Source organism: Rugamonas rivuli, assembly GCF_009380165.1.
In the GTDB taxonomy this organism is placed as follows: domain Bacteria; phylum Pseudomonadota; class Gammaproteobacteria; order Burkholderiales; family Burkholderiaceae_D; genus Rugamonas; species Rugamonas rivuli.
This window is the reverse complement of sequence record NZ_WHUF01000003.1, coordinates 623,323-680,993: the sequence shown is the minus strand read 5'-3', so window position 1 is coordinate 680,993 and position 57,671 is coordinate 623,323. Positions and strand designations below refer to the sequence as shown.

51 protein-coding genes (2 of these 51 only partly in view) are annotated in these 57,671 nt (G+C 63.4%); 33 read left to right on the top strand and 18 right to left on the bottom strand.

From position 1 onward, the window contains the following. From GEV01_RS13405 to GEV01_RS13390, 4 genes are all read left to right on the top strand, one after another. Nucleotides 1-35, top strand: partial view of a TonB-dependent receptor gene (locus GEV01_RS13405; RefSeq protein WP_152805007.1) — the end only. 2,359 nt of this gene lie to the left of the window's left edge; 35 of the gene's 2,394 nt are visible here — the last part of the coding sequence; its start codon lies beyond the left edge, outside the window; it ends in the stop codon at nt 33-35. Between the two features lie 173 nt (nt 36-208). Further along, the gene (locus GEV01_RS13400) at nt 209-1,936 is read left to right on the top strand and encodes a bifunctional metallophosphatase/5'-nucleotidase (RefSeq protein ID WP_152805005.1); all 1,728 of its coding nucleotides are present in this window, start codon (nt 209-211) and stop codon (nt 1,934-1,936) included. Nucleotides 1,937-1,944: 8 nt separating this feature from the next. Beyond that, on the top strand, nt 1,945-3,171 hold the full coding sequence (locus GEV01_RS13395; protein ID WP_152805003.1) for a phospholipase D-like domain-containing protein: 1,227 nt from the start codon (nt 1,945-1,947) through the stop codon (nt 3,169-3,171). After that, nucleotides 3,168-4,235 (top strand): S1/P1 nuclease, encoded by a 1,068-nt coding sequence (locus tag GEV01_RS13390; protein ID WP_152805002.1) that lies wholly within the window; start codon nt 3,168-3,170, stop codon nt 4,233-4,235. Before GEV01_RS13395 ends, GEV01_RS13390 begins: the two co-directional genes overlap by 4 nt. A gap of 15 nt (nt 4,236-4,250) precedes the next feature. Here the strand turns inward: GEV01_RS13390 and GEV01_RS13385 are convergent, their stop codons facing one another. Then, on the bottom strand, nt 4,251-5,159 hold the full coding sequence (locus tag GEV01_RS13385; protein WP_152805000.1) for an ABC transporter substrate-binding protein: 909 nt from the start codon (nt 5,157-5,159) through the stop codon (nt 4,251-4,253). Nucleotides 5,160-5,393: 234 nt separating this feature from the next. Here GEV01_RS13385 and GEV01_RS13380 point away from each other — a divergent pair, with 234 nt between their 5' ends. The 3 genes from GEV01_RS13380 to GEV01_RS13370 are packed head-to-tail and all read left to right on the top strand — an operon-like array spanning nt 5,394 to nt 8,874. Beyond that, on the top strand, nt 5,394-6,179 hold the full coding sequence (locus GEV01_RS13380) for a TorF family putative porin (RefSeq protein WP_152804998.1): 786 nt from the start codon (nt 5,394-5,396) through the stop codon (nt 6,177-6,179). Nucleotides 6,180-6,199: 20 nt separating this feature from the next. Further along, nucleotides 6,200-8,341: a methyl-accepting chemotaxis protein gene (locus GEV01_RS13375; protein WP_152804997.1), complete on the top strand. Its 2,142-nt coding sequence runs from the start codon at nt 6,200-6,202 to the stop codon at nt 8,339-8,341. Nucleotides 8,342-8,349: 8 nt separating this feature from the next. Continuing rightward, nucleotides 8,350-8,874: a phospholipase D family nuclease gene (locus GEV01_RS13370; RefSeq protein WP_175023042.1), complete on the top strand. Its 525-nt coding sequence runs from the start codon at nt 8,350-8,352 to the stop codon at nt 8,872-8,874. Nucleotides 8,875-8,877: 3 nt separating this feature from the next. On the opposite strand, the gene GEV01_RS13365 is transcribed toward GEV01_RS13370, so the two are convergent. Then, entirely contained in the window at nt 8,878-9,648 is a 771-nt protein-coding gene (locus GEV01_RS13365) for a DeoR/GlpR family DNA-binding transcription regulator (protein WP_152804994.1), read from the bottom strand. Between the two features lie 76 nt (nt 9,649-9,724). Here GEV01_RS13365 and GEV01_RS13360 point away from each other — a divergent pair, with 76 nt between their 5' ends. Beyond that, nucleotides 9,725-10,300, top strand: coding sequence for an NUDIX domain-containing protein (locus tag GEV01_RS13360; RefSeq protein WP_152804993.1), 576 nt, complete (start codon nt 9,725-9,727; stop codon nt 10,298-10,300). 9 nt (nt 10,301-10,309) lie between these two features. Further along, a complete protein-coding gene (locus GEV01_RS13355) occupies nt 10,310-10,669 on the top strand; it encodes a c-type cytochrome (RefSeq protein ID WP_152804992.1) in 360 nt (119 codons plus the stop codon). Nucleotides 10,670-10,682: 13 nt separating this feature from the next. On the opposite strand, the gene GEV01_RS13350 is transcribed toward GEV01_RS13355, so the two are convergent. The 5 genes from GEV01_RS13350 to tal form a co-directional block, all read right to left on the bottom strand. Beyond that, complete coding sequence (locus GEV01_RS13350) at nt 10,683-11,654, bottom strand: ABC transporter permease (protein ID WP_008445507.1); 972 nt, start codon at nt 11,652-11,654, stop codon at nt 10,683-10,685. Between the two features lie 7 nt (nt 11,655-11,661). After that, the gene (locus tag GEV01_RS13345; protein WP_152804991.1) at nt 11,662-12,741 is read right to left on the bottom strand and encodes an ABC transporter permease; all 1,080 of its coding nucleotides are present in this window, start codon (nt 12,739-12,741) and stop codon (nt 11,662-11,664) included. Next, nucleotides 12,738-14,267, bottom strand: coding sequence for an ABC transporter ATP-binding protein (locus GEV01_RS13340; RefSeq protein WP_152804990.1), 1,530 nt, complete (start codon nt 14,265-14,267; stop codon nt 12,738-12,740). Before GEV01_RS13340 ends, GEV01_RS13345 begins: the two co-directional genes overlap by 4 nt. 88 nt (nt 14,268-14,355) lie before the next feature. Continuing rightward, nucleotides 14,356-15,351, bottom strand: coding sequence for a BMP family lipoprotein (locus GEV01_RS13335; RefSeq protein WP_152804988.1), 996 nt, complete (start codon nt 15,349-15,351; stop codon nt 14,356-14,358). 110 nt (nt 15,352-15,461) lie between these two features. Beyond that, on the bottom strand, nt 15,462-16,550 hold the full coding sequence (tal, locus tag GEV01_RS13330; protein ID WP_152804986.1) for a transaldolase: 1,089 nt from the start codon (nt 16,548-16,550) through the stop codon (nt 15,462-15,464). A gap of 544 nt (nt 16,551-17,094) precedes the next feature. Here tal and GEV01_RS13325 point away from each other — a divergent pair. From GEV01_RS13325 to pcp, 4 genes are all read left to right on the top strand, one after another. Continuing rightward, nucleotides 17,095-19,422 carry a TonB-dependent receptor gene (locus GEV01_RS13325; RefSeq protein WP_152804985.1) on the top strand — a complete coding sequence of 776 codons (2,328 nt, stop codon included), beginning with the start codon at nt 17,095-17,097 and terminating at the stop codon, nt 19,420-19,422. A gap of 68 nt (nt 19,423-19,490) precedes the next feature. Beyond that, on the top strand, nt 19,491-20,198 hold the full coding sequence (locus GEV01_RS13320; RefSeq protein ID WP_328595512.1) for a DUF969 domain-containing protein: 708 nt from the start codon (nt 19,491-19,493) through the stop codon (nt 20,196-20,198). Next, nucleotides 20,195-21,151, top strand: coding sequence for a DUF979 domain-containing protein (locus GEV01_RS13315; RefSeq protein WP_152804983.1), 957 nt, complete (start codon nt 20,195-20,197; stop codon nt 21,149-21,151). Before GEV01_RS13320 ends, GEV01_RS13315 begins: the two co-directional genes overlap by 4 nt. Before the next feature lie 59 nt (nt 21,152-21,210). Beyond that, on the top strand, nt 21,211-21,861 hold the full coding sequence (gene pcp / locus GEV01_RS13310) for a pyroglutamyl-peptidase I (RefSeq protein ID WP_152804981.1): 651 nt from the start codon (nt 21,211-21,213) through the stop codon (nt 21,859-21,861). Here the strand turns inward: pcp and GEV01_RS13305 are convergent. The 3 genes from GEV01_RS13305 to GEV01_RS13295 are packed head-to-tail and all read right to left on the bottom strand — an operon-like array spanning nt 21,858 to nt 24,860. Further along, a complete protein-coding gene (locus GEV01_RS13305) occupies nt 21,858-22,766 on the bottom strand; it encodes a LysR family transcriptional regulator (protein ID WP_008445529.1) in 909 nt (302 codons plus the stop codon). The genes pcp and GEV01_RS13305 overlap by 4 nt on opposite strands. 28 nt (nt 22,767-22,794) lie before the next feature. Further along, complete coding sequence (locus GEV01_RS13300) at nt 22,795-23,706, bottom strand: pseudouridine-5'-phosphate glycosidase (RefSeq protein WP_152804979.1); 912 nt, start codon at nt 23,704-23,706, stop codon at nt 22,795-22,797. An 11-nt stretch (nt 23,707-23,717) separates the two neighbouring features. After that, nucleotides 23,718-24,860: a carbohydrate kinase gene (locus GEV01_RS13295; RefSeq protein WP_328595511.1), complete on the bottom strand. Its 1,143-nt coding sequence runs from the start codon at nt 24,858-24,860 to the stop codon at nt 23,718-23,720. Nucleotides 24,861-25,071: 211 nt separating this feature from the next. Here GEV01_RS13295 and xapA point away from each other — a divergent pair, with 211 nt between their 5' ends. The 7 genes from xapA to GEV01_RS13260 all read left to right on the top strand — a co-directional run bounded on the left by xapA (nt 25,072) and on the right by GEV01_RS13260 (nt 33,572). Continuing rightward, nucleotides 25,072-25,911: a xanthosine phosphorylase gene (gene xapA, locus GEV01_RS13290; RefSeq protein ID WP_152804975.1), complete on the top strand. Its 840-nt coding sequence runs from the start codon at nt 25,072-25,074 to the stop codon at nt 25,909-25,911. A 56-nt stretch (nt 25,912-25,967) separates the two neighbouring features. Further along, a complete protein-coding gene (locus tag GEV01_RS13285; protein WP_152804974.1) occupies nt 25,968-27,161 on the top strand; it encodes a phosphopentomutase in 1,194 nt (397 codons plus the stop codon). Beyond that, nucleotides 27,158-28,120 carry a deoxyribose-phosphate aldolase gene (gene deoC / locus GEV01_RS13280; RefSeq protein WP_152804972.1) on the top strand — a complete coding sequence of 321 codons (963 nt, stop codon included), beginning with the start codon at nt 27,158-27,160 and terminating at the stop codon, nt 28,118-28,120. The genes GEV01_RS13285 and deoC overlap by 4 nt, the downstream gene beginning before the upstream one ends. 16 nt (nt 28,121-28,136) lie before the next feature. Further along, nucleotides 28,137-30,521: an aldehyde dehydrogenase family protein gene (locus GEV01_RS13275; protein WP_408014829.1), complete on the top strand. Its 2,385-nt coding sequence runs from the start codon at nt 28,137-28,139 to the stop codon at nt 30,519-30,521. 82 nt (nt 30,522-30,603) lie between these two features. Continuing rightward, a complete protein-coding gene (gene deoA, locus GEV01_RS13270; RefSeq protein ID WP_152804970.1) occupies nt 30,604-31,926 on the top strand; it encodes a thymidine phosphorylase in 1,323 nt (440 codons plus the stop codon). A gap of 15 nt (nt 31,927-31,941) precedes the next feature. Beyond that, nucleotides 31,942-32,349: a cytidine deaminase gene (locus tag GEV01_RS13265; protein ID WP_008445538.1), complete on the top strand. Its 408-nt coding sequence runs from the start codon at nt 31,942-31,944 to the stop codon at nt 32,347-32,349. Nucleotides 32,350-32,351: 2 nt separating this feature from the next. Then, nucleotides 32,352-33,572 carry a nucleoside deaminase gene (locus tag GEV01_RS13260; RefSeq protein WP_152804968.1) on the top strand — a complete coding sequence of 407 codons (1,221 nt, stop codon included), beginning with the start codon at nt 32,352-32,354 and terminating at the stop codon, nt 33,570-33,572. 4 nt (nt 33,573-33,576) lie between these two features. On the opposite strand, the gene GEV01_RS13255 is transcribed toward GEV01_RS13260, so the two are convergent. The 6 genes from GEV01_RS13255 to GEV01_RS13230 form a co-directional block, all read right to left on the bottom strand. Further along, nucleotides 33,577-33,963 carry a VOC family protein gene (locus GEV01_RS13255; RefSeq protein WP_152804966.1) on the bottom strand — a complete coding sequence of 129 codons (387 nt, stop codon included), beginning with the start codon at nt 33,961-33,963 and terminating at the stop codon, nt 33,577-33,579. Nucleotides 33,964-33,973: 10 nt separating this feature from the next. Further along, nucleotides 33,974-34,399: a VOC family protein gene (locus GEV01_RS13250; RefSeq protein ID WP_152804964.1), complete on the bottom strand. Its 426-nt coding sequence runs from the start codon at nt 34,397-34,399 to the stop codon at nt 33,974-33,976. Nucleotides 34,400-34,518: 119 nt separating this feature from the next. Then, complete coding sequence (locus GEV01_RS13245; protein WP_152804962.1) at nt 34,519-35,304, bottom strand: LytR/AlgR family response regulator transcription factor; 786 nt, start codon at nt 35,302-35,304, stop codon at nt 34,519-34,521. After that, nucleotides 35,301-36,230, bottom strand: a complete 930-nt coding sequence (locus GEV01_RS13240; RefSeq protein WP_152804960.1) for a sensor histidine kinase — start codon at nt 36,228-36,230, stop codon at nt 35,301-35,303. Before GEV01_RS13240 ends, GEV01_RS13245 begins: the two co-directional genes overlap by 4 nt. After that, complete coding sequence (locus GEV01_RS13235) at nt 36,227-36,493, bottom strand: hypothetical protein (protein WP_152804958.1); 267 nt, start codon at nt 36,491-36,493, stop codon at nt 36,227-36,229. The genes GEV01_RS13240 and GEV01_RS13235 overlap by 4 nt, the downstream gene beginning before the upstream one ends. Before the next feature lie 129 nt (nt 36,494-36,622). After that, nucleotides 36,623-37,195, bottom strand: coding sequence for a GNAT family N-acetyltransferase (locus tag GEV01_RS13230; RefSeq protein WP_152804956.1), 573 nt, complete (start codon nt 37,193-37,195; stop codon nt 36,623-36,625). A 238-nt stretch (nt 37,196-37,433) separates the two neighbouring features. On the opposite strand from GEV01_RS13230, the gene GEV01_RS13225 reads away from it, so the two are divergent. Further along, the gene (locus GEV01_RS13225) at nt 37,434-38,315 is read left to right on the top strand and encodes a choice-of-anchor A family protein (RefSeq protein WP_235914349.1); all 882 of its coding nucleotides are present in this window, start codon (nt 37,434-37,436) and stop codon (nt 38,313-38,315) included. Here GEV01_RS13225 and GEV01_RS13220 read toward each other — a convergent pair. Further along, nucleotides 38,278-38,958 carry a TetR/AcrR family transcriptional regulator gene (locus tag GEV01_RS13220; RefSeq protein WP_152804952.1) on the bottom strand — a complete coding sequence of 227 codons (681 nt, stop codon included), beginning with the start codon at nt 38,956-38,958 and terminating at the stop codon, nt 38,278-38,280. The genes GEV01_RS13225 and GEV01_RS13220 overlap by 38 nt on opposite strands. Next, on the bottom strand, nt 38,940-40,415 hold the full coding sequence (locus GEV01_RS13215; protein ID WP_152804950.1) for an aminotransferase-like domain-containing protein: 1,476 nt from the start codon (nt 40,413-40,415) through the stop codon (nt 38,940-38,942). Before GEV01_RS13215 ends, GEV01_RS13220 begins: the two co-directional genes overlap by 19 nt. Nucleotides 40,416-40,605: 190 nt before the next feature. Between GEV01_RS13215 and GEV01_RS13210 the strand changes: the two genes are divergently transcribed. The 12 genes from GEV01_RS13210 to GEV01_RS13155 form a co-directional block, all read left to right on the top strand. Next, the gene (locus GEV01_RS13210; protein WP_152804948.1) at nt 40,606-41,922 is read left to right on the top strand and encodes an aspartate aminotransferase family protein; all 1,317 of its coding nucleotides are present in this window, start codon (nt 40,606-40,608) and stop codon (nt 41,920-41,922) included. 13 nt (nt 41,923-41,935) lie between these two features. Beyond that, entirely contained in the window at nt 41,936-43,051 is a 1,116-nt protein-coding gene (gene ald / locus GEV01_RS13205) for an alanine dehydrogenase (RefSeq protein WP_152804946.1), read from the top strand. Between the two features lie 20 nt (nt 43,052-43,071). Further along, nucleotides 43,072-44,574 (top strand): CoA-acylating methylmalonate-semialdehyde dehydrogenase, encoded by a 1,503-nt coding sequence (locus tag GEV01_RS13200; protein WP_152804944.1) that lies wholly within the window; start codon nt 43,072-43,074, stop codon nt 44,572-44,574. A gap of 112 nt (nt 44,575-44,686) precedes the next feature. Next, on the top strand, nt 44,687-46,057 hold the full coding sequence (locus GEV01_RS13195; protein WP_152804942.1) for an NAD(P)-dependent oxidoreductase: 1,371 nt from the start codon (nt 44,687-44,689) through the stop codon (nt 46,055-46,057). After that, entirely contained in the window at nt 46,057-47,352 is a 1,296-nt protein-coding gene (preA, locus tag GEV01_RS13190) for an NAD-dependent dihydropyrimidine dehydrogenase subunit PreA (RefSeq protein ID WP_152804940.1), read from the top strand. The genes GEV01_RS13195 and preA overlap by 1 nt, the downstream gene beginning before the upstream one ends. A 61-nt stretch (nt 47,353-47,413) precedes the next feature. Beyond that, on the top strand, nt 47,414-48,895 hold the full coding sequence (locus GEV01_RS13185; RefSeq protein WP_328595510.1) for an NCS1 family nucleobase:cation symporter-1: 1,482 nt from the start codon (nt 47,414-47,416) through the stop codon (nt 48,893-48,895). Between the two features lie 21 nt (nt 48,896-48,916). Beyond that, nucleotides 48,917-50,311 (top strand): dihydropyrimidinase, encoded by a 1,395-nt coding sequence (hydA, locus tag GEV01_RS13180; RefSeq protein ID WP_152804938.1) that lies wholly within the window; start codon nt 48,917-48,919, stop codon nt 50,309-50,311. Between the two features lie 18 nt (nt 50,312-50,329). Continuing rightward, nucleotides 50,330-51,565: a Zn-dependent hydrolase gene (locus GEV01_RS13175; RefSeq protein ID WP_152804936.1), complete on the top strand. Its 1,236-nt coding sequence runs from the start codon at nt 50,330-50,332 to the stop codon at nt 51,563-51,565. An 80-nt stretch (nt 51,566-51,645) separates the two neighbouring features. Beyond that, nucleotides 51,646-53,319 carry a putative bifunctional diguanylate cyclase/phosphodiesterase gene (locus GEV01_RS13170; RefSeq protein ID WP_152804934.1) on the top strand — a complete coding sequence of 558 codons (1,674 nt, stop codon included), beginning with the start codon at nt 51,646-51,648 and terminating at the stop codon, nt 53,317-53,319. Further along, nucleotides 53,320-54,591 (top strand): tetratricopeptide repeat protein, encoded by a 1,272-nt coding sequence (locus GEV01_RS13165; RefSeq protein ID WP_152804932.1) that lies wholly within the window; start codon nt 53,320-53,322, stop codon nt 54,589-54,591. Nucleotides 54,592-54,669: 78 nt separating this feature from the next. After that, entirely contained in the window at nt 54,670-57,495 is a 2,826-nt protein-coding gene (locus tag GEV01_RS13160) for a xanthine dehydrogenase family protein molybdopterin-binding subunit (protein ID WP_152804930.1), read from the top strand. After that, nucleotides 57,492-57,671 carry the start of a (2Fe-2S)-binding protein gene (locus GEV01_RS13155; RefSeq protein ID WP_152804928.1) on the top strand. The gene runs 372 nt beyond the window's last position, so the window shows 180 of its 552 coding nt (coding positions 1-180); the start codon lies at nt 57,492-57,494; the stop codon falls past the right edge of the window. Before GEV01_RS13160 ends, GEV01_RS13155 begins: the two co-directional genes overlap by 4 nt.

Below are 57,671 nucleotides of genomic sequence, written 5' to 3'. Positions count from 1 at the left end.
GCTTCGTGTCGGCAACGCTGCGCGTCGACTTCTAAGTTAAGATACCGGTCTGGTGCATGCGCCAGACCTTATCTGACAGGCAGGCCTTCGGGCCTGTTGTCGTTTTCGGGCCGGGTTGTTTTCGATCCGGCCATATGCGAGCGCCGCGCGCGACGTTCGCATATGGTCGCCGCCATCAGGGCGGCTGCCGCATCCGGAGTAACGTTAGATGAACAAGCTTTCCCTGCCGGCGCGCGCGCTGCGGCCCTTGCTGGTCCTGCCTGCCTGCGCCGCGCTGGCCCTGTCTTCCTGCACCCTGTTCAAGCCGGCGCCGCAGCCGGGCGTCACCGATATCGAACTGGTGACGCTGAACGATTTCCACGGCAATATCGAAGCGAGCAAATATGTGCTCGACAGCGCCAATGGCGGCGCACCGCGCACCATCGTCGCCGGCGGCATCGACACGCTGGGCGCCGCGCTGCAAGCCTGGCGCAAGGCCGATCCCGAGCTGCTGCTGGTCGGCGCCGGTGATCTGATCGGCGCCAGCCCTGCGATCTCGTCGATGTGGGCCGACGAACCGACCATCGCCGCGATGGACTTGCTGGGACTGCGCGCCAGCTCGGTCGGCAACCATGAATTCGACGCCGGCCGGGTGGAGCTGCTGCGCCAGCAAAAGGGCGGCTGCAATTCGCCGCGCGCCGACAAGGCCTGCAAACTTGAGAATCCCTACGGCGGCGCCAAGTTCCAGTACCTGGCCGCCAACGTCATCGACATGGTGACGAAAAAGCCGCTGCTGCCGGCCTACAAGATCGAGCAGGCGCACGGCGTCAAGATCGGCTTCATCGGCGCGGTGCTGCGCGACGCCACCGAGAAGGCGCCGGCCTCCGGCATCGCCGGCCTGGACTTCGTCGACGAGGCGGACGCCATCAACCGCCAACTGCCGGAATTGCGCAAGCAGGGCGTGGGCGTGTTCGTGGTGCTGATCCACCAGGGCGGCCGCACCACCGATAAATTCGACCAGCAGGAGTGCAGTCACCTGACCGGCCCCATTGTGGACGTGGTCAAGCGCCTCGATCCGGCGATACGGCTGGTGGTCAGCGGCCATTCGCATCGCGGCTATCTGTGCCGCGTGGACGGACGGCTGGTGACGCAGTCCGACATGGGCGGCCACGTCCTGTCGCGCATCAAGCTCTCAGTCGATACCGCCAGCAATACGCTGCGCGACGTCAGCGCGCGCCAGGAGGTGATGATCCCCGGGACCTGGCCAGCCAATCCGGCGCTGGACGCCTATCTGAAAACGGTGCGCGACCGCAGCGCCAGTGCGCTGGCGCGTCCAGTGGCGGCGCTGGCCGTGCCGAGCGTACCGCGCGAGAAGCAGGACGACGGCGAGTCCGCATTGGGCGACCTGGTCACGGACGCCACGCTGGCCGCTGGCCGTCCCTACGGCGCGCAGATCGCCTTCGTCAACAACGGCTCCTTGCGGCATGACCTCGATACCGGCGCGGGCAACCGCGTCAACGTCGGCCAGTTGCTGGCGGCGCTGCCGTACACGAATTCGCTGGTGGTGATGAACCTGCGCGGCGCGCAGATCCGCGAACTGCTGGAGCAGCAATGGCACGGCGGCCGCGATATCACGCGCGGCCTGCTGCAGGTGTCGGATGGCTTCAGCTACACCTGGGATCCACGGCGCGGCGAGGGCAGCAAGGTGCTGGCCGATACGCTGATGCTGAACGGCGTGCCGATCGAGAACGGCACGGTCTACCGCGTGGTGGTCAACAACTTCCTGGCCGAGGGCGGCGACGCCTTCCCGGCCTTCACCCTGGGCGCCAACCGCGCCGAGACCAATATCCGCGATATCGATGCGCTGACCGATTATCTGACCCGGCGCGAACAGTACGGCAAGCCGGCCGGCCGCAGCGAAACACAGGGACGCATCAAGCGTCTGCAACAACCTTAGGAGTCACCATGCGTCGCGTTTTACTTTCCGTTTTGCTGCCAGCCCTGCTGGCGTCGGCCCTGCCTGCGCGCGCCGAGTTTTCCATTCCCGGTTTTGAACTGGTGCAGACCGCGCCGGTGGAAACGCCGCTGCGCAGCAGCGACCTGCGCGACCCGGCCACCGTCTGGAACGAATTGTTCGACGGCGCCAAGAGCGAGATCGTGCTGGGCCAGTTCTATGTGGTGGGCCACGAGGGCAGCGTGTTCAACACGGTGATCGAGCACCTGGCGGCGGCGGGCAAGCGCGGCGTCAAGATCCGCTTCCTGCTGGACCAGAAGGGCGTGGGCCTGTCGGACAAGGCCACCATCGAGCAGCTGAAGGCGATACCCAACCTGGAACTGCGCATCATCGATTTCAACAAGCTGACCGGCAACGGCATCCTGCACGCCAAGTACCTGGTGGTGGATGGCGCGACCGCCTACATCGGCAGCCAGAACTTCGACTGGCGCTCGTTCGAGCATATCCACGAAACCGGCTTGCGCATCACCGACGCCAAGATCGTCGGCCAGGTGCTGTCGGTGTTCAACCAGGACTGGCGCGCGCAGGCGATCACCGCACAGGGCCAGGTGGCGCCGGCGTTGAACGTCAAGGCCACCACGCCGGACATCCACCAGGGCGCCTTCCTGCTGTCCAGCCCTAACCAGTTCAACCCGGCCGGCGTCGGCGATTCCGAGGCGGGCCTGCCGGCGCTGCTGGCCGAAGCCAAGAGCGAAGTGCGGGTGCAGCTGCTGGACTACGCGCCGCTGAGCTACGGCCCGAAAGGCACGCGTCCTTACTACGCCGTGATCGACAACGCGGTGCGCGCCGCCGCCAACCGCGGCGTCAAGATCAAGCTGATGGTCTCCAACTGGAACCTGGAAGAACTGCCGCAGGTCTACCTGAAAAGCCTGGCCGTGCTGCCGAATGTGGAGATCCGCGTGGTCACGCTGCCGACCGCCGCCAGCGGCTTCATTCCGTTTGCGCGCGTCATCCACAGTAAGACCATGGTGATCGACAACCAGGTCGCGTGGGTCGGCACCAGCAACTGGAGCGGCGGCTACTTCGATTTGTCGCGCAACCTGGAAGTGGTGATGCGTAACGAGAAAATGGCGCAACGCCTGGCCGCGCTGCACGAGCAGACCTGGAGCTCGCAGTACGCGCAGCCGCTGGACATCAACAAGAAATATCCGAAACCCGCCAAAGGCAGCCCTGAATGAAGAAGCTTGTTTTAACCGTGGCGCTGAGCAGCGCCTTCGTCTCGTTCAATGCCCACGCATGGGGTAACGACGGCCACCGTGCCGTCGGCGCCATCGCCGACCAGCTGATCCAGGGCAGTAACGCAGGGCAGCGCGTAAAGGCCTTGCTGCTGCCCGGCGAGAGCCTGGAAAAAGTCTCCATCTGGGCCGACTGCGTCAAGGGCACGTATTGCGGCCCGCAGAGCGAAGAGATGGTGGCCTACGTCGCCGCCAATCCGCAGCACGCCGAATACCACTACACCGACGTGCCGTTCCAGAACGCGCACTACCACGATCATGACGCCGGCACCGCCGACGACGATATCGTGCAGACGCTCAAGCAGTGCATCGCCACGCTGCAGGGCAAGGGCGACAAGATCAGCAACCCGCACGGCTTCACGCAGCGCCAGGCCTTGCTGATCCTGACCCACCTGGCTGGCGACGTGGTGCAGCCGCTGCACGTGGGCGCGGCGTTTGTGGACAAGAACGGCGCCTTCGTGGTGCCGCAGAAGCAGGCGCAGATCGATGCGGTCAATATGTTCGATGCGCGGGGCGGCAACAACCTGCTGCTGGACGATATCAAGTTGAGCGCCAACAGCGCGCAGCTGATACCGGCCGCGCCGCCGGAGGACAAGCCTGCCGCGCCAGGCACGCCGCCGCGCGCTCCGCAGACCACGCGTCCCTTCCATTCGTATTGGGACACCACGGTGGTGAACTATGTGTTCCGCCGCGTGGGCGCTCGCTCGCCGCAGGAGTTTGCGCAGCTGGTTATTGCTGGCAAGCCGGCAGTTATCGCCAACAGCGGCGATCCAATCAGCTGGCCGTATGCCTGGGCCGACCAGTCGCTGGCCGTGGCCAAGCTGGCGCATGCCGGCGTGACGGCGGGCGCGATCGGCCAGCAGACCAGCAAGACCGGCGAAGTCTATAACGTCTGGGCGCTGACGGTGCCGGACGATTATCCGGTCCCCAGCTCGGCCGCCGCCAAGACGCAGCTGATCCAGGGCGGCTACAACCTGGCCGCCGTGCTGCAGGCTATCTGGCCTTAACCGGCTTATGCCGGCTTATTTGCCGGTGAGAGGATTGAACCACAGCTCGCCGCGCGCCAGCGGCGTCTGTGGCGTCAGCTTGGGATTGGCGAGGTTGATGACGCGGCGCTTGTGCATGGCCGTGTTCTTGATCAAGTCACCCTTGTAGCGCTGGAACAGCGTATTCAGCGTACCGTCCTTGATCATCATCTCCATGCCGGTCTCGATGCGCTTTGCCAGCAGCTTGCCCTCGGCATCGCGGCGCACAAAGAAGTAGCGCGGCAGCGGATAGTGCAGCAGCAGCGTTTGTTCCACCGCCATCTGCGGATGGGCATCGTGGCGTTCCTGGAATTCGCGCATCGCCTCGTCGGCCGAGCGTGAGTAGAAATCGAAGCGCTCCGCCTCCAGCATGGCGAACAGACCATCGTAGCTGCTGCCTTCCACCACCGGCACACCCGCGCGCTGGAAGATGGGGATGTCGGCCCAGCCCTGGCCCAGGCCCGCGCGCAGGCGGCGCAGGTCGGCGACGTTCCTGATGCCGGCGAAGCGCTGCTGGTCCGCGCCGCGTATCAGCAGCAGCCGGTAGCCAAGCAGGCCACGGTCCACCGGCAGGCGCACCGGCAGGAACTGGCGCTCCAGCTCCGGCGTAGTGGCCCGCACGAAGATATTGATGCGTCCCGATGGCGACGACATCTCCTGCACCACGCGTGGCGGCGACATCGCCACCGTGGACTGGTGCTGTTCGAATACGCCGTACTGCGGCGTGGTCTTTTCCAGCGCGGTGCGCAGCACGGCCCAATCGTAGTCGTAACGACTATCGATGCCATCGCTGGTGAGCGGGTAGGTGAGCTGGGTGGCCGCCCGTCCGGGCGCCGCAACCAGGCAGGATGCCAGTAGCAATGCCTGCCACGCCCCCCGCAATCCATAACCCCTGTTCCGCATCATGCTGCCTGTAGCCTCTGAAACGGCTAGTGTGCCATGCCCTATGGCGCGACACCAAATTTTTTCGGCGCGGTGGCATAACAACGGATCGTTCCGCCTCGTCCCTGTCCAATTGACTTTGGCGCATCAACATGACTATGCTAGAGGCGCAGTTACAAAAGCTGCAATGCCGGCCCAGCCCCCGCCGCCCCGTTAGGTTGTTTACCTGTTCAATAACGCAGTCGGAGGTGTCGAAATATGAAGCATGCATTTTGCATAAGCGTAGCAAGCGCGCTGGCCTTTGCAGCCGCCGCACCAGCAGGGGCGCAGACATCCGCCGAACCGGCGCCCGCAGCGTCGCCGTTCACCGCCAACGTCACGTTGGCATCGCAATATATCTCGCGCGGATTCCGCCAGACCTGGGGCAAGCCCGCATTACAGGGCGGCTTCGATTATGCAGGACCGAACGGCTTCTCCGCCGGTACCTGGCTGTCCAACGTCAGCAACCGGTTCGTCGAAAACGGCTCGCTGGAATGGGACTTGTATGGCGCCTACACCGGCGCTGCCGGCGATGTAGGCTACAGCGCAGGCTTCTACTACTACAAATATCCGGGCGCCGAAATCCACGCCACCCACACTACCTACGACTACGGCGAGCTGGCGTTAGGGCTGACCTATAAATTCGCCTACGCCAAATACAACTACACGTTTACCAAAGAGTTCTTCGGCATCGAGAACGCGCGCGGCACGGGTTATCTGGACCTGGGCGCCAACGTCGAACTGGGTGACGGTTACACGCTTAACCTGCACTTCGGCCATGGCCGCGTGGCCAACAACAGCGCGTGGAGCTGGCGCGATTACAAGGCCGGCGTCACCAAGGTACTGGCGCCTGGATGGGCGGTATCGGCGGCATACACCAAGGCGCACGGCAAGACCAACGCCTACGATAACTACACGCTGGGCATACCCAATTCCGCAGGCGTGATCGAGACATCGAATCCGGCCGACGGCACGCTGGTACTGGCGCTGACCCGAACCTTCTGACTTTTCCTCACAGGCCTCACATGAGCATAGCTTTCTCAACCAAGTCCCCGTCGCCGTCGCGATTCGGCATCTCACTTTCCCTGAACGGCAAGATCTGCGCGGCAGCCACTGCGCTGGTGGTGCTCAGCCTTGCGGTGACGGCCACCGTGATCGGCATCCGCAGCAGCGCGAGCGCGGAGGCGGCGGCGATGAACCTGGCCCGCACCTCGGCGCGCGAAGTGGCGGGCACGCTGCAGGCTCGTATCGCCAGCAACCTGTCGGCGGTGATCAACCTGGCCGGTGCGATGCGTGGCACGCGCGGCGCCAATCAGGCATTGGCCCGCGACCAGATCAACGAGATGGTCAAGGCCACGCTGCTCGGATCGGAAGACCTGATCGGCGCCGCCGTCACCTGGGAGCCGAATGCGCTGGACAACAAGGATGCGGACTTCGCCGGCAAGCTGCCGTTGTACGATGCGACGGGCCGGTTCATGCCGTACTGGACGCGCGGCAGCGGCGGCGGCACGCACGTCGAACCGATCGTGTTCGACAGCGCCCCCGGCGCCAACGACTGGTACGACATCCCCAAACGCAGCGGCAAGGTGTTCTTCACCGAACCATACATCTATCCGGTGGACGGCAAGCCGACGCTGATGGCGTCGCTGGTGGCGCCGATTATGATCGAAGGTAAATTCCAAGGTACGGCCAGCGCCGACTTCATGGTGACGCGCCTGACCAAGATCCTCAACGAATTGAAGGTGATCGACGGCGCCAAGCTTAGTCTGATCTCCAACGGCGGCCTGTATGCCAGCACGCCCGTCGCTGAAAAGCTGGGCAAGAAAGCCGACGACGTGCCGGCCGCCGGCCTCGATCGCGTGCGCCAGGGGCAGGCCTATGAATACGAAGATGCCCAGGGTCTGGTGCATCTGTTGCAGCCGCTGTTCATCCACGCCGAGACGGGGCCCTGGTCGGTGCAGCTGACCTTCCCGAAAAGCGTGGCGCTGGCGCCTGCGCGCGAGCTGCTGTTGTACACGCTGATCGTCTCGCTGGTGTGCGCGGTGGCGACTGCCTTTGTGCTGATCGCCGTGGTGTTCCGTTTGACCGCGCCTTTGCGCACGCTGGGCGAGCGCATGACGGCGCTGTCCAGCGGCGACGCGGACCTGAGCGTCAAGCTGGAAGTGAACGGCAACGACGAGCTGGCGGTGATCGGCAACGGCTTCAATCAATTCGTCGGCAATATCCACGATGTGCTGGTGCAGGTGAGCTCCAGCGCGGAGAACGTGGCGCGCGGCAGCGCCGAAATCTCGCACGGGAACACCGACCTGTCCGCGCGCACCGAGCAGCAGGCCAGCGCGCTGGAGGAAACCGCCGCGTCGGTCGAGGAGTTGACCAGCACCGTCAAGGAGAATGCGGAGAACGCGCGCCAGGCCAACCAGCTGGCGGGATCGGCGTCGGAGGTGGCGCAGCGCAGTGGTGCGGTGGTGTCGCAGGTGGTGGCGACGATGGCGTCGATTAACGACTCGTCGAGCAAAATCGTGGACATCATCAGCGTGATCGACGGTATCGCATTCCAGACCAATATCCTGGCGTTGAATGCTGCCGTGGAGGCGGCACGTGCAGGTGAGCAGGGGCGTGGCTTTGCAGTGGTGGCTTCCGAGGTGCGCAACCTGGCGCAGCGCAGCGCGGCGGCGGCCAAGGAGATCAAGGCGCTGATCGACGATTCGGTCAGCAAGGTGGCCGATGGCAGCAGGCTGGTGGACGAAGCGGGCAGCACGATGGATGAAGTGGTGTCCAGCGTGCGCCGCGTGACCGCGATCATGAGCGAGATCACCGTTGCGACGGCGGAGCAGAGCGAAGGCATCTCGCAGGTCAACCAGGCCATCGTGCAGATGGACGGCGTGACGCAGCAGAATGCGGCGCTGGTGGAGGAGGCTGCGGCTGCGGCGGAGAGCCTGCAGGAACAGGCGGCTCATCTGGCGCAGGCGGTCAGCGTGTTCAAGCTGGATCGCGGAGCGGCGGCACCGGCCGCATTGGCGGCGCCCGTACGCAAAGCGCCTGCTGTGGCGCCGCGCGTTGCAGCGCCGGTTGCAAAGGTGGCGGCTCCCGCACCTGCGCCCAAGCGCGCCGCCATCGCCAAGCCCAAGGCGTCCGCCAAGGCCGATAGCGAGTGGGAAGAGTTTTGAGCGACCGTATGAGAAAAAGCATCGCCGTTCTAGCGCTGGTCGTGGCGATGGCCCCTGCCATCGAAGCGTCCGCGCAGACGCCGGCGATCGAGAACGCCTTCGCTCCCGATGCGGGAGGGGAGGCCTTGGTTCTGAAGGTGATCGACGCGGCGACTTCGAAAATCAGGCTGGCCGCCTACTCCTTCAATTCACAGCACGTGGTGCAGGCGCTGCTCAACGCGAAGAAGCGCGGCGTGGACATCAAGGTGATGGTGGATGCGCGGCGCAATCAACGGCCGGCCAGCATTGCGGCGTTGCGCCCCTTGGTCAACGCAGGCATCCCGACGCGAACGGTTGCGGTGTACGCCATGCATCACGACAAATACATCGTCGTCGACGACCGCACCGTGCAGAATGGCAGCTTCAATTACAGCAAGGACGCCGCCACCTCGAACAGCGAAAACGTGCTGGTGGTGTGGGACAACCCGCAACTGGCGAAGTCCTTCCTGGATCACTGGGAAGACCGTTGGGCCAAAGGCGTCGATTACAAGTAGGCCTTACTGCGCCTGTATCACTTCGATGCCCAGTTTGCGATAGGGCGCCAGCAGCTGCTTAGGCACGTCCGCACTGACCACGATCGCGCCGATGCGCTCCAGCGGCGCGATCTGGAACGGCGATGCCGTGTCGAGTTTTTCCGGCGACGCCAGCACCACCGTTTTCACGGAAGCCGCCGCGATGGCGCGCTTGATCCCTGCCTCATCGTGGTCGCCGGTGCTGATGCCGTGCAGCGGGTGCAGGCTGCACACACCCATGAAAAAGATATCGGTGCGGATCTGCGCAATCGCCTCCAGCGCGGACGGCCCCATCGCCACGATGGAGTGCTTGAACAGCCGGCCGCCGATCAAAATCACTTCGATCAAAGGATGCTCGGCCAGCTCCACCGCCACGCTCGGGCTGTGCGTGACGACGGTGCAGCGCAACTCGGGCGGCAGCGCGCGCGCCAGCTGGACGGCGGTGGTGCCGCCGTCGATGAACACCACTTGTCCCGCTTCGATCATGGCCGCCGCGGCGCGCGCGATGGCGGGCTTGGCGTCGCTGGAGAGCTGCTGGCGCTGGGCGAAGTTACCCATCGCCGGCGAGGCGGGCAAGTCCAGCGGCAGCGCGCCACCGTGCACGCGTTGCAGCAGCCCTTCTGCGGCCAGCTCGCGCAGGTCGCGGCGGATGGTGTCCTCGGACAGGCCCAGCTCCTCGCTGAGGGATTTGGCGACGATCTGGCCATCCTGTTTCAGGCGGGCGATCAGCAGTTCTTTGCGTTGACGTGTCAGCATATGCGTGAATTTTCTTGATGTTGCACGATATTGCATGATATCGTAAAAAAACGCAACCTTGATCAAGGAGATCGACATGCCCGAAGACCGCATCCGCATCCACAAAGTGGAAACCCTGTCCGACGACTGGTTCCTGCTGCAAAAGACCACCTTCGACTACCGCCGCAACGACGGCAGCTGGCAGCGCCAGACGCGCGAGACCTACGACCGGGGACACGGCGCCACCATCCTGCTGTACAACCGCGAACGGCGCACGGTGGTGCTGGTGCGGCAGTTCCGTTTTCCGACCTATGGCGGCGGGCATGACGGCTTCCTGATCGAAGCCGCGGCCGGCTTGCTGGACCGCGCCAGCCCGGAGGACCGCATCAAGGCCGAGGTGGAAGAGGAAACCGGCTACCGCGTGGGCGAGGTGCGCAAGGTGTTCGAGGCTTTCATGAGTCCCGGCTCGGTGACGGAGCGCCTGTATTTTTTCGTGGCTGAATACGACCCGGCCTCGCGCATTGGCGACGGCGGCGGCATCGAGGAGGAGGGCGAGGACATCGAAGTGCTGGAGCTGGCGATGGACGAGGCCATGCAGATGATGGCCGACGGCCGCATCGCCGACGGCAAGACCATCATGCTGCTGCAATACGCCGCGCTGCACCTGCTGTAAAGTAGCGGCATGAAACGATACATTTTATTGGCGCTGCTGGCGGCTGGCCAAGCCGCGGCGGCGGGCGATGCCAAGGTGGGGGCGGTGCTGTTCAAGCGCTGCGCTTCCTGCCATCAGGTCGGGCCTTACGCGCAGGGCGGTTTCGGGCCGCAGCTGAATGGCATCATCGGCCGCCGTGCGGCGTCCACCAAGGACTACAAGTACTCGGAAGCGATGAAGAAGTCGGGACTGGTGTGGGATGAGAAAACACTGGCCGCATATCTGCGCGCGCCGCACGACGTGGTGCCGGGGACGAGCATGCGTTTCTGGGGGATCAAGGATGAACAGCAGGTCGCCGACCTGCTGTCCTTTATGCGGACGCTGAAGTGATCAGCGCAGCAGATTAACGAGACTTGACGAACGGCGTGCCGAGCGCTTTCGGCGCCACCGACTTGGCCATCAGGCCCGCCAGCACGATCACCGTCACCACGTAAGGCACCATCTGGATCAGCGAGCCTGGCAGGCGGCCGACCAGCGGCAGGTCCACGCCTTCGATCTGGATCTGCACCGCGCCGAAGAAGCCGAACATCAGGCAGCCGAGGAAGGTGTAGACCGGACGCCAGTTTCCGAACACCATCGCCGTCAGCGCCAGATAACCGGCACCGGCCGACATGTCGCGCAGGAAGAAGCCGCTCTGCACGATCGCCAGGTAGGCGCCCGAGAACGAGCACAGGATGCCTGCGATGAGCATCGCCATGTAGCGCTGGCGTTCGACGCTGACACCGGCCGCATCGGCCGCATGCGGGTTCTCGCCGCAGGCGCGCAGGCGCAGGCCGAAGCGCGTGTGGTACAGCACCCAGTGCACCAGCGGCACCAGCGCGAACGCCAGGTACACCAGCACCGAATGGCCGCCGATCAGGTGCGCGTACAGCCAGCCGATGAACGGTATGCCCTCAACGGCGGCGCTGCCCGGCAGCACCACGTCGAACAAGCGCGCCTGGCCCAGGTCCGGCGTGCGGCCGCCCTGCTGGAAGAAGAACTGCGCGACCACGAAGGTCAGGCCGCTCATGGCGATGTTGATGGCGATGCCGGCCACCAGCTGGTTGCCGCGCTGCGTGATCGCGACGTAGGCTTGCAGCGTCGCCAGCAGCACCGATACCAGCATGCCCGCAGCCACGCCGTACCAGGGGTTTTGCGTAGCGAAGGCCACGGCCGCCGACACGAAGGCCGAAGCGAGGATCTTGCCTTCGAGGCCGATGTCGATCACGCCCGAACGTTCGGCGAACAGGCCGGCCATGCCGGCGAAAATCAGCACCGGCGCATTGCGCACGGTGGACACCAGGATGCTGCCGATTTGGAGGTCTTCAAAAGTCATGACAGTCTCACTTTTTCCGTTTGATCAGGGCGGCAATGGCGGGGGCGTAGAAGTTTTCCATCGCGCCGCAGAACAGGATGATCAAGCCCTGGATGAAGATGAAGGTCTCAGGCGGGATGTTCTGCTTTTCCAGCGACAGGTCGAAACCGCCCTGTATCAGCGCACCGAACAGCACGGCCGACAGGAAGATACCCACCGGATGCTGGCGGCCCATCAGCGCAATCGCGATGCCGACGAAGCCCGCGCCGCCGACGAAGTTCAGCGACAGGTAGTGGGTCGAACCCATGATGGAGTTGACCGAACCCAGGCCGGCCAGTGCACCGGAGATCAGCATGACGGTGATGATCATCTTGCTGATGCGGACGCCCGCGTAGTGCGCCGCATGCTTGTTCAAGCCGGTGGCGCGCAGCTTGAAGCCCCACGAGGAACGCGACACCATCACGCCGTAAATCACCAGCGCGATAATCGCCAGGAAGAAGCTGATGTTCAGCGGCGTCTCGCCCAGCACCGGGAACCACTGGTTCAGGCGCGGCATCTCTGCGGCAGCGCTGAAGGCGCGGCTGGCGGGATTCTGCTCGCCGGCCGGCACCAGGTACTTGACGATCACGGTGTTCATCAAGGCACCGGCGATGTAGTTGAACATGATGGTGGTGACCACCACGTGGCTGCCGCGTTTCGCTTGCAGGTAGCCGGGCAGGAAGGCCCACAGCGCGCCAAACAAGGCCGCGCCCAGCATGCCGATCGGGATCAGCACCCACATCGGCAGCGAGCTGTCGAAGGTCAGCATGGCCAGCGTCAGGCCCAGGCCCGCGAAGTACATCTGGCCTTCGGCGCCGATGTTGAACAAGCCGGCCTGCATGGCGATCGAAACCGCCAGGCCGGTGAAGATGAAGGTCGAGGCGTAGAACAGCGTGTAGCTCAAGCCTTCCGGATTGACGACGGCACTGTTGATCAGGATGCCCATCGATTCGATCGGGCTTTCGCCCAGCAGGTAGATCACCAGCGCGGCCACCAGCAGGGCCGACAACAGGTTCAGGATGGGCATTACAAACGCGGTTGCCCAGCGTGGCAGGTCGTGGTTATTCATGATTTGTGCATCCCGCCCATCAGCAAGCCGATACGGGTAGTGTCGAATTCTTCAATTTTCAGTTCGCCGGTGATGCGGCCGCCGCACATGACCAGAATACGGTCAGCCAGCGCGCGCACTTCTTCCAGCTCCACGGACACCAGCAGGATCGCCACGCCGGAGTCGCGCAAGGCGAGCAGCTGCGTGTGGATGCTTTCGATGGTGCCGATGTCGACGCCGCGCGTCGGCTGGCCGACCAGCATCAGCTTGGGCTGCGCCAGTACTTCGCGGGCGATCACCACCTTTTGCTGGTTGCCGCCGGAGAGCAGGCCGATACGCAGGTCATGGTTGTTGGGGCGGACGTCGAAGTTCTTCATCAGCTCCGCGCAGCGCGCGGCGATGGCCTTGAAGTCGAACAGGCCCCAGCGGTTTTTCAGCTTGTCCTGGTAGCCGAGGATGGTGTTGTGCATGACCGAGAAGGCCTTCACCACGCCATCGCGCAGGCGGTCTTCCGGGATGTGGGCGATGCCCAGTTCGCGGAAGGTGCGCGGCAGGCCGTCGGCGTCGGCGCGGCCCTGATATGGCAGCGCCTTGCCCAGGAAGTCCAGCTTGCCGGAAGTCGGCAGGCGCATGCCCGACAGGATTTCCATCAACTCGCTCTGGCCGTTGCCGGATACGCCGGCAATCGCGACGATCTCGCCGGCGCGCAGCGTGAAGCCGATATCGGCCAGCAGCTTGACCTGCTGGTCGTCCACCAGTTGCAGGTTCTCGATCTGCATCACCGGTGCGCCCGGGTTGTAGGGCTTGCGCGGCAGGTTGTTCTCGATCGGACGGCCGACCATCATATTGGCCAGGTCTTCCTTGGTGGTGCCGGCGGTCGCCACGGCGCCGATCACGCGGCCACCGCGCATCACGGTGACGGTGTCGGTGATGTCGAGGATCTCTTGCAGCTTGTGCGTGATCAGGATGATGGTCTTGCCCTGTTCCTTGAACAGGCGCAGGATCTCGAACAGCGACTCGGTTTCCTGCGCGGTCAGCACGGCGGTCGGCTCGTCCAGGATCAGGATGTTGGCGCTGCGGTAGATCTGCTTGAGGATCTCCACGCGCTGCTGCGCGCCCACCGACAGGTCGTGGATGGTGGCCAGCGGATCGACGTCGAGCCGGTAGCGGGTGCAGATCTCGCGCAGCTGCGCCTCGACGGCGGCGCGCTTGGACTTCAGCTGGAAGCCGCCTTCGCTGCCCAGCATCACGTTGTCGAGCACCGTCATGTTCTCGACCAGCATGAAGTGCTGGTGCACCATGCCGATGCCCAGCGTGATCGCTTCCTGGCTGTTGCGGATGTTGCGCGCCTGGCCATCGAGCAGGATTTCCCCGCCGTCGGCGCGGTAGTATCCGTACAGGATGCTCATCAGGGTCGATTTGCCGGCGCCGTTCTCGCCCACCAGTCCATGGATGGAACCCTTGGCGATGGTGAAGTTGACGTCCGTGTTCGCTTTCACAGCTCCGAAATGCTTGGAGATGCCGCGAAATTCTACTGCTGGCTGCATAGGATCGTTTTCGGTACGGTTAAGTAAAATGTTAAACGCGCCGCACGGGGGAATAACCCCGGCGGCGCGCTCAATGTTCAAACAGGTATCAGGCCGGGCAGGCAGCGCCCGAACGGATGTCGATAACTTTCACTTTGCCGTCGATGATGTCCTTGCGGGCACCAATGACGCGCTTCTCGATTTCCGGGGTGATCAGCTTGCGGTTGTTCTCGTCCAGCGCCCAATCCACGCCGTCTTCCTTCAGGCCCTTGGCGGTGACGCCGGCCTTCCAGGTGCCGTTCTTCATCTGCATGAAGGAGTCGTAGACGGCGTTGTCGACGCGCTTGACCATGGAGGTCAGGATGCTGCCCGGGTACAGGCTGTTCTGGTTGGAGTCCACGCCGATCGCCAGCTTGCCTTTTTCCTTGGCGGTTTGCAGCGTGCCCAGGCCGGAACCGCCGGCGACGGCAAACACCACGTCGACGCCGCGATCGAACTGCGAACGCGCCAGTTCACCGCCCTTGGCAGGGTTGTTCCACGAATCGGAAGTGGTGCCGACCATGTTCGAGCTTACTTCAACCTTAGCGCTGACCGCCTTGGCGCCCTGGGCATAGCCGCAGGCGAAGGTGCGGATCAGCGGGATGTCGACGCCGCCGATGAAGCCCAGCTTCTTGGACTTGGAGGCCATGGCCGCAGCCACGCCCACCAGGTAGGAGCCTTCTTCTTCCTTGAAGGTGATGGAGTTGACGTTGGCGCCTTGCGCCACGCCGTCGATCAGCACGAAGCGGACTTTCGGGAATTCCTTGGCGACCTTCTGCACGGCTGCCTGCTGGGCGAAGCCGATGGAGGCGATCAGGTCCAGGTTTTTGCGGGCGAGGCCGCGCAGTACCTGTTCAGCCTGGGTATCGCTGGAGGCTTGCACCTCGATGAAATTGATGTTGGTTTCCTTCTTGAAGCGCGAGGCGCCTTCAAAAGCGGACTGGTTGAACGACTTGTCGAACTTGCCGCCTGCGTCATACACGATACCCAGTTTTGGGTCAGCCGCGGACGCGCTGGCAGCGATAAACAGTGCTGCAACCGTCAAACTAAGTTGTGAAAGTTTCATGAATAGGCTCCTGGAAGATCGATATTGTATATTTTTATTGGACGAAACATGTAATTTGGCGCCGCTTTATCGCGGCAAACCCCTGATTTTTAGAGGTTTGCCTCGGGGATTTACTCTACCAGCGCCAGGAGTTTGTCGAAAGCTTGTTCAAATTGCAGCAAGCCGGCGGCCAGCAATTGCTGTCCCACCGTTTCCAGATCGATGCCGTGGCGGGCCAGTTGCGCCATCGTGGTCCGTTCCGCCTCGATGTCGGCGTCCAGCGTGCGGGCCGCTTCGCCGTGGTCGCGGAAGGCGTCCAGCGTGGCGTCCGGCACGGTGTTGATGGTGTCCGGCCCGATCAAGCCTTCGACGTAGCGCACGTCGCGCTGGTCCGGATGCTTGGTGGCGGTGCTGGCCCACAGCAGCCATTGCGGCGTGGCGCCGAAGGCGGCGAACACGGCGAAACCGCCATCGTTCTTCCACTCGTGGTAGGCGATGCGGGCGGCGGCCATGGCGGCGCGGCCGCGCAGGGCGACGGCGCTGCCGTCGGCCGAGTTTTCCAGCAGGGCGTCGACGGCGACGTCGATGCGGCTGATGAAGACGCTGGCGACGCTGGCGATGCGCTGCACCGAGGAGGTGTCCTGCAGGCGGCGGGCCAGGCCGCGGCGGTGGGCGGCGCGCACGGCCTGGATCTGGCTGGCGGTGAAGATCAGCGTCATGTTGACGTTGATGCCGGCGTAGATCACTTCCTCCAGCGCGGCGATGCCGGCCGGCGTGGCCGGTATCTTGATCATGGCGTTGGGACGGCCGATGGCGGCCCACAGGCGCTTGGCGGCGGCGATGGTGCCGCCGATGTCCTGGCTCAGGCGCGGCGACACTTCAAAGCTGACGAAGCCGGCGCGGCCGTCGGATTCGCGGTACAGCGGCGCGAACAGGTCGCAGGCGCGCTGCACGTCCGGCAGCACCAGCGCCTCGAAGCGCGCTTCCGGCGTCGCCAGTCCGGTGCGCAGCTGGGGCAGGGCGGCCTGGTAGGCGGGGTCGTTCTGGATGGCTTGATAGAAAATCGCCGGGTTCGAGGTCAGGCCCTGGATGCCGTCGGCGGCGATCAGCGCCGCCAGCTGGCCGGAGGCGAGCAGGTTGCGGCTCAGATTGTCGAGCCAGATTTGTTGTCCCAGGTCGCCGACCGCGCGCAGGCGGCTGTGTTCGAGCATGTTATTCATCTACATCTACCGTTCCAAGAATGTGACGCGGCGGCCGGGGCCTGGCGTCATGTCGCACTGCCGCAACAGTTAAGGCCGAATTTAATATTTTTGTGCTGTTGCTTTTTTGTCCGTTTGGAAAAATTTCCTGCTTGTTGGATAAATCACTTTCCGCATGTTCAGGGCCTGCCAGGGCATCCGGCGGCTCCTATGGAATCAAGTGTTTTCCTGTCAGCACAGCGTCTTTCCCCCGCTGGACGGCTTGTTTTCGAGGCCGTCCACTACTATGCATCAGCGCCGATATGTACGACAAATTCGATTTTATTTACTTATTTATATAAAATTGATATGAATCGAATCACTCAAAAAGTGAGTTTGTGTCATTTTTTTCCATGCTAGCATGGTTGGTAATTTGCATAACCTTATGCGAAACAACGTAGTTTCGATACATTTTTACCAATAAAAAACAACGACATCGTCCGCCGCCGGACACCATGGCCGGCAGCGAGGGCGAGATTTTTGGATTGATATTTCAACCTTGCCTACACAATAGGGAGCAGGACTCATGAGCAAAAAAAGTAGTGGTTACGCAGTGCGATCGCTGATCGCGCTGGCAGTTGCAAGCGCATTCCCCCTGCACGCAGCGATGGCTGCCGAAGCGGCGGCCGCAGCAACGGGCCAGTCGGCAGCCGATGCCCCGGATACCGCCACCAAAGGCCAACTGGAAACCGTGATCGTGACCGCGCAACGCCGCGCGGAAAACATCAAGGACGTCCCGATGTCGATCGCCACGCTGAAAGGCGACAAGCTCGACGTACTGACCTCGGGCGCCGCCGACATCCGTTTCCTGGCCGGCCGCTCGCCGTCCGTCAACGTCGAATCGGACTATGGCCGTACCTTCCCGCGCTTCTACATTCGCGGCCTGGGCAATACCGACTTCGACCTCAATGCTTCGCAGCCGGTCGGCCTGGTGATGGATGACATCGTCCAGGAAAACGCCATGCTCAAGGGCTTCCCGGTGTTCGATGTGGACCAGGTTGAGGTACTGCGCGGCCCGCAGGGCACGCTGTTCGGCCGCAACTCGCCGGCCGGCGTGATCAAGTTCGACTCGGCCAAGCCGGTCTTCAAGCAGGAAGGCTATCTGAGCCTGGGCCTGGGCAACTACTCGGCCAAGACCGCCGAAGGCATGTTCAACATCCCGGTCAACGACATGGTCGCGCTGCGCTTCTCCGGCACCAGCCAGCACCGCGGCGACCGCGTGCACAACACCAATCCGACCCCGAACAAGGGCACGCAGGACTTCGAAGGCTACGGTGACAACGCCTTCCGCCTGCAAGCGCTGGTTAAGCCGAACAAGGATTTCAGCGCGCTGTTCAACTACCATGAGCGCGACTACCATGGCAGCGCCACGCTGTTCCGCGCCAACATCATCAAGAAGGGCACCAACGACCTGGTCGACGGCTTCGACTACGGTTCCTACGCATCGGACGGCGTCAACTACCAGAAGCTGACCACCAAGGGCGGCAACATCCGCCTGAAGTACAACCTGGACGACATCACGCTGCACTCGATCACCGGCTACGAAACGCTGAAGTTCAACAGCCGCGCCGACGTCGATGGCGGCTACGGTTGCAACGTGGGCGACTGCCAGGTGCTGCCGGCCGGTCCGGGCAGTATTCCATTCCCGGTCGAAACCGCCGACTTGCTGCCTAACCACAAGCAGTTCTCGCAAGAGTTCCGCGCCGAGTCGAACTACAAGGGTCCGCTGCAGTGGATCGGCGGCCTGTTCTTCTTCGACGAGAACATCCAGATCGATTCGATCAGCTTCAACTCCTTCGCGCCGAACAATCCGCAGAACAGCGCCTATGCGCAGCAGTTCCAGAGCGCCAAGTCGTGGGCGGCATTCGGCTCGCTGAACTACACCGTCAGCGACAAGCTGAAGGTACGCGGCGGCCTGCGCTACACCAACGACAAGAAGGAATTCTCGGCTGTCCGCTACGAACCGCCTCTGATGTCCGGCCCGTTCGTGATCGAGAACACTTCGCACAACATCAGCTGGGATCTGAGCGGCACCTATGAACTCGACAAGAGCACCAACCTGTTCGCCCGCGTGGCAACCGGCTACCGCGCGCCGTCGATGCAGGGCCGCCTGAACGGCCTGGGCGACAAGCCATCGTTCGCCAGCGCAGAAAAAGCGGTGTCGTATGAAGCCGGTATCAAGCAAGACCTGTTCGACAAGCGCGCCCGCCTGAGCGCGGCACTGTTCCAGTACCGCGTCAAGGACAAGCAGCTGACCGCAGGCAGCGGCTCGATCAATATGAACCAGCTGATCAACGCCGAGAAAGTAACCGGCCAGGGTGTTGAAGTGGACTTCCAGGCCAATCTGAGCGACGAGTTCAGCATGACCCTGGGCGGCAGCTACAACGACACCAAGATCAAGGATCCTAATCTGTTCGTGCAGTACTGCGGCAACTACGGCAACAATCCGACCCACCTGAGCGGTTGCACCCCGACCAATGCGGCAGGTCCGTTTGCCGGCACGTCCAAGATCGACGGCAACCCGCTGCCACGCGCACCGAAGACCCAGCTGAACTTTACGCTGAAGTACAGCAAGGAAATCGGCAACGGCGAGTTCTATGCCTTCACCGACTGGACCTACCGCACCAGCTACAACTTCTTCCTGTACGAGGCTCCTGAGTACAAGGCCAAGCCTCTGGCGGAAGGCGGCGTACGCGCAGGCTACAAGTGGGGCAACGGCAAGTATGAAGCAGCGCTGTTCGGCCGCAACATCACCGACAAGCGCGTCATCCTCGGCGCCATCGACTTCGACAACCTGACCGGTATGTTGAACGAGCCTCGCACCTGGGGCGGCACCTTCAAGGTCAACTTCTAATCTGACCTCACTCTGAAAATCCCCGCGCGCCGCAAGGTGTGCGGGGATTTTTCCATCAGGAGCATTTTGTGCAGCATACCGTCGTTAATCTATGGCCGCTGCTAGGCGTGGCCGTCATCATACTTGGCTTTGCCCTGCGCGCGCATCCGGTGCTGGTGGTGATCGCCGCCTGCGCCGTCACCGGCATCGCCGCCGCCATGCCGGTCGAGAAGCTGCTGGCCACCCTGGGCGCGGCCTTCCTCAAGACCCGCAGCCTGCCGCTGATCCTGCTGCTGCCGCTGGCGGCCATCGGCCTGCTGGAGCGCTTCGGCCTGAAGGAGCATGCGCAGGCGTCTATCGCCCGCATCAAGTCCGCCACCACCGGCCGCCTGTTGATCGTCTACCTGGCGATCCGCGAGATCAGCGCCGCCTTCGGCCTGACCAGCATCGGCGGCCATCCGAACATGGTGCGTCCGCTGATCGCGCCGATGGCGGAGGGCGCGGCCGAAGTGCGCTACCCGGCGCTGACCGACGAACTGCGCCACCGCATCCGCGCCATGTCCGCCGCCACCGACAACGTCGGCCTGTTCTTCGGCGAGGACGTGTTCGTGGCCTTCGGCGCCATCCTGCTGATGCAGACCATCCTGCGCGCCGAGGGGCTGGAAGTCGATCCGCTGCACATGGCGCTGTGGGGCATACCGACAGCGGTGACGGCCTTCCTGATCCACTCCTGGCGCCTGCACCGGCTGGACGCGCAGATCGCCCGCGCCATGCTGGCGGTGAAGGAACCGGCATGATACTCAAGCTCGAATACTTCTTTTATGTGCTGGGCGCGATGCTGCTGCTGGTCGCCTGCATGTCGCTGGCCGACCGGCACAATCCCAAGCGCTGGACCAGCGGCTTGTTCTGGGCCTTGTACGCGCTGATCTACCTGGCCGGCGATCAATTGTCCCCGGTGGCGGCGGGCGTGCTGATGGTGGTGATGGCGCTGATCGCCGGCTTCGGCGGCGTGGCGCTGGGCCGCCACGGCGACCGCACGCAGGAAGAGCGCAAGAGCAGCGCGCAGCGGCTCGGCCATCGCCTGCTGATACCGGCGCTGATCATCCCCATCACGACGGTGATTGGTTCGACCCTGTTCAAGGACGTGCACCTGGGCGGCCTGCTGCTGCTCGATCCGAAGAACGCCACGCTGGTCAGCCTGGGTTGCGGCTCGCTGTTCGCGGTGGCCACCGCCTGCTGGCTGACGCGCTCCACGCCGCTGCAGGCGATGCGCGAGTCGCGCCGCCTGATCGACCACCTGGGCTGGGCGGTGGTGCTGCCGCACATGCTGGCGGTGCTTGGCCTGCTGTTCACCGAGGCCGGCATGGGCAAGGCGGTGGCGCACGTGGTCACGTCCTACATCAACCTGGACGTGCGGCTGGTGGCGGTGGCGGTGTACTGCATCGGCATGGCGCTGTTCACCATCATCATGGGCAACGGCTTCGCGGCCTTCCCGGTGATCGCGGGCGGGGTCGGCATCCCGGTGCTGGTCGGCGTTTATCACGCCAATCCGGCGGTGATGGCGGCGATCGGCATGTTCAGCGCCTACTGCGGCACGCTGATGACGCCCATGGCCGCGAACTTCAACATCGTGCCCGCCGCGCTGCTGGAGCTGCCCGACAAGAATGCCGTCGTGAAGATCCAAGTGGGCACCGCATTACCGCTATTGCTTGCTAATATAGCACTTCTTTATTTTCTAATGAACATGTGACCTGCATGTGACTTGGAGTAGAGTAGCGCACAAACAGCGCAGCAATCGGAGTCCAGTAGATGAAAAAGATAATATTGTTGACGGGGTTCGAACCGTTTAACAAGGAGACCATCAACCCCTCGTGGGAAGCGGTGCGCACCCTTCAGGGCTGGCACGAAGGCGACTTCGTGGTCCATGCTCGCCAGCTGCCGTGCGTGTTCGGCCAGGCCAGCAAGGTGATGCACCAGGCGGTGGAGGAGCTCCAGCCCAGCATCGTGATCGCGGTCGGGCAGGCGGGCGGCCGTGTCGATCTGTCGGTGGAACGCATCGCCATCAACATCGACGACGCGCCCATCGCCGACAACCAGAAGCGCCAGATCGTCGACCAGCCTATCGTCACCAGCGGCCCGGCGGCTTACTTCGCCACGCTGCCGATCAAGGCCATCGTGCATGCGCTGCGCGAAGCGGGGCTGCCGTCTTCGGTGTCGCAGACGGCGGGGACTTATGTGTGCAATCACGTGTTCTATAGCCTGATGCATCAGGCGCACGAATGGGGCACGACCATGCGCGCCGGTTTCATACACATACCGTACCTGCCGCAGCAGGCGGCCGCGCATCCGGGTTCGGCCAGCATGAAGCTGGAGGACATGGTCGAAGGCCTGCGCATCGCCATCCGCACCACGCTGGCCCACGATGTGGACATGCGCGAAGCGGGCGGGGTCACGCACTAAACTCCGGGCTTTACCGGGTTGAGGATATTCAGGAAAGCCCGCACCACCGGCGCGTCGTCCAGCGTGGTGTAGGTGATGTACAGATTCGCCGACGGCGGATTGGTACGAATCGGCAGGAACACGACGCCCGGCCAGCCGATGCGGCTGGTGGTTTCCGGCAGCAGCGCCACACCCAGCCCCGCACCCACCATCGCCAGCAGCGTCTGCGGCTCGGACGCTTCCTGGAAGATCGTCGGCTGGAAGCCGGCCTTCACACAGCATTGAATCAGATAGCGTGGGAAGGACGACTTGTCCAAGGCCAGCGTCAGCATCGGCTCGTCGGCGATGTCGGTCAGCTCGATCGCTTCTTCCTTGGCCAGCGGGTGGTGCTCGTTGATGGCCACGCACACGTCCTCGCGGAAGCACAGTTCCTGGCGCAGGTTGTCGTTTTTCAGGTCATCCTCGTCCAGCTTGGGCTCGCGCCAGAAGCCCACGTCGATCTGCTTGGCGCGCAGCGCGTCGTACTGCAGCGTCGGACCCAGTTCGTGCAGGGTCCAGCTCACGCGCGGGAACTTGGTCTGGAACTCTTCCAGCAAGCTCGGTATCGGTCCCCACATCGCCGAGCCGACGATGCCCACCCGCAGCCGGCCCACTTCGCCGCGGTCGATCTGGCGGATGGTGTCGATGGTCATGCGCATCTTGCCCAGCAGGTCGGCCGCTTCGCTCATCAGCGCCTTGCCCGCCACCGTCAGCTCGAAGGTGCGGGTGGTGCGGGCGAACAGCTTGACGCCCAGTTCACTCTCCAGCTTCATGATCTGCTGGCTCAAAGGCGGCTGCGAAATGTGCAGGCGCTCGGCGGCGCGGCTGAAACTCTTTTCTTCTGCGACGGCGAGGAAGTACTTTAGTTGTTTCAGATCGATGGACATGGCGTTCTTTGAGCGATGTGGTTCGAAGTCAGTGTGCCAGCATGGCCACCGCAAGGGCGGCGCCGCAACGGGCGTTGTTCTTCACCAGTGCGATGTTGGTCGCCAGGCTGCGGCCGTCGGTCAGCTGCTTGATGCGGGACAGCAGGAAGGGCGTGACGTTCTTGCCGGTGACGCCTTGTGCATCGGCTTCCTGCAAGGCCTGCGCGGTGATGGCGTCGATCTCCGCCTTCGGCATCGCTTCATCGGCCGGCACCGGATTGCTGACCACCACGCCGCCCTTGAGGCCCAACTGCCACTTGGTGTGGACGAAGGCTGCTTGCTCAGCCGCCGTGTCGAGCTGGAAGTCGGCGTTGAAGCCGCTCTCGCGCGTGAAGAAAGCGGGGAAGCCGCGCTGGCCCACGCTGATCACCGGCACGCCATGCGTCTCCAGGTATTCCAGGGTCAGGCCGATGTCGAGGATGGACTTGACGCCGGCGCACACCACCGCCACCGACGTCTGCGCCAGTTCCTGCAAATCGGCCGAGATATCGAAGCTGGTTTCCGCGCCACGGTGCACGCCGCCGATGCCGCCGGTGACGAACACGGAGATGCCGGCCAGTTCGGCGCAGATCATGGTGGCCGCCACGGTGGTCGCGCCCAGCTTCGATTGCGCCAGCACGTAGGGCAGGTCGCGGCGGCTGACCTTCATGGCGTCGGGCGAGGTGCCCAGCAGTTCCAGCTGTTCTTCCGACAGGCCGATGCAGATCTTGCCGCCGATGATGGCGATGGTGGCCGGCACGGCGCCGCCGTCGCGGATGATCTGTTCGACTTCACGCGCCATCTGCACGTTCTGCGGATACGGCATGCCGTGCGAGATGATGGTCGATTCCAGCGCGACGATGGCTTTGCCGGCGGCGCGGGCGGCCGCTACTTCGGGCGAAAAGAGGAGGTATTGGTGCATGGTGTGATTCCTTATGCCTTGTTGGGGAAGAGCGGCGGGTTGTATTCCGCCGACAGGTCGAAGTCGTGGATCTCGTCGAGGACATCGGCGGCCAGCATCGGCGACACCGTCTCCTGGGATTCGAGCGTCATCGCGGCCACCTTCAGGCCACGGCGGCAGGCCAGCGTCAGATCCTGGCTGCCTTGATACAGCGACCAGCAGACGGCGGCCGAGAAGGCGTCGCCGGCGCCGGTGACGTCGACCACGTCCACCTGATGCGCGGCCAGCCATACCAACTCGCCGTCGCGGGTGTGGAACACGCCCTGGCTGCCGCAGGTGACGATGACATCCTGCGCGCCCTGGGCCTGCACTTCGCGGCAGGCGGCACGCACGTCGGCTTCGGTCGGAAGGGCGCGGCCGGCGCGGGTTTCCAGTTCGCCGCGGTTCAATATCAGCAGGCGCAGGCCTTTCAGGTCGGCCGGCAGGCGGGCCATCTTCGGCTGCGACACCGCCACGATCACCAGCGGCACATTGTCGGTGCGGGCGTTATCGAGCAGCAGGGCGATGCTGTCGGCCGGCAGGTTCAAGTCCACCACCGTCATCGCGGCGGCGGAGCGCTGCGGCTGGCGGCTGGTCAGGAACTCCGGCGTGAGGCGCTCGTACAGCGCCATATCGGCCAGCGCCACCACCAGTTCGCCGGCGTCGTCGAGGATGGCGGTGTAGGTGCCGGTGGGCGTTTCCGGCAGTTTCAGGCTGCCGCGCGTGTCGATGCCGGCGCGTTCCGCGTGGTCCTGCAGGCTGCGGCCGGCGACGTCGTCGCCCAATGCGGTCAGCAGCGCGGTCGGCAGGTTCAGGCGCGACAGGTTCTCGGCGATGTTGCGCGCCACGCCGCCGTAGACTTCCTCGGCGGTGGCGGGATTGGAGGTGCCCAGCTGCATGGGGGCGATGGTGCGCAGCTTGCGGTCCAGGTTGGCGGCGCCTATGCACATCACCGGACGCTTGTCCGGCAGCACGTAGGCGCGGCCCAGCAGCCGACGTTCGCGTATCAGGCCGGCGATGTGGCCGGCCACGGCGGAGCGCGACAGGCGCAGTTCCACCGCCAGATCCTGCTGGGAGATAAAGGGGTTGGCGCGGATCAGCTGGTAGAGCTGGTCCTTCTTGGAGGAGTCGGTCACGGGGTACTCGCTAAAACATTTGTCCATCATGGTAAACATTTGTTCAAATCAAGTCAATCACGCACGGCAGCTAAGTTTGCCTTGATTTATAATACCGCCGATTTATACGAGTTTTGTATAAATGCTGAAGAAAAATGGTATTTGCCATACATATAGAGGATGATGCATAGTGTCAGCTTCCCCAGCCACAACAGAAAAACAGAGGATAACCATGTCTAATAATTCCCCATTCCAGGCAGCTGACATCATTCGCGCCCGTATCCCTGCAGGCTTCAAGCCGCGTATCGCAATGATTCTGGGTTCCGGCCTGGGCGTGCTGGCGGAACAAATGACCGACGCGGTCACGATCAGCTTCAACGAACTGCCAGGCTTCCCGATCAGCACCGTGCACGGCCACGCCGGCGAACTGGTGATCGGCACCCTGTCGGGCGTATCGGTGGTGTGCATGAAGGGCCGCGGCCACGTCTACGAAGGCTACGGCCTGGGCGTGATGACCAGCGCCGTGCGCACCATGAAGCTGCTCGGTTGCGAGATGCTGTTCGTGACCAACGCCGCAGGTTCGCTGCGCACCGAAGTCGACGCCGGCTCGCTGGTGGCGCTGACCGACCATATCAACTACCTGCCGGGCACCCCGATGATGGGCCCGAACGACGAACGCTTCGGCCCGCGCTTCTTCAGCATGGCCAACGCCTACGACGCCGACCTGCGCGCGCTGCTGCACACTTCGGCCAAAGAGAAAAACGTCACCCTGCACGACGGCGTCTACATCGCCTACGCCGGTCCTAACTTCGAAACCCCTGCCGAAATCCGCGCCTTCAAGACGCTGGGCGCAGACATGGTCGGCATGTCGGTCGTGCCGGAAGTGGTGTCGGCGCGTCACTGCGGCCTGAAAGTGGTTGGCGTGTCGGCCATCACCAACCTGGCGGAAGGCCTGTCGCCGTTCCCGCTGTCGCACGAGCAGACCCTGAAATACGCGGCTGTTGCAGCGACGTCGCTGATCGAAGTGATCCTGGGCTTCCTGGCTAACGTAGCCAAAACGCCGCAAGCGTAAGATTCCCGAGGGGCGGCCAAATGTCCGCCCCTTCTGCTTTATAGGAGTTCGAAATTATGAAACGCGCATTTATCCTCTTGCTCGATTCGTTTGGTCTGGGCGCGACGCCCGATGCCGCGAAGTACAACGACGTCGGCGCCAACACCTTCGGCCACATCGCCGAGTGGGCCGCCAAGAACGGCACGCCGATGTCGCTGCCGACCATGGAAAAACTGGGACTGGCCGCTGCCGCCCATACCGCCAGCGGCCAGTGGGCTGCCGGCTTTGAACAGCGCGACGGCTTCACTGCCGCCTACGGCGCGGCGCGCGAGCGTTCGACCGGCAAGGACACGCAGTCCGGCCACTGGGAAATCGCCGGCGTGCCGGTGGAATTCGACTGGGGCTACTTCCCGAAAACGGTGCCGTCGTTCCCGGCCGAGCTGACCGCCAAGCTGCAGGCACTGGCCGGCGTGCCGGGCTTCCTGGGCGACTGCCACGCATCGGGCACGGAGATCATCAACAAGCACGGCGACGAGCATGTCGCCAGCGGCAAGCCTATCATCTACACCTCCGCCGACTCGGTGCTGCAAATCGCTGCGCACGAAGAATCGTTCGGCCTGGAGCGCCTGTATGAAATCTGCGAGATCGCCTTCAAGCTGGTCGAGCCATACAACATCGGCCGCGTGATCGCGCGTCCGTTCGTGGGCGCCAACGGCAACTACACCCGCACCACCAACCGTCACGATTACGCGGTCGCACCGCCGGCGCCTACGCTGCTGGACCACGTGAAGAACGACGGCGGCGAAGTCATCGCCCTCGGCAAGATCAGCGACATCTTCGCGACCCAGGGCGTATCGCGCCTGGTCAAGGGCAAGGACAACATGGCGCTGTTCGACGCGCTGATGAAGGTGGAAGAAGAAGCCGGCGACAAGTCGCTGACCTTCGTGAACTTCGTCGACTTCGACCAGGCCTTCGGCCACCGCCGCGACGTTACCGGCTACTCGAACGCGCTGCACGAGATGGATGCCCGCCTGCCGGAGTTTATCGCCAAGCTGAAAGAGGGCGACCTGGTCGTGATCACCGCCGACCATGGCTGCGATCCAACCTGGCCTGGCTCCGACCACACCCGTGAACACATCCCGATGATCTTCTTCGGTCCGGGCGTGAAGGCGCAGCAGCTGCCGATCTCCGAAACCTTCTCCGACATCGGCCAGACCCTGGCCCATCACCTCGGCGTCAAACCACTTTCCCACGGAAGCAACCTGTTATGACCATCATTACCGACTTCAAACGCAACGAAGCGGTCCCGCTGGACCTGGGCTGGATCAATCACATCCACATCAACAAGAGCGCAGCCGACCGCCGCGCCGCCAGTCTGGCGAACCGCCGCACGGTGAAGAAGGAATACCAGGCCGCCTGGCTGGTCAAGGCCATCGGCCTGATCGACCTGACCACGCTGTCCGGCGACGACACGCCGGGCCGCGTCGAGCGCCTGTGCATGAAGGCCATGCGTCCGCTGCGTTCGGACCTGGTCGAGGCACTGGGCCTGCAGGACTACAAGCTGACCACCGGTGCCGTCTGCGTGTACCACGAGATGATCAAGCCGGCGGTGCAGGTGCTGCAAGGCCGCCTGCCTATCGCCGCCGTGTCGACCGGCTTCCCGGCTGGCCTGACCAGCATGGAAACCAAGGTGCGCGAGATCGAATTGTCGGTGGCCGCAGGCGCGACCGAGATCGATATCGTCATCACCCGCCAGCACGTTTTGACGGGCAACTGGCAAGCGCTGTACGACGAGATGCTGGCTTACCGCAAGGCTTGCGGCGAAGCGCACGTCAAGGCGATTCTGGCGACCGGTGAACTGGTCACGCTGGAAAACGTGGCCAAGGCTTCGTGGGTCTGCATGATGGCCGGTGCGGACTTCATCAAGACCTCCACCGGCAAAGAGCCGGTCAACGCGACGATCCCGGTATCGCTGACGATGGTGCGCGCGATTCGCGATTACCACGAGCAGACCGGCTTCAAGATCGGCTACAAGCCTGCGGGTGGCGTAGGCACGGCCAAGGCCGCGCTGCAGTACCTGTCGCTGATGAAGGAAGAACTGGGCAATGAGTGGCTGGAGCCACACCTGTTCCGCATCGGCGCATCCAGCCTGCTGACCGACATCGAACGCCAGCTTGAGCACTATGTGACCGGCAACTACTCCGCCGCACATCGCCACGCGCAACCATAAAGAATACGGACACGTTATGCCAACCATCAAAGAGATCCTGAACACCATGGAATACGGCCCAGCACCGGAAAGCACGAAAGAAGCGCAAGCGTGGCTGGAGCAGCACGGCCGCACCTTCGGCCTGTTCATCGACAACCAGTGGAGCGAGCCGGGCGAGTTGTTCGCCTCGACCAATCCGGCCGATGCCGCCAAACTGGCCGACCTGACCCAGGCCACCGGCAGCGACGTCGATCGCGCCGTGGCAGCAGCGCGTGCAGCGCAGCCGGGCTGGCAGGCACTGGGCGGCCATGGCCGCGCAAAAGTCATGTACTCGCTGGCCCGCCTGATGCAGAAGCACGCGCGCCTGTTCGCCGTGCTGGAAACGCTGGACAACGGCAAGACCATCCGCGAAACCCGCGACGTCGACCTGCCGCTGGTGGCGCGTCACTTCTACTACCACGCCGGTTGGGCGCAACTGCAAGCCGAGGAATTCGCGGACTACCGCGCCGTCGGTGTCGTTGGCCAGATCGTGCCGTGGAATTTCCCGCTGCTGATGCTGTCGTGGAAAATCGCACCGGCCATGGCCGCTGGTAACACCATCGTCTTCAAACCGGCTGAATTCACGTCGCTGACCGCGATGCTGTTCGCCGAGATTTGCGTACAAGCCGGCATGCCTGCCGGTGTGGTCAACATCGTCACCGGCGATGGCCGCGTGGGCGAAGCCATCGTCAACCATCCAGGCATCGACAAGCTGGCCTTCACCGGTTCGACCGAAGTGGGTCGCTTGATCCGCGTTGCCACCGCAGGCAGCGGCAAGAAGCTGTCGCTGGAACTGGGCGGCAAGTCGCCATTCATCGTGTTCGACGATGCAGACCTGGATGCCGCCGTTGAAGGCCTGGTCGATTCGATCTGGTTCAATCAGGGCCAGGTATGCTGCGCAGGTTCGCGCCTGCTGGTGCAGGAATCGGTACAGGATAAATTCCTGGCCAAGCTGCGCGCCCGCATGGACAAGCTGACCCTCGGCTCGCCGTTGGACAAGTCGATGGACATCGGCGCCCTGGTCGATCCGGTGCAGCAGCAGCGCATCGCCGGTCTGGTGGACTCGGCTCGCGCCGAAGGTTGCGAGGTGTATCAGCCTAAGTGCGAGATCCCGGCCAACGGCTCGTGGTTCCCTCCAACGCTGATCACCGGTGCATCGACTTCCGCCGCCGTGGCGCAAGCCGAAATCTTTGGCCCGGTGCTGGTGGCGATGAGCTTCCGCACTCCGCCGGAAGCCGTGCAACTGGCGAACAACACCGTCTACGGCCTGGCCGCTTGCGTGTGGACCGAGAACATCTCGCTGGCGCTGGACGTCGCGCCGCAGATCAAGGCCGGCGTGGTGTGGATTAACACCGCCAACCAGTTCGACGCCGCTTGCGGCTTCGGCGGTTACCGCGAATCCGGCTTTGGCCGTGAAGGCGGCCGCGAAGGCATGTACGAATACCTGACCGCGAAATCGGAAGATGCGCGTCCTGCATCGCCAGTGGTGGAAGCCAAGGCCAAAGCCAAGGCGGCAGCACCGGCAGCCGGTGGCGCTTTCGCCATCGACCGCACCGCCAAGCTGTACATCGGCGGCAAGCAGGCACGCCCTGACGGCGCCTACAGCCGCGCCATCCACGGCGCCGACGGTTCCTTCATCGCCGAAGTCGGCGAAGGCAATCGCAAGGACATCCGCAACGCAGTGGAAGCAGCGCACAAGGCTGGCGGCTGGGCGAAAGCCACGTCGCACAACCGCGCACAGGTTCTGTACTACATCGCTGAAAACCTGGCCGCACGCGGCGAGGAATTCGCAGCCCGCATCGCCGCCATGACCGGTTCGAAGAACGCGGAAAAAGAAGTGCAGGCTTCGATCGAACGCCTGTTCTACTACGCGGCATGGGCCGACAAGTACGACGGCCTGGCGCACCAGCCGCCTATGCACGGCATCACCGTGGCGTTGAACGAGCCGGTCGGCGTGATCGGCATCGTCTGCCCGAATGAAGCGCCGCTGCTGGGCTTCATCTCGCTGGTGGCGCCGGCTATCGCGCTGGGCAACCGCGTGGTGGTGGTGCCGTCGGAAGCGCATCCGCTGTCGGCGACCGATCTGTATCAGGTGTTCGATACGTCGGACCTGCCGGACGGCGTGGTCAACATCATCACCGGTTCGGCCGATGAACTGGCGCGCACGCTGGCGACGCACTCGGACATCGATGCGGTATGGCGTCATGACGGTTCGGCTGAAGGCTGTGCGGAAGTGGAGCGCCTGTCGGCGACTTCGCTCAAGCGTACCTGGGTCGGCGGCGCGAAAGGCCGCGACTGGTACAGCACCGCGCAATCGGGCGGCCGCGCAGTACTGGCACACGCATCGCAAGTTAAAAACGTCTGGATTCCATACGGCGTTTAAGTAAGAGCTTCGGTACGGCAGGGCGGGTCTGCGGACCCGCCTTTGTGCTTTCAATACCCTACACATTCAAGTGGAGAATTCCATGTTTTTACCTCAAGAGATCATTCGCAAGAAGCGCGATGGCGGCGTCCTGACCGCTGAAGAGATCCAGTTCTTCGTCGGCGGCATCACCTCGAACCGCGTCACCGAAGGCCAGATCGCCGCGCTGGCGATGGCGGTCTACTTCAACGACATGACCATGGACGAACGCGTGGCCTTCACGCTGGCGATGCGCGACTCCGGCGAAGTGCTGGACTGGCGCTCGCTGGACCTGCCAGGCCCGGTGGTCGACAAGCACTCCACCGGCGGCGTCGGCGACGTGGTATCGCTGCTGCTCGGCCCTATGGTTGCAGCCTGCGGCGGCTTCGTGCCGATGATCTCCGGCCGTGGCCTGGGCCACACCGGCGGCACGCTGGACAAGTTCGATTCCATCCCCGGCTACACCACCGTGCCGACCAATGAACTGTTCCGCAAAGTGGTGAAGGAAGTCGGCGTCGCCATCATCGGCCAGACCTCTTCGCTGGCGCCGTCGGACAAGATCTTCTACGGCGTGCGCGACGTGACCGCGACCGTGGAATCGGTCGCCATGATTACCGGCTCCATCCTGTCGAAGAAGCTGTCGGCCGGCCTGGACGCGCTGGTGATGGACGTTAAAACGGGCAGCGGCGCCTTCATGCCGACCTACGAAAAATCGGTGGAGCTGGCGGACAGTATCGTCAAAGTCGGCAACGGTGCCGGCATGATGACCTCGGCCATCCTGACCGACATGAACGAATCGCTGGCGCCGTACGCCGGTAACGCGCTGGAAGTACGCGGTGCGATGGACTACCTGAGCGGCAAATCGCGTCCTGCGCGTCTGCACGAAGTGACGATGGCGCTGTGCGCCGAGATGCTGGTGCTGGGCAAACTGGCCGCGACCGAAGAAGAAGCACGCGCCAAGCTGCAAGCGTCGTTGGACAGCGGCGAAGCCGCCGAGCGTTTCTCGCGCATGGTGGTCGCACTGGGCGGCCCGGCCGACCTGATGGAAAATCCGGACAAGTACCTGGAACGTTCGCCTATCATCGTGCCGGCGCCTGCGCTGGTTTCCGGCTACGCTGCCGCTGCCAACTGCCGCGAGATTGGCCTGGCCGTGGTGTCGCTGGGCGGCGGCCGTCGCCGCGCTGCGGATCCGATCGACTTCGCTGTGGGCTTGACCGATCTGGTTGGCCTGGGCGACAAGATCGAAGCCGGCCAGCCGCTGGCGATGGTCCACGCGCGCACGCAGGAAGCAGCGGATCAGGCGATCCGCGAAATCCAGGCGGCGTACCAGATCGCCGCCGCCGCACCGGCCGCGAACCCGGTCATCTACCGCACGATCCGTCCTTAATTTCGAGAGCAGGCAATGAACAAACAAGAACTGATCGCCGAAGCCGCAGCCGCGCGCCTGAAGGCTTACACGCCGTACTCCAACTTCAAGGTCGGCGCTGCGCTGCTGACCAACGACGGCAAGGTCTTCCACGGCTGTAACGTGGAAAACGCTTCCTACGGTTTGTGCAACTGCGCCGAGCGTACCGCCTTCTTCAGCGCTTTCGCCCATGGCTACAAGCAGGGCGATTTCGACCAGCTGGTCGTCATCGGCGAAACCGACGGCCCCATCGCACCATGCGGCGCATGCCGCCAGGTGATCCTGGAGTTGGGCGGCAACGAGCTGCCGGTGCTGCTGACTAACCTCAAAGGCGACATCTACGAAACCACCGCGGCCGAACAACTGCCGAACGCCTTCGGCGGCGCTGACTTGAAGAAGAAGTAAGCTTGGCTTTCAAGAAGACCATCGATGTGCAGGCCGCCGTCGCGATTGCGGCGTCGGAGGCGATTGCCGCCAAGACGCAGGGCACCTTCGGTGTCGGCGGCTTGATGCTCGACCAGCACGGCAACGTGCTGCAGTCGCTGCATAACAACGTCATCAAGCAGGGGCTGATCTTCGACCCGACCGCGCACGGCGAGCGCCAGTTGATCGACTGGTACTACGCCGAACGCGCCAAGGGCCGCGAGCTGCCTGCGCCGGAGGACGTCACCATCGTCACCTCGCTCGATCCCTGCTGCATGTGCAGCGGTGCGATCCTGGCCGGTGGTTTTAACGTGGTGGTGGCGGCGCCGGACAAAAGCGCTGGCATCAACTACGACGCCAGCGCCACCTTCAGCGCGCTGCCGCCGGCACTGCGGCCGCAAGCCGAAGCGGCATTCAGCTATCCGGCCATCCTTGGTTCTTCGCTGTACACGCGCGCCAGTTCGGGAGCGGCGCCGAAGTCCTTCTTCATCGGAAAAACCATCTCCGAACCGACGCAGGCCTTGTGTTCATTGGTGTTCGAGGCCACCTCCGGCGAGGTGATGGAGCTGTTCAACACCGATCTGCCGCAGCATCAATTGAAATGCCCGATGACGCTGGCGCCTGATCACGCCATCGTCCACGCGCTCAAACAGCTGTATCCGGACGCGCTGGCCTACCGCTGCACGCCGCAGCAGCCGGATACCGGTCTTGCGCCGTTCCTGCAGCAGGCGATGGCGCGTGACCGCGAACATGGCGGGGCAGGGGATGCGGTGGCTTTGCTGGATTCGTTCGGCAATCTGCTGCTGTGCATGCCGGGCCGGATGTCGCAGTCGGGCATCCGCAGCGCCTTCATGGAAACCACGCGCGCCTACGCGCAGCTGCGCTACAAGCTGATGGCCGGCGCCACGCCGGCGCAGCAGGAAGAGGTGCGCCAGTATCTCGGCCATCCGAAAGACGGCACCTTCGTCTTTGCGAAAGGACCGGACAGCGGCGCGATCAGCTTCATGAACCTGGGCGCTTACGGCTCGACGATGGAAGGCCCGCTGCCGCTGAAGAATCCTACGCAATTCCAGTACGTGCTACCGGGAATGCCGGAAGACGAACTGGCAGCGATGTGCGCCGCCATGCCTCCGCTGTACCGCAACATCATCCGCATCCGCCCCACGCAGGTAGCAGACCACGACCTGATCGCCGCGCTGGCCTGAGCTGCTAGGCTGCCTTGTCGTCAGCTTGCATCATACCGAACAGGTTGCCGTCCAGGTCTTTGGCGTAGGCTAGCCAGCCGATGCCGGGGATGGGCATTTTCGGTACCACTACGTCCGCCTTCAAGGATGCCACCTGCTTCAGCGTATCGTCGAGATTTTCGACGTCTACCGTGCAGACAAAGGCGTTCACGCTCTGCATCGCTGCGGGCACCGGACCCTGGCGCGGCAGCAGGCCGCCGTTGATGCCGCGCTGCTCCGCATTACCCGTGTCGATCAGCCAGTATTCGCCGCCTTCCCACTTGTTGAAACTCCAGCCGAACAGCGCGCTGTAAAAATCGATCAGCACCTGCGGCTGGCTGGCCTGGATTTCAAAATGTACCGGACGTCCCATGGTCGCCCCCTCAATCCGCAGGATCGTAAGTGCCGATGCTCCAGATGTGCCCCTCGGGGTCGCGGCAGGTGAAGCCCCGTCCACCGTAATCCTCGTCTTTGATGTCGAGCAGGATCTCGCCGCGAGCCTCTTTCACGCGGGCGTACACCTTGTCGGCGTCGTTGACCACCAGGTAGGAACTCTGCGTGTTGAACTGGCCGATCTCGGAGGGCTGCTTCATCAGGCGTCCGAACTCGGTGTCGAACACCGATCCGAGCATGATCATGCTGTTGCCGAAGCTGAGCTGCGCGTGGGCGATGCTGCCGTCTTCGTTGGGCACCACCAGCGTCGCTTCAAAGCCGAACGTGGTGCACAGCCAGTCGATGGCGGCCGGTGCGTCGCGATAGCGCATGCATGGTATGACGTTGCAACGGGTTTGTTTGGGTATGCTGGACATCGTTTTCTCCCCTGTCGTGTAATGGAACAGATTCGATCGATTTCTGACCCCATCCGTTCGCCGAACTGGTGCGGGCGGATGGGAAAAGGGAGTATATATTGATAACGATCAGACGGGGATTACATTTGCTGGAACAAGTGGGTATTGCCTCGGCTGACTTCCAGTTGCTCGTCGAAGTTGCGGATCTTGACCATCTGCCGTCCGCGCAAGTCGCGCGTGACTTCTTCGATGGCATCGACCCGCACCAGCGTCGAGCGGTGGATGCGCCAGAATTCGTCCGGGTCCAGTTCGTCGGCCAGCTCCTTCAGCGTTTTGCGTATCAACACTTCCGCCTGCGCGGTCTGTACGCGTGTGTACTTTTCATCGGCGCGGAAGAACAGCACTTCGCGCGTGCTGATCATGCGCAGGTTGTTGCCGACCACGGCCTGTATCCAGCGCAGATAGTCAGGCTTGGCGGACGGTTTGCTCTGGCTTGACAGCAGTTGGCTCAGCTGTCGTTCGATGTTGGACGGCTGCTGGCCGATCAGCGTTTGCAGCCGCGCGCAGGTGGTCTTCAGGCGCTCACCGCCGGCAGGCTTGAGCAGGTAATCCAGCGCGCCTTGTTCGAAGGCTTCGATTGCATACTGGTCGTAGGCCGTCACGAACACCAGGTGGCAGCGGTTGAACAGCATGCGCGCCGCTTCGATGCCGGACAGGCCGGGCATGCGGATGTCGAGGAACACGATGTCCGGCTGGTACTGGCCGGCCAGCGCTACGGCCTCGATGCCGTTGGCCGCCTCGGCGACGATCTCCAGTCCCGGCCAGGCTTCCAGCAGCCGTGCGCGCAGTTGGCGGCGCATCGGTTCCTCGTCGTCCGCGATCAGGGCGGTGGCGCGGCGTTGTCCGTTTGGTGTGACGATATTCATTTCGAACTCCCCGCAAAAATATCCGGTGCATACGGGATGCGGATGCTGGCGCGGGTGCCGCCGGTCAGCGGCGCTTCGATCACCAGCTGCGCGCGGTTGCCGTACAGGATGCGCAGGCGTTCCCGCACATTGGCCAGGCCGATGCCGTCGCCTGCGTGAAGATTGAAACCGATGCCGTCGTCCAGCACGTCCACTTGCAGCATGGCGCCGTCGACGCTGGCGCGGATGTCGATGCGGCCGCCTTCTATCTTCGGCTCCAGGCCGTGCTTGATGGCGTTCTCGATCAGGATCTGCAGCATCATCACGGGGAAGGTGGCGCTCAGCATTTCCGGCTGCACGTCGACCGACACCGCCAGCCGCGAGCCCATGCGCGCCTGCATGATGGCCAGGTAGGCGCGCGACATGTCGATCTGCCGGCCCAGCGTGCCGCTGCCCTTGGCCCGCATCTGCGGCAGCGTGGCGCGCAGGTAGTCGATCAGATTCTGGTGGATGCGCGCGGCTTGCGGCGGATCGGTCTCGATCAACTGGCCGATCAGCGCCAGTGTGTTGAACAGGAAGTGCGGTTCGACCTGCGCCTGCAAGGCCGCCATGCGCGCCTCGATCACGCGCCGCTCCATGCCTTCCTCGTCGGCGTGGCTGGTGGCGTGGTGCGCTTCCAGCTCGGCCTTGCGCTTGCCGCCGGCCAGCACCTTCAAACTCAAGGACAGCAAGATGAAGGCGACGGTCTGCTTGGGCAGGCCGAACGGCGTCAGGCCGAACAGCAGCAACAGCAGCCACACCATCATCAGCTTGCGCCATTCGACCTGGGCCAGCCAGTCGAAGAACCGCCACCACATGCTGGTGGCGGTTTCGCCTATCTCGCGGATGATGTCGAGCAGGCTTTTGGCGTTGTCGTAGCCGGCCTTGGCCAGCCCGCGCTTTTTCATTGCTGGTGCTCCTGGCGGCGACGCTGGCGGCGGCCGCCGACCACGCAGGCGCCGACGGCGATCTTCAGCACCAGGAAGAAGGCGAACAGCACCATCGCCAGCGGCAGGATGGTGAGGATGAAGGCCAGGATCAGCGCGGCGCCCAGCAGGGCGGGCGGCGACATGCGCTGCACCAGCCGCACGCCGTAGCGCACCGTCTGGGCGAAGGCGCGGAAGATTTCTTCCATCAGATCCATCACGGCCTGGCTGTTCAGTTTGCTCATTTGCGTCTCCATCAAAATCGTTGCGATGGAATCACTGTATCAAAGCCTTCCCATACGCCGTACTGGATTCCGATCAACTGCGGTTTGGACGGGATGGCCGGTTGTTCCGACGGATAAGCGGCGCTCAAATCAGTGCTCCGGTGTAATGCCTGTTGCCGCGATCCAGTCGCTGCGCAGCAGGCCGTAGATCAGGCTGTCCGAGATCTCGCCGCCGACAAACCAGCGCTCGCGCAGCAAGCCTTCGCGCTGGAAATGCAGACCTTCCAGGATGCGGCCGGAAGCAATGTTGTCGGGATGGATATCGGCTTCGATGCGGTGCAGTTCCAGCGGGCCGAAGCCGTGGGCGATCAGCGCCGCCAGCGCTTCCTGCATGTAGCGTTTGCCCCAGTGCGGCTGCGCCAGCATGTAGCCGATCTCGCAGCGGTGGTTGCGGCGGTCGAAGGCGTACAGCGTGACGGTGCCTATCAGCTCGCCGTCCGGCAGCACCATCGCCAGCCGCAGCGCGCTGCCGTCCTGGTAGCCCTTGAGGGTTTGCTCGATATTGTCGGCGGCCTGGGCGGCGTGCAGCCACGGGGCGCTGCTCCAGTAGCGCAGCGCGACGGGATCGGAAAACAGGCGGAACAGCGCGTCGGCATCGCCGCTGTCGACGAAGCGCAGGGTCATGCGGGCGGTTTGCAACTGGAATGGTTCGAAGCTGGGCATGCTGGTTCTGGCGTGGATGGACGATTTGCCAGCTTAGCGGACTTTCATTGCGGCGTGGTTTTTTTAGTATGTTTGACGCTTCAGAATGATGCTGCACCGCCGCAAAAAAAACTTAAAATGGTTTCACCGGGCAACAAAACATGATATCCTTGAAGTAATTTAAATTGCTATCAAGGAATTATTCATGGTCGCTGTAGTCAAAACCGCTGTTTCCGCTGTCGTTTTTGCAATTGCTTCCTTGGGTAGCGCGCAGGCTGCCGTGCTGGATCTGGGTCTGCACGGCGCCAATGTGTTTTCCTTCACCGACTTCAAGGCGCCTAGCGCCGACGTCGAAGGCGCCATCATGGCCGGCCGCGACGTGCAACTGAGCAGCTATTCCGTCAACGCCAACAACGTCGACGCCTTCGGCCACTATTCGCTGATCGTCGGCCGCGACCTGAAATTCACCAGCGGCTCGATCAAGAACGGCGACACCTTCGTCGGCCGCACGTCCAACGTGACCAAGCAGGTCGACGTGTACTCGAAGATCCAGACCGGCACCGCGCCTGTCAACATGAGCTCCCTGGCCGGCAAGCTGACCGCCACCTCGTCCTCGCTGTCCAAGCTGAGCACCACCGGCACCGCGACCGAACAGTGGGGCGGCCTGAACATCGCCGGCACCAAGAGCACGACCGGCGTGGAAGTGTTCGACCTCGACGCCAAGACGCTGTCGAAAGTCACCTACTTCAACTTCAGCAACCTGACCGCCGGCTCGACCCTGATCATGAACATCAGCGGCGACAAGGGCAGCTTCAACGGCGGCTACCAGGGCTTTGAGAATTACAACGTGCTGTTCAACTTCTACCAGGCGACCGATCTGGGCATTCACACCGGCGTCACCGGCAACATCCTGGCGCCTCTGGCCAGCGTCAACGGCGGCAGCGGCGTCATCGACGGCAACGTGATCGTCAATTCGTGGAGCTCGTCGGTGCAGATCAATGCCGACCACTTCTTCAAGGCGGTCGATGTGAAGGGCTTCTCGACTCCGGTGCCGGAACCGGAAACCTACGCCATGATGCTGGCCGGCCTGGGCCTGGTGGGCTTTATGGCGCGTCGCCGCAAGCAGGCTGCCGCACGCTGATCGCCGACAGCACCATATCGACGATGACCTGCTCGGCATCGTCGAAGTCTTTTTTAGTCAGCTGTTTGCGGTTCAACACCAGCGCCATCTGGGCTGAGAAGTCCGCATAGGACTGCGTCATCGCCCAGATCGCAAACAGCAGATGCGTCGCATTGATCGGCGCCACCTTGCCGGCGCTGATCCACTTCTCGAACACCTCGATATCCTTGCGCAGCAGCGGCACCACGCGGCTCTGTATCTGCGCGCCGTACAGCTGCGCGCCGCTGATCACTTCCATCGCATACACGCGTGACGCCCACGGCTGCTCGCGAGAGAACCGCAGCTTGGCCTGGATGTAGGTGCGCAGCACGTCGCGCGGATCCTGGTCCTCTGCAGCCAGGTTCTCCATCCGTTCCAGCCATTCGTCCAGCACCTCGTCCAGCACGCGCTGATACAGCGCCTGCTTGGTGGGGAAGTAGTACATCAGGTTCTGCTTCGACAGCCCGGCGTTCTCCGCCACGGTGGCGATGGACGTGCCTTCATAGCCGCATTCGGCGAACACCCGCACCGCTTCGGCGGCGATGTCCGCTTCCAGTTTGTCGCGGTTGAGAACACGCCGTTTGATCTTCGGCGCTGGCTCTGCATTCAGTTTTGCTGTCGGCATGTGAGTCTCAGGAAGGTCAGGAGTTGAGGATGGTCGGTGTAGGCCACGTTGAAGCGGAACCAGATCGATTCCGGCGCGCGCAGCATGAAGAAATCGCACGGCGACAGCAGGATGCCGGACTTGAGCGCCAGGTCGGCGATGATCTTGCCGTTCCATTCGGCGCTGGGCGCGGTGCTCCAGCCGGCGCTGACGAACATGCCGCCGCGTGGCTTGGCCAGCGGCTCCATGCCGGCGCTGCGCAGGCTGTCGATGGCGCGTTCGCGGCCGGCCTCCAGCTGCGCGATCAGCTTCTCCACCATGCGCTTGTAGGGCCGCGCCGTGATGGCGTGGTAGACGGCGCGCTCGTTGATCTCGGAGGTGGTCAGCCCGGCCAGCATCTTCACGCGCAGCAGCTCGGGGATCAGCGAGGCCGAGGCGCAGATCGAACCCACCCTCAGCACCGGCGACAAGGTCTTGGAAAAACTGCCGACGCGGATCACGCGCCGCAGCCCGTCCATCGCCGCCAGCGATGCCTCGCCGCGCGGCGCCAGTTCGCGGTAGATGTCGTCCTCCACCAGCCAGAAGTCGAACTGCTCGGCCACGCCCAGCAGGCGGTGCGCCTGCGCCACGCTGAGCGAAGTGCCCAGCGGGTTTTGCAGCACCGTGTTGACGAACATGAGCTTAGGCTGGGTGAGCGCGGCCTGCCGCGCCAGCGCGTCGAAATCGAGGCCGCTCTCGCCACGCGGTATGCCGACCGCCACGCAGCCGTGATGGCGTATCAGCGACAGCAGATTGCTGTAGCCGGGATCTTCGACGAAGACGGTGTCGCCCGGCTTGGTCAGCGTGCGCAGGATCAGGTCGAAGGCGTGGGTGGCGCCGTGGGTCAGCAGCACCTGTTCCGGTTCGACCGGGAACAGCTCATCGCTCAGCGTGGCCGACAACTGCTGGCGCAGCGAGGGGAAGCCGAGCGGGTGGCCGTAGCCGCGCAGGCGGTTGGCCGGGATGCGCATCGCGTGGCGCACGGCGTCGAGGATGGTGTCCTCGCCGTACCACTCGGGCGGCAGCCAGCCGGCGCCCACGGCCAGCGCGTCCGAGGTGCCGGAATACAGGTCGGGGGTGAGGGCGTCGATGGCGGTCGGCGTCACCTGCAGCATCGACGGCAGCAGTGTTGCGGGAACGTCCTGGCGGGCCACGAAATAGCCGGAACCGCGGCGCGAGGACAACAGTCCCAATGTCACCAGGCGGTCATAGGATTCGACAACTGTAAAGGTGCTGATGCCATTACACTTCGCGAATTGCCGCACCGACGGCATTTTCGTTCCCACGCGCAACTCCCTGCGGCCGACCATACCACTGATGGCCGAGACGATCTGGTCGACCAGGCTGCCTTTTCTGCTGCGCTCTATGGCGAGCACCGGCCAGCCGCCGGCATCGGGCGCGCAGTCCGCTTGATCGATCACAGAATTCGCTGCTTCCATCCTTGACTCCAATGACTGCTGAAATCAAAACTGTAGTGTTTTTGTTGCCAGTACGGTTGGACAGTTTTGATATTTGTGTATCTGTGCCATAGTTGTTGCGCTGTCTATTATTGCATCATCATTTTGCCAACTGGTAAATTTTTTTACGGTTCGTCAAAAATATCCGCAAGTTAGTTCCCAGGAGATGAGCATGAACGAATCCAGACCTGAATCGATGGCGTCCTTCTGGATGCCTTTCACGAACAACCGCGATTTCAAAGCCCATCCGCGCCTGCTGGTGTCGGCGCAAGGCATGTACTACAAGGACGTCGACGGCAACAGCATCCTGGACGGCACGGCCGGCCTGTGGTGCGTACCATGCGGCCACGCGCAGCCGAAGATCGTCGCCGCCGTGCGCGAGATGGTGGGCCAGCTCGATTTCGCGCCGACCTTCCAGATGGGCCACCCGGCCGCCTTCGACCTGGCCGAAAAGCTGATGGAGTACACCAACCACAAGTTCGGCCACGTGTTCTACACCAACTCCGGTTCCGAGGCGGTGGACACGGCGCTGAAGATCGCGCTGGCGTATCACAAGGCGCGCGGTGAAGCGAGCCGCACGCGATTGATCGGCCGCGAGCGCGGCTACCACGGCGTCGGTTTCGGCGGCATCTCGGTCGGCGGCATCGCCGGCAACCGCAAGCCTTACGGCGTGATGCTGCCCGGCGTCGACCACCTGCCGCACACGCACAACCTGGAGAAGAACGCCTACACGCGCGGCGAGCCGGAATACGGCACCGAGCTGGCCGACGAACTGGAACGCATCGTCGCGCTGCACGACGCATCGACCATCGCTGCGGTGATCGTCGAGCCGGTGGCCGGTTCCACCGGCGTGCTGATACCGCCGAAGGGCTATCTGAAACGCCTGCGCGAACTGTGCACCAAGCACGGCATCCTGCTGATCTTCGATGAAGTGATCACGGGCTTCGGCCGTTTGACGACGCCGTTCGCGGCCGACTACTTCGACGTCGAGCCGGACATGATGACCACCGCCAAAGGCCTGACCAACGGCGTGATTCCGATGGGCGCGGTGTTCAGCAAAAAACACATCCACGATGCTTTCATGGAAGCGCCGGCCGGCATTGAGCTGTTCCACGGCTACACCTACTCGGGCCACCCGGTCGCCTGCGCCGCCTCGCTGGCGACGCTGGAAGTATTCAAGGAACAGAAGATCCTCGAACACGCGGCAGGCATGGCCGAGTACTGGGCGGACGCCGTGCACTCGCTCAAAGGCCTGCCGCACGTGATCGACATCCGCACCATCGGCCTGATCGCCGGCATCGAGCTGGCGCCTATCGCCGGCAAGCCTGGCGCGCGTGCCTTCGCCGCATTCAAGCAGGCCTTTGCGGACGGCGTGTTGATACGCACCACCGGCGACATCATCGCCCTGTCGCCGCCGCTGGTGCTGGAGAAAAAACACATCGACGAACTTTTTGGAAAGCTGACGACGGTACTTAAAAACTTAAACTAACGAGGAGAACACCATGCTGGTAGGCGTCCCAAAAGAGATCAAAAACCAGGAGTCCCGCGTTGGCCTTACCCCGGCCAGCGTCAAGGAACTCGTATTGCGTGGCCATCAAGTACTTGTACAAAAAAATGCCGGTGTCGCCATCGGCTTGAGCGACGCGATGTATGAGGGCGCAGGCGCCACCATCGTCGAAGCGGCGTCCGAAATCTTCGCCCGCGCCGAGATGATCGTCAAAGTGAAAGAGCCGCAGCCGGAAGAATGCGCGATGCTGCGCAAGGGCCAGATCCTCTACACCTACCTGCATCTGGCGCCGGACCCGGAACAGACCAAGGCGCTGGTGGAATCGGGCGCGGTCTGCATCGCCTACGAAACCATCACCGGCGCCAACGGCGGCTTGCCGCTGCTGGCGCCGATGAGCGAGGTGGCGGGGCGCATGTCGATACAGGCCGGCGCTGCGCATCTGGAAAAATCCAAGGGCGGCATGGGCCTGCTGCTGGGCGGCGTGCCTGGCGTGGCACCCGGCCATATCGCCATCATCGGCGCCGGCGTGGTCGGCACCAATGCCTTGCAGATGGCGGTCGGCATCGGCGCCCGCGTGACGATTTTGGACAAGAACATCGACCGCCTGCGCCAGCTGGACCTCATCTACGGCAACCGCATCTCCACCATGTATTCGAACGCGCACTCGATCGAGGAAGCGGTGCTCGATGCGGATCTGGTGATCGGCGGCGTGCTGGTGCCTGGCGCGGCGGCGCCCAAGCTGGTGACGAAGGAAATGATCTCGCGCATGAAGCCGGGCGCGGTGGTGGTGGACGTCGCCATCGACCAGGGCGGATGCTTCGAAACCTCGCACGCCACCACGCACGAAAAGCCGACCTACGTGGTCGACGGCGTGATCCACTACTGCGTGGCCAATATGCCGGGCGCTGTCGCCCGCACGTCGACCTTCGCATTGAATAACGCAACCATCGGCCACGCGGTAGCGCTGGCCGACAAGGGCTGGCAGAAAGCGCTGAAAGCCAACCCGCACCTGAAGAACGGATTGAACGTTTGTCTCGGCCACGTCACCTACGAAGCGGTGGCGCACGGCCTTGGCTATACCTATGTGGACGCGGACAGCCTGCTGGGCTGAACGCTTTTTGAAAGAAGATCATGAGTAACCTGGACACCATCACCCATTACATCAACGGCGTTAAAGTCGATACGCAAAGCGGCCGCTATGCGGACGTGTTCAATCCCGCGCTGGGCGAACCGGTGGCCAGGGTGGCCCTGGGTACGACGGAAGAAGTTGATGCCGCCGTGCGCGCTGCGGAAAAAGCCTTTCCGTCGTGGTCCGCCACGCCGCCGCTGACGCGGGCCCGCGTTCTGTTCAAGTACCTGCAACTGTGCCAGCAGCACACTGACGAATTCGCGGCCATGCTCACGCGTGAACACGGCAAGACCTTCGCCGATGCGCAAGGCGAAGTGGCGCGCGGTATCGAGATGGTGGAATTCGCGGTCGGCATTCCGCAACTGCTGAAGGGCGAATTCACCGATCAGATTTCGCGTGGTATCGACGCCTGGTCGATGCGCCAGGCGCTCGGTGTGGTGGCCGGCATCACGCCGTTCAACTTCCCGGTGATGGTGCCGATGTGGATGTTCCCGGTGGCGCTGGCATGCGGTAACACCTTTATTCTCAAGCCTTCCGAGCGCGATCCGTCGCCGTCGCTGCTGCATGCGCGGCTGCTGAAAGAAGCCGGTTTGCCGGACGGCGTGTTCAACGTCATCCAGGGCGACAAGGTGACGGTCGATGCGCTGCTCGATCATCCGGTGGTGCAGGCGGTGAGCTTCGTCGGCTCGACGCCGATTGCCGAATACATCTACTCGCGTGGCTGCGCTGCGGGAAAACGCGTGCAGGCACTGGGCGGCGCGAAGAACCACATGGTCGTCATGCCGGATGCGGACATGGAGATGACCGTCGATGCGCTGATGGGCGCTGCGTATGGTTCGGCCGGTGAGCGCTGCATGGCGATCTCCGTGGTGGTGGCGGTCGGCGACGCGGGCGACAAGATCGTCGATGCACTGGCAAAGCGCACCGCCGCACTGAAAGTGCGCGACGGTATGGCGTCGGATGCCGAAATGGGGCCTGTGGTTTCCAGCGCGGCCAAGCAGCGCATAGAGCGCCTGATCGGCGAGGGCGTGGAGCAGGGCGCGAAGCTGGTGGTCGATGGACGCAATCATGTGGTGGCTGGACGCGAGAACGGCTTCTTCATCGGCGGCACTTTGTTCGACCACGTCACGCCGGATATGACGATTTACAAGGAAGAGATTTTCGGCCCCGTGCTGTGCATGCTGCGTTCGCCGGACGTGGGCAGCGCGGTGGAGCTGATCAACCGTAATGAGTACGGCAACGGCGTGGCGATCTACACGCGCGACGGCGGCGTGGCGCGCGAGTTCGTGCGGCAGATCCAGGTCGGCATGGTCGGCGTGAATGTGCCGCTGCCGGTGCCGATGGCCTTCAATAGTTTCGGTGGATGGAAGCGCAGCCTGTTCGGCGACCATCACGCCTATGGTCCCGAAGGCGTGCGTTTCTACACGCGCCACAAGGCGGTGATGCAGCGCTGGCCGAACACCGCAAGCGCTGGCGCAGAATTTGCATTCCCTCAGATGAAGTAAGCGCCGTCATTCCCGCGCAGGCGGGAATCCATAGAACGCATGATCACATGCGAATTATGGATCCCCGCTTTCGCGGGGACGACGGTTTCCAAAGCACTAGCCAGGAAATCGTATGATGATCGAATCTCTCAAATACATGCCCCAGCCGAAGGAAGCCAATGCCACACTGGCTGAACACTTCACCGACCTGGCGCCAGCGCTGAATGCGCGCCAGGCAGCGATTGAAAGTTCGCGCTGCCTGTATTGCTACGATGCGCCGTGCACGCGCATCTGCCCGTCCGATATCGACGTCGCCAGCTTTATCCGCAATATCCACGACGAGAACATCAACGGCGCGGCCGTCGGCATCCTGAAGCAGAACATCCTGGGCGGCAGCTGCTCGCGCGTCTGCCCCACCGAGATCCTGTGCGAGGACGCCTGCGTGCGCAATCACGATGCGGAAGGCCAGCCGGTGAAGATCGGTCTGCTGCAGCGCTACGCCATCGATAACATGACCATCACCGAACATCCGTTCAAGCGCGCCGCATCGACCGGCAAGAAGATCGCCGTGGTGGGCGCAGGCCCCGCAGGCCTGTCGTGCGCGCACCGCCTGGCGATGCTGGGCAACGACGTGGTCATCTTCGAAGCGAAGGAAAAATCCGGCGGCCTGAATGAATACGGCATCGCCAAGTACAAGCTGACCGATAACTTCGCGCAGAAGGAAGTGGACTTCCTGCTGCAAATCGGCGGCATCGAGATCAAGCACGGCCAGACGCTGGGCGGCAACGTGCAGCTGAAAGACCTGCACGCGCAGTACGACGCCGTGTTCCTCGGCCTGGGCCTGGGCGCCAGCAAGCAGCTGGGCCTGACCGGCGAGGACGCTCCCGGCCTGCTGGCCGCCGTCGACTACATCGCCGCGCTGCGCCAGGCCGATGACCTGAGCAAGCTGCCGCTGCCCGCACGCGTCATCGTCATCGGCGCCGGCAATACCGCCATCGACATGGCGGTGCAGATCCAGCGCCTTGGTGCGGAAGAAGTCACGCTGGTGTACCGTCGCGGCTTCGATGCGATGAGCGCCACCGAGCACGAACAACACATCGCGAAGGAAAACCAGGTCCGCATGCGCACCTGGGCCCAGCCGCAGCAAGTGCTGCTGGATGACGCAGGCCGCGTGCGCGGCATGCGATTCGAGAAAACCGCAGTCGTCAACGGCCGCCTTGCCGGCACCGGCGAGACCTTCGAGATCGCGGCCGACGCGATCTTCAAGGCCATCGGCCAGGGCATGGACGAAAAGAGCATCAGTGATCCACTGGCGAAGACGCTGAAACGCGACGGTGACAAAATCCACGTCGACGATCAGTTCCGCACAGTCCTGCCGCGCATCTACGCCGGCGGCGACTGTGTGGCGCCCGGACAGGACCTGACCGTGCAGGCGGTGCAGCACGGGAAACTGGCGGCACACGCCATCCATCAAGACATCAACGGTATGAAGGAGGCTGCATAATGGCTGACCTGAGCATAGAATTCTGCGGCATCAAGTCCATCAACCCGTTCTGGCTGGCCTCCGCGCCGCCGACGGACAAGGCCTACAACGTGGTGCGCGCATTTGAAGCAGGGTGGGGCGGCGTGGTGTGGAAGACGCTGGGCGAAGACCCGGCCGCCGTCAACGTGTCGTCGCGCTATTCCGCGCACTACGGCAAGAACCGCGAAGTCCTCGGCTTCAACAATATCGAGCTGATTACCGACCGCTCGCTGGAAATCAACCTGACCGAAATCACGCAGGTGAAGAAGGATTGGCCGGATCGCGTCATCATCGTCTCGCTGATGCTGCCGTGCGAAGAGAAGCTGTGGGCCGATATCCTGCCGCTGGTGGAAGCCACCGGCGCCGACGGCATCGAGCTTAACTTCGGCTGCCCGCACGGCATGCCGGAGCGCGGCATGGGCGCGGCCGTCGGCCAGGTTCCCGAGTACGTGGAGATGGTCACGCGCTGGTGCAAGACACACTCCAAACTGCCGGTCATCGTCAAGCTCACACCCAACATCACCGACGTGCGGGCACCGGCGCGCGCCGCCAAGGCTGGCGGTGCGGATGCGGTCTCGCTGATTAACACGATCAACTCGATCACCCATCTGGACCTGGATCAGATGGTGGCCTTCCCCATCGTGGGCGGCGCCAGCACGCACGGCGGCTACTGCGGTTCGGCCGTCAAGCCGATCGCGCTGAACATGGTCGCCGAGATCGCGCGCGATCCGCAGACCAAGGGCTTGCCGATCTCCGGCATCGGCGGCATCGGCAACTGGCGCGACGCTGCGGAGTTCATGGCGCTGGGCTCGGGCTGCGTGCAGGTCTGCACCGCCGCCATGCTGCACGGCTTCCGCATCGTCGAAGAGATGAAGGATGGCCTGTCGCGCTGGATGGATGAGAAGGGCTACAAGAGCATCAGCGAATTCGTCGGCAAGGCCGTGCCGAATACGACGGACTGGAAATACCTGAACATGAACTACCAGGTGATCGCGCAGATCAACCAGGACGACTGTATCAAGTGCGGCCGCTGTTACGTGGCGTGCGAGGACACGTCGCACCAGTCTATTGCGCAGCTGATCGATGAGGCCAGCGGCACGCGCACGTATGAGGTCATAAAAGAGGAATGCGTGGGCTGCAACCTGTGTGAAATCACCTGCCCGGTGCAGGGCTGCATCACGATGGTGCCGCAGGATACGGGCAAGCCATACATGAACTGGACCCAAGACCCGCGCAACCCGCGCGCGGAGAACATCAAGGTGACCGAAACAGTATAAACGGTATATAGGTACGGAACTTGCAGCGATAGAAGGAACATCAACCTTTGGAGAAAGCCCCGTGAGCAAAGAACTCTCTGGCAGCACGCAACTCTGGAACGAAGACCTGGCCCCGACATCGGCGGCGCAACGTACTTGGCGTTGGTATCACTTCGCCGCGCTGTGGGTAGGCATGGTGATGTGCATACCGGCCTACACGCTGTCCGCCAGCCTGATTGAAGGCGGCATGTCGGGCTACCAGGCCGTGCTGACGGTGTTCCTCGCGAACGCTATCGTTTTGCTGCCGATGCTGTTGATCGGCCACGCCGGCACCAAGTACGGCATTCCGTATGCGGTGTTGGCGCGTTCCTCGTTCGGTACCGCCGGCGCGCGCCTGCCCGCGCTGATGCGCGCCATCGTCGCCTGCGGCTGGTACGGCATCCAGACCTGGTTCGGCGGCCAGATGATCTACACGCTGCTCGGCGTGCTGCTGGGCGGCGACATCGGCGGCGACAAGATCGCGGGCCTGGGCATCAACGGCGGACAGCTGTTGTGCTTCCTGGCTTTCTGGGGCATTCAGTTCTGGTACATCGTGCACGGCATGGATGCGATCCGCAAGCTGGAAACTTACACCGCGCCGCTGAAAATCCTGATCTGCTTCGTGCTGCTCGGCTGGGTCTACAACAAGGCCGGCGGTTTTGGCGATCTGCTGTCGGCGCCTTCTCAGTTCGTCGTCGGCGGCAAGAAGGCCGGCCAGTTCTGGTCCGTGTTCTGGCCTTCGCTGACGGCGATGGTCGGCTTCTGGGCCACGCTGGCGCTGAATATTCCCGACTTTACCCGCTTCGCCAAATCGCAGCGCGACCAGGTGCTGGGCCAGTCGGTCGGCCTGCCTGTGCCTATGGGCCTGCTGGCGATGATGGCGGTGATCGTCACCTCGGCCACGGTGGTCTTGTACGGCAAGGCGATCTGGGATCCGGTCGACCTGTCCAGCCGCATGACCGGTGCCGCCGTGCTGATCGCGCTGCTGATCCTGTTGATCGATACCGTGTCCGTCAACCTGGCCGCCAATCTGGTCGGCCCGGCCTACGACTTCTCGTCGCTGGCGCCCAAGCACATCTCGTACAAGGTGGGCGGCTACATCACCGCCGGCATCGCGATCCTGATGATGCCCTGGAAGATACTGGAGTCCACGCAGGGCTATATCTTCACCTGGCTGATCGGCTACTCGGCCCTGTTGGGCCCCATCGCCGGCATCCTGATCGTCGACTACTACCTGATCCGCAAGACCGAGCTGAATGTCGGCGAGCTGTATCGCGAAGACGGCCAGTACTCGTATGGCAATGGCTGGAACATGGCGGCGCTGGTAGCATTTGTGATCGGCGTGCTGCCGAATATTCCCGGCTTCCTCAACGCCGCGTTCCCGGCTTCCTTCCCCGATGTGGCGGCCGAATTTAAAACGATCTACACCTATGCATGGTTTGTCGGAATCGCTATTTCGGCGCTGGTGTATGGGGTTATGATGAAGGGTAAAGCGATGCCCGCAGTGCGCGCCGCCCACCCCTAAAAGAAGATTCAGGAGACATCCATGACAACTATTATTCGCGGCGGCACCGTCGTCAACGCCGACCGCGCTTTTCGTGCCGATGTGCTGTGCTACGGCGATAAGATCGTCGCCGTGGGCGACAACCTGGATGCGCCGGCGTCGGCCAAGGTGATCGATGCCAGCGGCCAGTATGTGATGCCGGGCGGGATAGATCCGCACACGCATATGAACCTGCCCTTCATGGGCACCGTCACGCAGGACGACTTCTACACCGGCACGGCGGCAGGCCTGGCCGGCGGCACCACCACCATCATCGACTTTGTCATCCCGGCGCCGAAGCAGAACCTGATCGAGGCCTACCACCAGTGGCGCGGCTGGGCGCAAAAGGCGGCCGGCGACTACTCCTTCCACGTGGCGATCACGTGGTGGGACGAGACGGTGCATCGCGACATGGGCATCCTGGTGCGCGACCATGGCGTCAACAGCTTCAAGCACTTCATGGCGTACAAGAACGCCATCATGGCCGACGACGAGACGCTGGTGAAGAGCTTCCGCCGTTCGCTGGAACTGGGCGCGATTCCGACCGTGCACGCGGAGAACGGCGAGCTGGTTTATCAGCTGCAGCAGGATCTGCTGAAGAAGGGCATGACCGGGCCGAGCGCGCATCCGCTGTCGCGCCCACCGGCAGTGGAGGCGGAAGCGGCCAACCGCGCCATCGCGATTGCCAATGTGCTCAACACACCGGTGTACATCGTGCACGTCTCCTGCGCCGAGTCGCTGGACGCCATCACCCGCGCGCGCGCCAACGGGCAGCGCGTGTATGGCGAAGCGCTGGCCGGCCACCTGGTCATCGACGAAAGCGTGTACCAGAGCGACGACCTGGAATTCGCGGCGGGCCACGTGATGAGTCCTCCGTTCCGCAGCAAGCATCACCAGGCCGCGTTGTGGCACGGTCTGCAAGGCGGCAACCTGCACACCACCGCAACCGACCACTGCACCTTCTGCGCCGAGCAGAAAGCCGCCGGCAAGGACGACTTCACCAAGATCCCGAACGGCTGCGGCGGCGTGGAAGACCGCATGTCCGTGATCTGGGACGCCGGCGTCAACAGCGGCCTGCTGACGCCATCCGAATTCGTCAAGGTGACGTCGACCAACGCCGCGCAGATTTTCAATATGTATCCGCGCAAGGGCGTGATCGCCGTTGGCGCCGATGCCGATATCGTCGTCTGGGATCCGGAAGGCAGCCGCACCATTTCGTCGCTGACGCAGTTTGCCAAGGGCGGGTTCAATGTATTCGAAGGCCGCACCGTGCGCGGCATCCCGAGCACCACGCTCGCCGCCGGCAACGTCGTGTTCCATCGCGGCGTGCTGATGGCGGTGGAGGGCGCTGGCCGCCACATCGACCGTCCGTCGTTCAAGCCGACGTCGGCGCGCTAATTTAGAAGGAGTACTGCAATGAGCGACATGCGCATTAACGGCGACCGCCTGTGGGCGGCACTGATGGAACTGGCGCAAATCGGCGCCACACCCAAGGGCGGCGTCAAGCGCCTGGCCCTGACGGACCTGGACAAGCAGGGCCGCGACCTGGTGGTCGGTTGGGGCAGGGAGGCCGGCATGTCTGTGACGGTCGACCAGATCGGCAATGTCTTCATGCGGCGCGATGGCACAAACAACGCGCTGCCGCCCGTGATGACCGGCAGCCATATCGACACCCAGCCCACCGGCGGTAAATTCGACGGCAACTACGGCGTGCTGGCAGGCCTGGAAGTCGTGCGCACGCTGAACGATTTGAAGATCAAGACCGAAGCGCCGATTGAAGTCGCCTTCTGGACCAATGAAGAAGGCTCGCGCTTCGTGCCGGTGATGATGGGCTCCGGCGTGTTCTGCGGCGCCTTCAGCCTGGAGACGGCCTACGCCGCAAAGGACACCGAGGGCAAGACCGTCGGCGAAGAACTGGCGCGCATCGGCTACAAGGGCGACCAGGTACCGGGCGATCATCCCATCGGCGCCTATTTTGAAACGCACATCGAGCAGGGTCCGGTGCTGGAAGACGCCGACAAGGTGATCGGCGTGGTGCCGGCCGTGATGGGGCTCTCGTGGTACGACTGCGTGGTCAGCGGCATGGAGGCCCACGCGGGGCCTACGCCCATGGGTCTGCGCAAGGATGCGCTGCAGGTGTCGACCAAAATCATGCAGGAGGTGGTCGCCATCGCCAACCGTTATCCGCCGTACGGCCGCGGCACGGTGGGCATGGTGCAGGTGTTCCCCAACAGCCGCAACGTGATACCGGGCGAAGTCAAATTCAGCATCGACCTGCGCAACGTGAACGATGAGCTGCTCAACACCATGCACGAAGAGATGCTGGCCTTTATCGACAAGACCCGCAGCGAAACCGGCTTGAAGATATCGATCGAGCGCGTGTCCTACTATCCGCCATGCCCCTTCCATCCCGAATGCGTGGACGCGGTCCGCAACGCCACTGCCAAGCTGGGATATTCGACCATGGACGTGGTCTCCGGTGCCGGCCACGATGCGATCTACGCGGCGCGGCTTGCGCCGGCGGGCATGATCTTCGTGCCTTGCAAGGATGGCATCAGCCACAATGAAATCGAGGACGCCAAGTCCGAACACCTGGAGGCGGGTTGCAACGTGCTGTTGCACGCGATGCTGGAGCGTGCGCGTATTGTTTGACCGTCACCCGGCCGGGGAGCATACTCACTTGTGGCAGGCTATCAACCCACAGAATGGATCAGGCTTCCCCGGCTTTCAACATGCAAGAACCACCCCAATCGCTCGCAGCCGCGCTGGAGACAGCCTGCCTGACCGCCACGCTGGAAAGCATCTCCGATGCAGTCCTGATGCTGGACCACAGCTGGAAAATCCGCTACATGAACGGCAACGCTGAACGGCTGCTTCAGGTACAGCGTTCCGAGGTGATGGGCAAGAATGTATGGACGGTGTTCCCCGAGGCGGTGGACGGTCCCTACTACCGCGCCTATCACCAGGCGGTGGAAACCAACAGTGCAGTCGCTTTCGAGGAGCATTACGCGCCGCTCAACCTATGGACCGAGATCCGCGCCTATCCGTCGGCGGAAGGCGTGACGATCTACTTCCGCGACATCAGCGAGCGCAAGGCCATCGAGGCCCAGATCCACAACATGGCTTTCTACGACAAGCTGACCGGCTTGCCGAACCGCCAGCTGCTGCTGGACCGCGCCGGGGATGCGCTGTCGCAGGGCCGGTTGGGCGCCATGCTGTTCATCGACCTGGATAACTTCAAGAACATCAACGACACGCGTGGCCACGACAAGGGCGACATCCTGTTGCAGATGGTCGGCGACCGTTTGAACGCGGCGGTGCGCAGCTGCGATACGGTGGCGCGCTTCGGCGGCGATGAGTTCATCGTGCTGCTGGAGGATCTGGGGCCGACCGAGGAAGCTGTCGCCAAGGCGGCGCAGGAGGTCGCGGCCAAGATCATCCATGCCTTCGTCGCACCGTTTGTCATTGAAGGCGTGGACCAGTACAGCACGCCGAGCATAGGCGTCACGCTGTTCAACGGTTCCTGCGGCACCGTGGACGAGGTGTTGAAGCGCGCGGACCTGGCCATGTACCAGGCCAAGGCGGCAGGCCGCAACAATGTCTCCTTCTTCGATCCGGCGATGCAGGCCCGCGTCAGTGCGCGCGCCGCGCTGGAGGCGGACATGCGCCGCGCGCTGGTCAACGACGAATTCGTTCTCTACTATCAGCCGCTGATGAACATGGATGGAACCATGGCGGGCACGGAGGCGCTGGTGCGCTGGAAGCATCCGCAGCGTGGATTGGTGTCGCCCGCCGAGTTCATTCCGGTGGCAGAGGATTCGAACCTGATCCTGCCGCTGGGACGGTGGGTGATGCACGAGGCCTGCCGCCAACTGGCGCAGTGGGCCAACGACAAGCGCACCGCGAAGCTGGCCATGGCGGTCAACGTCAGCGCCCAGCAGTTCCATCGTCCCGACTTCGTGGAGCAAGTCCTTGAAGTGCTGGCCGCAACCGGCGCCCGCGCCGACAAGCTGCGGCTTGAAATGACGGAGAGCCTGCTGTTAAAGGATATCGAAGGCACAGTGGAAAAGATGCAGCGGCTGCGGGCCGCAGGCATTACCTTCGCGCTGGACGATTTCGGCACCGGCTACTCGTCGCTCTCGTATCTGCACCGGCTGCCGCTGGATCAGTTGAAGATAGACCGCTCCTTCATCTGGGCCGCCGTCAAGGAAGACAGCGGTGCAGCCATCGTCCGCATCATCGTCGCGCTGGGAAAGGCGCTGAACATGTCGGTGGTGGCCGAAGGCGTGGAGACGCTGGAGCAGCTCAACTTCGTCATAGCCGAAGGCTGCCAGAGCTACCAGGGCTATTTGTTCAGCAAGCCGCTGCCGGAGCCGGAACTGCTGACACTCATCGCAGGCTTGTAGATGCTGGAGTCCACTTACGGTGCGGAGCGCGCCAATCTCGGATATCTGAAAGAACAGCAGGGGGCGTACGCGGAGGCGGAGTTCCACTATCGCCTGGCGATAGCGTCGATGCCGGACCACCCGCAGCTGCACCAGAACCTCGGCGTGGTGCTGCTGAAGATGAAGCGCTTCGGCGAATCGGAGGCGGCCACGCGCGCGGCGCTGGAGCTGGCGCCTGAGTCGCCGTCCGCATGGAGCCAGCTGGGCGTGCTGCTCGCCTGCGTGAAGCGTGAGCAGGAAGCGGAGCAGTGCTATCGCCATGCGCTGGCGCTGGACCCGGAACATGCGCGGGCGCGCTTCAATCTGGCCTACGTGCTGCTGCGCCAAGGGCGCTTTGCGGAGGGCTGGCCGTTGCTGGAGGCCCGCTGGGAGTTCGACGCGTTCGTGCATACCTTCACCTGTCCGCGCTGGAACGGCGAGCCGCTGCACGGCAAGTCGATAGTGGTCACGCTGGAGGCGGGGCAGGGCGACATGATCCACTTCTGCCGCTATGCTGCGCAACTGAAGAAGCGCGGTGCGCTGCGTGTCGCCGTGATCTGCCATGCGGCCTTGAAGCGCTTGTTCGCAACGCTGGAAGGCGTGGATGCGGTCTATGCGCCGGATGAGGCGATACCTGCCGATGGCTGGGATTACTGGACGCACCCGATGCGCCTGCCTTTGCTGTTGGGCGGCGGCGCCGGCCCGGCCACGTCGATTCCCTACCTCGCAGCGGAGCTGGATCTGGTGCGTCATTGGGCCGGCCGGTTGCCGTCGCAGGGATTGCGCGTCGGCCTGGCGTGGAAGGGCAACCCGCATTTCGAGAACGACGCGGATCGCTCGCTGCCATCGCTGCAAACGCTGGCGCCGTTGGCCACCGTGCCCGCGCATTTCGTCAGCCTGCAAAAAGGCCCCGGCGAGGACGAGGCGATGGCTCCTCCTGGCGGCATGCAGCTGTACGCAGCCGGCCCACAGCTGGGCGACTTCGCCGACACCGCCGCCGTCATCGCCAATCTCGATCTGGTGATCAGCGTCGATACGGCTGTGGCGCATCTGGCCGGCACCATGGGCAAACCTTGCTGGCTGCTGTTGCCCGACTATCGCTGCGACTGGCGCTGGATGAGTGAACGCGTCGATACGCCATGGTATCCGTCGATGCGCCTGTTCCGTCAATCCAGCGCAGGCGATTGGAGGCCGGTAATCGATGCTGTCGCGCGCGAATTGGCCCTGTTGCATCGCCCAATTGAAAGATGTTGACTCGTTCCGCGCTCTCTGTTCAACTAGGTAACTCGAAAAGAAACATCGCCTTGACCTGACTCTCTGAGAGGTGACAAGATGAATGGGGACATTTCACGCCGCAGTTTTTTGAAGGCCAGCGTGGTCGCTGGTGTTTCTGTCTACATCGCGCCCCTGGGCGGCAAGGCGTTCGCCGCACTGTTCGAGGAAAAAATCCTCACTCCGGTCGCCTGGGACGGCAAGGCTGGATTGGCCAGGTTTCGTATCGATGGCCTGTCCAAAGTAACCGGCGCCAAGGTATTCGCCCGCGACATCCGCGCTCGCGACATGCCGCACTGGCCGCAACAACAAGCCCACGCCCTGATGCTGCGCGCCACCCGCACCGACGTGCTGTTTGACGGTATCGACCTGTCGCTGCTGGGCGCGGACCTGAAACCGGACCGCGTCGTGACGGCGGAAGACCTGGTGCGCGACGGCGTCGCCTTCCCCGGTTTCTATGGCGCCGACATGCTGCTGCCGGCCGGGAGGCAGGCGGCCTACCTGGGGCACGCGGTGGCGGTCCTGATCTTCAACGACTTCGCCCGCTTCCGCGCGGCCAAGGATGCGCTGCAGTTCAAGGAAGGCGTGGTGCGCTACGGCGCCGCTGCACCGCCGATGGAGCGCGACCCGTGGGGCACCTTCCGCTTTGTGCGCGTGGGCGGCGCCACGTCGGCCGACATGGACGTTTTCTCCAGCCTGAAAAACGCGCCGGTGTTCCCCAGCGCGATGCGCAAGCAGCAGCCGGTCTGGCCGGACGGCATAGAGCACGGCAAGCTGGGCGAGCAGGGGATGTACTACGCCAACCAGATCAAGGGCGAACTGGATAGCCCGCCGGCCGACTGGCTGGTGCTGGAGCGCGACTACAACACGCAGTCGGTGGACACGGCGGCGATGGAGCCGGACAACGCCAACTGCTGGTACAACGCCGCCGAGCAAACGCTGCACATGGTGGTGCCGACGCAGTCGCCGCAAGAGGTCATCGACAGCGCCATCGAAATGCTCAAGAAGAGCAAGTTCCCGCTCAAGAAGCTGTTCCTGCATCCGTGCTACACGGTGGGCTACGGCTCCAAGGACCACTACAATTTTCCGTTCTATGGCCTGATGACGGCGCTGTACGCCAATGGCAATCCGGTGCGGCTGGCCAACGACCGCTACGAGCAGTTCCAGTCGTCGATCAAGCGCCATGCGTTCAAGATGAAGTACCGCATCGCGGTCGACCGCAAGAGCGCGATGCTGCAATCGTTCCAGGGATATTTTGAGGCCAACGGCGGCGGGCGCTGTAACTTCTCGCCGTCGGTGGCGATGGTTGCGGCGACGGCCGCGCAGTCGATTTACTATTTTCCGAAGAACGATTTCGCGGCCGTGGCCATCGCCTCGCGCGCCATCGACGCCGGTTCGGCGCGCGGCTACGGCACCTTGCAGAGCATGGCCGCAACGGAAATGATGATGGATGAATTCGCGGAAAAACTGGGACTGGACGCCATCGATTTCAGACTGAAGAACGCGCTGCGCTCGGGGATGAAAAATACCCAGGGCGCGATTCCGGCAGGTGCGGTGCGGGTCGACGAGGTTCTGCAAAAAGCCAAGGTGCATCCGCTGTGGACAGGCCGCGCCGGCGCCAAGCGCGCGTTTGAAGCGGCGCATCCCGGCCATCGCTACGGCGTGGGATTCGCCTGCGTGCAGAAGGACTTCGGCACCGGCGCCGAGAGCTCCTTCGCCAAGGTGCAGATCAACGCCGACGGCGCGATCGAGCTGTCGCACAGCGGCACCGAGATCGGCACCGGCATGTCGACGTCGCAGGCGGTGGCTTGCGCCAAGTGGCTGGGCAAGCCGGCCGGCACAGTGCGCACCGCTGTCACCGAATGGGACGACCTGCCGGTGGTCAGCAGCGGAGATCCCTACATCATGAGCCAGGCCGACCAGGACAAGCTGTCGGCCAATCCGCGCTGGTCGCCGACCTACAGTTCTCCCGCCAGCGCCACCAACTCCGCCTACTACTTCACGCACAGCACGCGGGAAGCGGCGCGCGTGGTCTTCATGCACGGCCTGTGGCCTGCCGCGATGGCCATCTGGAGCGAGGGCTATGCGGGCGGCCAGGCGGCGTCGCTGGTGATACGGGTGGAGGACGCGCGCTGGGGCGACGGCAAGCTGTCCGCCGGCGGTTTGCAGGCGCTGTCCTGCGAGCAGCTGGCGCGCAAGGCGCACGAGCTGGGACTGGTGACTGGCGCTACGGTGCATGTGTTCAACCGCTGGCAGTGGAGCGAGGCGGAGTTCGACGTCAACGGCGCCGGCGTACGGCTGCCGATAGATGGCCTGTCGCTGCGCTATGGCGACGGCGCGGACCAGGGCAGGAAGGCCAGCATGAGTTCTTCCGGCGGCTACCATGTGCTGAACCGCAAGCGTGTCTACATCCCGCCGGTGCAGCGCAATAACGCCACCGTCACCTACTACAGCGCGGTGGGCACGCTGGTCGAGTTGTCGGTGCATGAGGCCAGCGGCAAGGTCGAGCTGCTCAGCCATCATTCCATCATGGAGTGCGGCAGCATGCTGTCGCCGCAGCTGGTATCGAGCCAGTTGCAGGGCGGGCTGGCGATGGGCATAGGCCACGCGCTGCACGAGTACCTGCCGCTGTACGAGGATGGTCCGGGCAACGGCACCTGGAACTTCAACCGCTACCAGCTGCCGCGCGCACGAGACGTCGCGGTGTGGAAGCAGACGGCGGAGATCCTGCCGCCGTTGACGGAGACCGATCCGCCCAAAGGCATCGCGGAGGTGGTGATGATTCCCGTGGTGGGCGCCATCGTCAATGGCATCGCGCACGCCATCGGCCACCGCTTCAGCGACTTGCCGGTTACGCCGGAACAGATACAGGAGGTGCTGGCATGAGCATCGCGACCAAACCAATCACGCTGACCGTCAACGGCAAGAAGGCCGGCCCGATGGAGGTGCCGGAAGGCGTGATGATGATCGACTTCCTGCACGAATACCTGGACCTGACCGGCTCCCGCCTGGGCTGCGGACAGGGCGTGTGCCATGCCTGCGTGGTGATACTGGATAAAGCC

Bases quoted from the DNA above. Each gene is read 5' to 3' on its own strand.
- GEV01_RS13400 (WP_152805005.1), top strand. From the start codon at position 209: ATGAACAAGCTTTCCCTGCCGGCGCGCGCGCTGCGGCCCTTGCTGGTC.
- GEV01_RS13395 (WP_152805003.1), top strand. From the start codon at position 1,945: ATGCGTCGCGTTTTACTTTCCGTTTTGCTGCCAGCCCTGCTGGCGTCG.
- GEV01_RS13390 (WP_152805002.1), top strand. From the start codon at position 3,168: ATGAAGAAGCTTGTTTTAACCGTGGCGCTGAGCAGCGCCTTCGTCTCG.
- GEV01_RS13385 (WP_152805000.1), bottom strand. From the start codon at position 5,159: ATGATGCGGAACAGGGGTTATGGATTGCGGGGGGCGTGGCAGGCATTG.
- GEV01_RS13380 (WP_152804998.1), top strand. From the start codon at position 5,394: ATGAAGCATGCATTTTGCATAAGCGTAGCAAGCGCGCTGGCCTTTGCA.
- GEV01_RS13375 (WP_152804997.1), top strand. From the start codon at position 6,200: ATGAGCATAGCTTTCTCAACCAAGTCCCCGTCGCCGTCGCGATTCGGC.
- GEV01_RS13370 (WP_175023042.1), top strand. From the start codon at position 8,350: ATGAGAAAAAGCATCGCCGTTCTAGCGCTGGTCGTGGCGATGGCCCCT.
- GEV01_RS13365 (WP_152804994.1), bottom strand. From the start codon at position 9,648: ATGCTGACACGTCAACGCAAAGAACTGCTGATCGCCCGCCTGAAACAG.
- GEV01_RS13360 (WP_152804993.1), top strand. From the start codon at position 9,725: ATGCCCGAAGACCGCATCCGCATCCACAAAGTGGAAACCCTGTCCGAC.
- GEV01_RS13355 (WP_152804992.1), top strand. From the start codon at position 10,310: ATGAAACGATACATTTTATTGGCGCTGCTGGCGGCTGGCCAAGCCGCG.
- GEV01_RS13350 (WP_008445507.1), bottom strand. From the start codon at position 11,654: ATGACTTTTGAAGACCTCCAAATCGGCAGCATCCTGGTGTCCACCGTG.
- GEV01_RS13345 (WP_152804991.1), bottom strand. From the start codon at position 12,741: ATGAATAACCACGACCTGCCACGCTGGGCAACCGCGTTTGTAATGCCC.
- GEV01_RS13340 (WP_152804990.1), bottom strand. From the start codon at position 14,267: ATGCAGCCAGCAGTAGAATTTCGCGGCATCTCCAAGCATTTCGGAGCT.
- GEV01_RS13335 (WP_152804988.1), bottom strand. From the start codon at position 15,351: ATGAAACTTTCACAACTTAGTTTGACGGTTGCAGCACTGTTTATCGCT.
- tal (WP_152804986.1), bottom strand. From the start codon at position 16,550: ATGAATAACATGCTCGAACACAGCCGCCTGCGCGCGGTCGGCGACCTG.
- GEV01_RS13325 (WP_152804985.1), top strand. From the start codon at position 17,095: ATGAGCAAAAAAAGTAGTGGTTACGCAGTGCGATCGCTGATCGCGCTG.
- GEV01_RS13315 (WP_152804983.1), top strand. From the start codon at position 20,195: ATGATACTCAAGCTCGAATACTTCTTTTATGTGCTGGGCGCGATGCTG.
- pcp (WP_152804981.1), top strand. From the start codon at position 21,211: ATGAAAAAGATAATATTGTTGACGGGGTTCGAACCGTTTAACAAGGAG.
- GEV01_RS13305 (WP_008445529.1), bottom strand. From the start codon at position 22,766: ATGTCCATCGATCTGAAACAACTAAAGTACTTCCTCGCCGTCGCAGAA.
- GEV01_RS13300 (WP_152804979.1), bottom strand. From the start codon at position 23,706: ATGCACCAATACCTCCTCTTTTCGCCCGAAGTAGCGGCCGCCCGCGCC.
- xapA (WP_152804975.1), top strand. From the start codon at position 25,072: ATGTCTAATAATTCCCCATTCCAGGCAGCTGACATCATTCGCGCCCGT.
- GEV01_RS13285 (WP_152804974.1), top strand. From the start codon at position 25,968: ATGAAACGCGCATTTATCCTCTTGCTCGATTCGTTTGGTCTGGGCGCG.
- deoC (WP_152804972.1), top strand. From the start codon at position 27,158: ATGACCATCATTACCGACTTCAAACGCAACGAAGCGGTCCCGCTGGAC.
- GEV01_RS13275 (WP_408014829.1), top strand. From the start codon at position 28,137: ATGCCAACCATCAAAGAGATCCTGAACACCATGGAATACGGCCCAGCA.
- deoA (WP_152804970.1), top strand. From the start codon at position 30,604: ATGTTTTTACCTCAAGAGATCATTCGCAAGAAGCGCGATGGCGGCGTC.
- GEV01_RS13265 (WP_008445538.1), top strand. From the start codon at position 31,942: ATGAACAAACAAGAACTGATCGCCGAAGCCGCAGCCGCGCGCCTGAAG.
- GEV01_RS13255 (WP_152804966.1), bottom strand. From the start codon at position 33,963: ATGGGACGTCCGGTACATTTTGAAATCCAGGCCAGCCAGCCGCAGGTG.
- GEV01_RS13250 (WP_152804964.1), bottom strand. From the start codon at position 34,399: ATGTCCAGCATACCCAAACAAACCCGTTGCAACGTCATACCATGCATG.
- GEV01_RS13245 (WP_152804962.1), bottom strand. From the start codon at position 35,304: ATGAATATCGTCACACCAAACGGACAACGCCGCGCCACCGCCCTGATC.
- GEV01_RS13240 (WP_152804960.1), bottom strand. From the start codon at position 36,230: ATGAAAAAGCGCGGGCTGGCCAAGGCCGGCTACGACAACGCCAAAAGC.
- GEV01_RS13235 (WP_152804958.1), bottom strand. From the start codon at position 36,493: ATGAGCAAACTGAACAGCCAGGCCGTGATGGATCTGATGGAAGAAATC.
- GEV01_RS13230 (WP_152804956.1), bottom strand. From the start codon at position 37,195: ATGCCCAGCTTCGAACCATTCCAGTTGCAAACCGCCCGCATGACCCTG.
- GEV01_RS13220 (WP_152804952.1), bottom strand. From the start codon at position 38,958: ATGCCGACAGCAAAACTGAATGCAGAGCCAGCGCCGAAGATCAAACGG.
- GEV01_RS13215 (WP_152804950.1), bottom strand. From the start codon at position 40,415: ATGGAAGCAGCGAATTCTGTGATCGATCAAGCGGACTGCGCGCCCGAT.
- GEV01_RS13210 (WP_152804948.1), top strand. From the start codon at position 40,606: ATGAACGAATCCAGACCTGAATCGATGGCGTCCTTCTGGATGCCTTTC.
- ald (WP_152804946.1), top strand. From the start codon at position 41,936: ATGCTGGTAGGCGTCCCAAAAGAGATCAAAAACCAGGAGTCCCGCGTT.
- GEV01_RS13200 (WP_152804944.1), top strand. From the start codon at position 43,072: ATGAGTAACCTGGACACCATCACCCATTACATCAACGGCGTTAAAGTC.
- GEV01_RS13195 (WP_152804942.1), top strand. From the start codon at position 44,687: ATGATGATCGAATCTCTCAAATACATGCCCCAGCCGAAGGAAGCCAAT.
- preA (WP_152804940.1), top strand. From the start codon at position 46,057: ATGGCTGACCTGAGCATAGAATTCTGCGGCATCAAGTCCATCAACCCG.
- hydA (WP_152804938.1), top strand. From the start codon at position 48,917: ATGACAACTATTATTCGCGGCGGCACCGTCGTCAACGCCGACCGCGCT.
- GEV01_RS13175 (WP_152804936.1), top strand. From the start codon at position 50,330: ATGAGCGACATGCGCATTAACGGCGACCGCCTGTGGGCGGCACTGATG.
- GEV01_RS13170 (WP_152804934.1), top strand. From the start codon at position 51,646: ATGCAAGAACCACCCCAATCGCTCGCAGCCGCGCTGGAGACAGCCTGC.
- GEV01_RS13165 (WP_152804932.1), top strand. From the start codon at position 53,320: ATGCTGGAGTCCACTTACGGTGCGGAGCGCGCCAATCTCGGATATCTG.
- GEV01_RS13160 (WP_152804930.1), top strand. From the start codon at position 54,670: ATGAATGGGGACATTTCACGCCGCAGTTTTTTGAAGGCCAGCGTGGTC.